Origin of the sequence: Campylobacter sp. LH-2024, from assembly GCF_048270605.1 — a bacterium.
Classification (GTDB): Bacteria; Campylobacterota; Campylobacteria; order Campylobacterales; family Campylobacteraceae; genus Campylobacter_D; species Campylobacter_D molothri.
On record NZ_CP168139.1, the window covers coordinates 1 to 57,671 of the forward strand.

Below are 57,671 nucleotides of genomic sequence, written 5' to 3' on the forward strand. Positions count from 1 at the left end.
TATGATGAAGAATTAAAAGAAGAATTTTTAAGCAATTTAAAAAAAGAATATAACTATTTTTCAAGCTCAAGTTCAAGAAGCTTAAGTGGAAATTTTGGAATTTATGAAGAATTAGAAGATTATTTAAAAGCCGATTTTAAAGATAAAGGAATACTTCATTTTAACAGCGGGTATCATTTAAATTTATCCTGCATAGCCGCACTTTCAAGCTTAAATAAAACTCTTTTTTTGGCTGATAAATTGATCCATGCGAGTATGATTGATGGATTAAGACTTAATGGGGCTGATTTTTTCCGTTATAAACACAATGATTTAGATCATTTAGTATCTTTGATCCAAAAACATTATGAGAAATATGAAAATATCATCATACTTAGCGAAGCTTTATTTAGTATGGATGGAGATTTTAGCGATTTAAAAGCTCTTGTTGAACTTAAAAAAAATTATTCAAAAATAAAACTTTATATTGATGAAGCTCATAGTGTTGGATGTTTTGATAAAAAGGGTTTAGGATTTGCAAAATCCCTTGGTTTAGAAAACGAAATTGATTTTTTAGTTTTTACCTTTGGAAAAGCTGTTGCTTCAATGGGTGCTTGTATGATTTGTGCTAAAAAATATAAAGATTTTTTCATCAATAAAGCACGTGCTTTTATCTATTCTACAGCTTTACCTCCTATCAATGTTGCTTTTACACTTTTTATTTTTAAAAATATGGCAAAATTTCAAAATAAAAGAGAAAATTTATATCATCTAAGTCAATTTTTAAAAGATAAACTCCAAGAAAAAAATCTGCAAATTTTAGGGGATTCTTATATTATTTCCTTGATTTTAGGAGATAATAAAAAAGCTTTAGCGATAGCTCAAATTTTAGAAAAAGGTGGCATCTTTGCTCCAGCAATCAAAGAACCTACTGTGCCCAAAAATACAGCCAGAATTCGCTTTTCTTTACATGCAGGACTTGATCAAAATGATCTTGAGCAAATTTTGGAGTTATTATGAAAAATACTTTTTTATGTAAAAATCTAAATTGCGATGAACTTATTATTGTTTTTGGAGGTTTTGCAAGTCATCCGAGCCATTTTTCACACTTAAAAAGTGAAAAAAATGTTGTATTGTTTTATGATTTTGAAAATTTAGATTTTAAATTCGATTTTAAAGCTTTTTCAAAAATTAAATTAATAGCTTTTTCTATGGGAGTTTGTCTTGCTAATTATCTTTTAAAAGAATATGATTTTGATCAAAAAATTGCCCTCAATGGAACCAACTTAGGCATAGATAAAGAAAAAGGTATCCATCCTACACTTTTTAGTAAAACTATGAAAAAATTTAATTTAGAAAATTTTAAAAGCTCTTTATTTAAAAATCATAAAGAAAAAACTAAAAATTTTATCTTTAAAGATGAAAATACTTTAAAAAATGAACTTAATACGCTTTTTAATTTTGCTTTAAAAGAACAAAAAGATTATTTAACTTGGGATAAAATTTACTCAAGTAATCAAGATGAAATTTTTCCACAAAATGCTTTAAAAAAAAGCTTTGAAAATTTAATTTTTTTAAATGAACCTCATTTTGCTTTTTTTCACTTTCATTCTTGGGATGAGTTTTGAATTTTTTAAAAGCCAAATCAAGCTATGAAAAAGCTGCAAAAGTGCAAAATTGGATGGGAGATAGACTTTGCGAAAAAATCCCTGCAAATAAATTTTTTGATCAAGTCTTTGAATTTGGTTGTGCACAAGGAGAATTCACACGAAAATTAAAAAAGAAAATCATCTTTAAAAAATACATTTTAAATGATATTTTAGATTATAAATCTCAAGATAAAGTAGAAATTTTTGATATGAATGATATAGCTCAGCATCCTTTAAGCACTCAAAAATTCGATCTTATCGCCTCAAATGCAACCTTACAATGGCTTAATTTTAAAAAAATACTTCCTACTCTTGCAAATATGCTTGATACAAAAGGTATTTTGCTTTTATCCACTTTTGGCGAAAAAAATTTAGAACAAATCACAAAAAGCACAGGCTTTTCTTTGAAATATCTTTCTCTTTTTGAAATAAAAAAAATCTTACAAGAGCATTTTTTTGAAATCCTTATAGAAGAAGATTTTATCACTTTAGAATTTGAAAGTCCTTTAGAAGTTTTTAGGCATTTAAAACTAAGTGGGGTAAATTCTTTAGGCCATCATACCTTAACGAAAACTTTTTTAAAAGACTATGAAAAAAAATTTCAAAACAAACTCACCTATCATCCTATTTTTATTTATGTAAAAAAAGTATAAAAATTATTTTGTTATAATCCTAGCAAATTTCGATAGGAAGGATTACTCATGAAAAAAATATTATTTTTTTGTATGTTTTTATTTTTATGCCTTAAAGCAGAAAATCTTAGTATTTTTGTTGCTTCTTCAGCCTCAAAGGCTATGAGTGCAATTAAAGATGAATTTTTAAAAACTCACCCAAATGATACCATAGAAATGATTTTTGGCGCTTCTGGCAAATATTACCAACTTTTAAAGCAAGGGCGAAAATTTGATTTATTTTTTTCAGCTGATGCTAAATACGCTGAGGCAATTTTTCAAGATCAAAACGCTTTAGAAAAACCAAAAATTTATGCTTTGGGTGTTTTAGCCTTATATAGCTTAGACCCGAATTTAATCCATCTTGAAAATCTTAAAAAAAATTTAACAAAAATCAATCATCTAAGCGTAGCAAATCCAAAAATCGCTCCTTATGGAGTTGCTGCTAAAGAAATTTTAGAAAAACTTGATCTAGGTGAAAGTTTAAAAAATAAAATTATCCTAGGAGATAACATTGCTCAGCCAGTTTTATATGTTGATTCTAAAGCATCTGAACTTGGTATTGTAGCTTATTCTTTAGTTTCTCCTATCAACCATCCTAAAGGTAAAGCAAGTATTATCGATCCAAAATATTTCACCCCATTAAAACAAAGTTTTGTAATCACAAAATACGCCAAAAATAAAAAACTAGCCTTTGAATTTAGTGATTTTATTAGTTCAGCTAAAGCAAGGGAAATTTTTAAAAAATATGGATTTGATACTCCATGAATATCTTAAAAGGTAAGGTTTGTGATCTCATCTATCAAGATGATTTAATACTTGTAAAAATAAATTGCGAAGATGAAATTTTTCAAGTTTTAATGCTTAGCCCCTTTAAAGAACTTAAATTAGATCAAGAAATTCAGATGCTTTTTAAAGAACATGAGCTTTGCTTTGCTACCTTAAATTCTAGTTTAAGTGTAGAAAATTCTTTTAAAGCAAAAATTTCAAAAATCAAAGAAGGAAAGCTTTTGTATCATGTATTTTTCAAATTCCACGATCAAAAAATTTCTAGCTTGATCACCAAGGAAAAAGCTTTGGAACTGAAACTTTCTCTCGAACAAGAATGGCTTTGTTTTATTAAATCAAATGATATTATTTTAAGGACCAATTATGCTTGATCCTTCTTTTTTGCAAACACTTTTTTTAACTCTTAAACTAGCTTTTATTACCACTTTTATACTTTTTTTTATAGGTGTTTTTTTAGCTTATATTTTAAGCTTTACTCGCTTTCCTTTTAAAGCTTTATTGCAAACTTGTATCAATTTGCCTTTGGTTTTACCTCCTAGTGTTTTAGGTTTTTATCTTTTGATTGCTTTTTCAACCAATACTTTTTTAGGAGAATTTTTGCAAAAATATTTTCACCTTTCTTTAGTTTTTACCTTTGAAGGACTCGTTTTTGCTTCTATCATTTTTTCTCTACCCTTTATGATAAATCCTTTACAAAGTGCTTTTTCATCAATCAATCAAAATCTCTTATACGCCTCTTATACTTTAGGCAAAAGCAAAATAACTACTCTTTTTAGAGTCATTTTGCCCAATTGTAAAGCAGGTATCTTTTCAGCTTGTGCAATGAGTTTTGCTCACACTATGGGAGAATTTGGAGTTGTAATGATGATAGGCGGACACAAACAAGGAGAAACTTTAGTCGCTAGTATTGCAATTTATGATGAACTTGAAACCTTAAATTATACCCTAGCACATCAATACGCTTTTACGCTTTTCATTCTTTCTTTTGCCATACTCTTAAGTTTATATTTTGTCAATAAAAAGTTAAATTTTTAGGAATTTTAATGCTAAAGCTTGATCTAAAACATCAAATCAATTCTAAAGAATTTGAATTTAAAACCCAAATCAATCAAGGAGAAATCACAGCTATTTTTGGAGAAAGTGGAGCTGGAAAGACAACCTTGCTTAAAATCATAGCAGGACTAATCAAACCAAATTGCGGATACTTAGAAGTAGATAATGAAATTTGGTTTGATAGTAAGAAAAATATCAATCTAAGCATACAAAAAAGAAAAATAGGCTTTATGTTTCAAGATTATGCCTTATTTCCTAATATGAATGTCAAAGAAAATTTAAGTTATGCAAACAAAAACGAAACAAAAATCAATGAATTTTTAGAACTTATGAATTTAAAAGAATTAGCCAAAGCGTATCCTAAAGAACTTTCAGGCGGACAAGCTCAAAGAGTCGCTTTAGCAAGAGCCTTAATAAGAGAACCTAAAATTTTACTTTTAGATGAACCTTTAAGCGCTTTAGATTTTAAAATGCGTATGAATTTACAAGATGAACTTGCAAAAATTTTACATCATTTTAAAATCACAACCTTACTCGTAAGCCATGATATAGCTGAAATTTACAAACTAAGCCATAAAATCATAGAAATTCAAAATGGCAAAATCATTAAAAATTTAATCAAAAATGAATTTTTTACACAAGCAAATTTAAGTGCTAAATTACGCTTAAATGCAACCTTGCTTGAAGTTAAAAAAAGCGATATTTTGATCATTTTTACCCTACTTTTAAATCAAGATATCGTTAAAATCACACTTAGCGAAGAAGAGTTTTTAAAAGATTATCAAGATGTAAAAATCGGCGATACGCTTTTACTTTCCATAAAAGCTTTTAATCCTATCATTGTAGGGAAAATTAAATAATTTTTTTAAGTATTATTAATATAATTTCATAAATATTTTAGAGAGAAAAACAATGAATTTTATCCATTTAAGCGAAGAACCTTTAAAAAGCAAAATCAAAGATACCTATTTTACAAAATTTAGTTATTCTGGTTCCAAAATCGATTTTACCATAACTTACAAACATAAAAATTTAGGCGAGATTAATTTACTTTGGGCTGAAGCAAAAAAAGGAGAAAGCGATATAAAAAAATCCTTCATACAGCTTATACTCACCATAGGAAAATATAAATTTTACACAGAACAAACCCCAAATTTACTTTGTGCCTTTGATGGCATTAAAATGGCTTTTTTACCTTTTATAAAAATTCAAGAAGTTTTTTATCAAAATGATATAGATTTTAGCGTTACGCCAAGTAATCACAAAAGCGAACAATTTTTAAAACTTTTAAAGCAACTTAACACTATTTTAGATGAAGCACAAATTTTTTACTATGAAAAAAATGATGAAGAATTAAAAGCCTTTATCAAAGAAAATCTCACAAGCGAAAATATAAGTAAATTTAAAATCGATAAAAACAATTTTGTAAGTATATATTATAAATGGAGCAAAAGTGTAAAAGATAGTATCAGTATAGACTGGGATTTGGCTAAAAAAAGCGGGATAATCGACGCTGATTTTTATTTGGCTGATTTATTATCAAAAGATAATGTTAGCATAGTTAAAAAGCTTTTTGCTGTTTTGAAAAAAGATTATTATGAATTTAATGAAAAAAAGACAGAATTAGGCTCTATCATCGCCGAAAAAACAGGATTTAAAGACCATCAAAAAGCCCATAAAGAATTTTGGGCTATTTATGAGCGTCCGCCAAGAGAAGAATTTTGGGATTATATTATAAAACGTAGAGATTTGCTTGTCGATCAAGATATAAGAGAGCGAAAGGGAGCGTTTTTTACTCCTAGAATTTGGGTAGATAAGGCTTGTGAATATCTATCAAAAACTTTTGGGGAAGATTATGAAGATGAGTATTATATATGGGATTTAGCTGGTGGAACTGGAAATTTACTCGCCAATTTTACAAATAAAAAAAATATTTTTTGCTCCACTCTTGATAAAGCCGATATCGATGTAATACATGAGCGTATAAAAAATGGAGCGAATTTATTTGAAAATCATGTTTTTGAGTTTGACTTTTTAAATGATGAATTCTTTGATGAAGTGGATGATAAGGGTAAAATTATCCAAAAATCAAAATTACCTTTAAATTTGCAAGAGATTTTAAAGGATGAAAACAAGCGCAAAAAACTAATAATCTTTATCAATCCACCTTATGCGGAGGCTAGCACAACTTCAACTAGAAATAACACAGGTAAAAATAAAACAGCTGTATCTGATAGTATGATTTATGATAAATATAGTTCTAAATTAGGTGGAGCAACAAAAGAATTGTTTATGCAATTTTTTATAAGAATTTATTGTGAGATTGAAGGAGCTATACTGGCTAGCTTTTCTACATTAAAATATATAAATGCTCAACAATCTAATAAATTTAGAGAAATTTTTAAAGCTAAGTTTTTAAAAGGCTTTATAGTGCCTGCTTATACTTTTGATAATGTAAAAGGAAATTTTCCTATAGGGTTTTTGATATGGGATATGAGCAAAAAAGAAGAAATTAAAAAAATAAAACTTGACGTATTTAATGAAAATGGAAATTTTTTAGGCAAAAAAGTTTTATTTCCAAAAAATAAATATATGATTGAATGGCTTAGAAATTTTTATGACAAGGAAAGTGAAAATATAGGATTTTTAAGAATGATAGGTTCTGATTTTCAAAATAATGTAGGAGTATTTTTTACAAATAATTTAACTAGTAACGATATCAAGAAAAAAATTTTTACATTGATTACTCGTAATAATATCTTACCTATGAGTATATATTTTTCAGTGCGTCACGCTATAGCAGCTACTTGGATAAACGATAGAGATCAGTTTTTGTATCCAAATAAACTATACGATAAAGATGATGAATTTAAAAGTGATTGTCTAGCTTTTATGCTTTTTCATGGGCAAAATAAAATAAGCTCAAAAGAAGGGACAAATCACTTCATCCCTTTTAGCGAAAAAGAATTAAACATCACAAAAGAAGCTTTTGAAAGTGATTTTATGTATAAATTTATAAATGGCAAAATCAAAGATGAGAATTCTTTATTTGGTGATGAGTTAGCAAAGATAGAATTTAGCCCCCAAGCCAAAGAACTTTTAAAAGCGGGAAAAGAACTTTTTAAATACTATCACACGCACAGCGAAGATAAAAACTATCTAATCAATGCTTCATTTTATGATATCAAAGAATTCTTTCAAGGTAGGGATGAAAAAGGCAAGATGAATACTCCTGCTAAAGCAAAAGATGAACACTATAAATTTTTACTTAGCCAACTCAACGAATCTTTAAACACCCTAGCTAAAAAAATAGAGCCAAAAATTTATGAGTATGGATTTTTAAAAGAATAGCTAAGCAAGCATTCTTTTAATATCTTTTAATCTCTTAACACAAATTTCAAGATCTTTATTTTTAGTCGCATTGTCTTTTTTAGCATAAGCATGTAAAATAAATAATTTCGTTTCAAAAGCATAAAAAATTCTGATCGAATGCCTTGGAGTTTTTAACCTGATCTTAAAAATATCATCACATCTTGTTTTGCTGTGTTGTTCATCGAGCTTGTTGCCGTTTATGGCTAATTCTTGTATCATTTTATAAGCTTTTTCTTTATAATTTGGCTCAAGATTGTTTATAAATTTAATAATTTTATTATTATAATAAATAATTTCATACATAACAAACCTTTTTAATTGGTTTATTTTATCCAAATAATTTTGTATTTTCAAAAATAAATATTATCCTATGCCTTATTTAAGGTATAGATTAGCTTAAAAAATTTTATTTAAATATTGGTTTAAAATTTCTTCTCTTTTATACAAATCTTTAAAATTTGAAATTTTTACATTAAGAGCAAAAGAACAATAAGAATGAACTTTTTTTAAATAAACAAATCCCACAACCCAAGCGATATTATCATTAAACCCTGTTTTACCATAGAGAATAAAATCATCATTTTGTTTTAATTCAATCATTTTAATAACTTCTTCTTGAATTTTTTTAGAATAAGGAAGTTTTAAATTAGCAAGTTTAAAAAGTAAAACCGCTTGTTCTTTGGCTGAAATTTGTAAAGCATTATCAAGCCAAAAGGTATCTATTTTAGAAATTTTTTTATTACCATAATTAAGCTTGTTTAAATTTTCTTGCATTTTTACCTTGCCTATTTTTCTTGCAAGTTCTTTAAAGGCAGGAACCTGAGATCTTTTTATGGCTGAAGTTAAATTCGCATCTTGTGCCCACGAGGGCAAAAAAACTTTTTCACCCTCATAATGATAAAATACTTCGCTTGTATCTTTAACTACATGGGAATTTAAAGCGATTAAAGCATTAAAAATTTTAAAAGTTGAAGCTGGAGAAAAACGTTCTTTGGCTTTTAAAAAATCATTGCTATAAAAATTTTTACCATCATAAAAAATCATCACTCCGCTAAGATTTTGTCCTTTAAAAAAATCTGGCAAATTCTTAGCAAAAATAAAATTTTGAAAAAGTAAGAATAAAATAAATATTCTTATCATTTTTTATCTATAACTTTTTTAAGCGCTAAAGAAGCTAAAGCTAAACCAAAAGAAGCTGTAACCCCCATAAAAGAACCAAGATCTTTACAACAAGGCACCTCATCTGAAAAAACTACATCAAAATCTTTATTAAAACCTGATTTTCTAAGTTCATAACGAAATTTTTTTGCTAAAGCATCACCATAAGTTTTAAAAATACTTGTCGTTTTAATACGAGTAGGATCAAGCTTTCTTGCTCCACCTGTAGAAGAAATAAAAATTTGTTTTTCAAAATCAATCGAATTTGCTAAAGCTACTTTAGCCGGAATATCATCAATTGCATCAATGATAAGATCAAAAGAACTTAAATCAAATTGATCAAGAAATTCTTGATCAATTCTTGCTACAATACCCCGTGCTTTATAAATTTTTTCAAAAACTTTTGCTTTTTCCTCGCCTATATGTTCGCTATGAATTTGACGGTTTTGATTTGTAACCTCAAAACAATCTCCATCGATTAAAGTAAGATTTGTAAAACCACTTCTAAATAACGCATCAACACAAATTCCGCCAACTCCTCCAAGACCACAAACTAAAACTTTGGTTTTTAAAATTTTGTCTAAATTTTCTTCTGTAATTAACCATTTAATACGTGTAAATCTATCATACATTACTTTTCCTTAAGCCATTTTTTTGTTTGTTTTAATTTTTTATAAGCTGTTAAATCAAGCATTATTGGTGTAATTGTTGCATAACCCTTTTTTAAAAGAGCAATATCAGATTTTTTTTCTTCCTCAAAATCCAAATTAGCACTTGCAAGCCAAAAATATTTTTTTCCTCTTGGATTGGTATTGCAATGGGCTTTATAATTATAAATTCTTTTTCCCACTTTAGCGATTTTAATTCCTTTAAATTTAATTTTTGAAGAAGGAAAATTCACATTAAGAAATTCTTTTTTATCCAAAGGAAACCCTTGATTAAAAATTTTTTTTACAAGTTTTTTAATTATTTTTAATGCATTTTCATAATCTATCTTTTCATGATTTTTATAAAATTGCGAAAAAGCAATAGCAGGAACTCCTTGCAAAACAGCCTCCATAGCACCCGCACAAGTCCCAGAATATGTAATATCCTCTCCTACATTTGCTCCTTTATTGATACCACTAATGACAAGATCAGGCAATTTCTTTTTATAAAAAGCATGTAAAGCCAAATAAATACAATCAGCTGGAGTTCCATCATCAAGTTTATAAAATCTTTTTTTTACCTTTACAAATTGAAGAGGTCTTACCAAAGTAATGGAGTGAGAACAGGCTGATTTTTCGCTTGATGGTGCTACTACAGTTATTTTTGCTTTAAATTCCTTTTTTAGCATTGCAACAAGTTTTTTTAAACCCTTACTTTCATATCCATCATCATTAGTAATAAGAATTTCTTTCATAGTTAAACCCTTTAGAATTTAGACTGAAGAATTAAAAATTTTAAATATAGCATTTATTTTTAAAAGTAAGATGAAATTATATTCAAAAAATAATAATTTTTATTACTTTAATTAATATTTACTTAAATTTTTAATTAAATTATTTGTAAATATTTGTAAATATATGTTATGATATTAAATATCAAAATTAAGGATATTGCCTATGAAAAAAATTAAATATAGTTTATTTTTTCTAGTTTTTGCTGTAATATTTTCGGCTTGTTCGACTAAAGAACTCAATCCTCTAGGACGCTCTTATGGAGATATGTATGATAATGATCCTTTAAAAATAGGTCAAGAGCCAACTAAACCAGCCAAGCAAGATACTCCTAGTTTAGTTGAAGGAGAAAAATTTCCAGATATACCTTTAGTGCCACCTGTCATTCGTTTTGATTCTGCTGATGCAAATTCAACTCAAACTCCAAGACCAAGATTAAAATCAAATGGAGATTTTAACGATGTTTCAGCTGTAGGAGGTATTAGCTATACGAGTGATTTTGTAACCATTATGAATCCTAATGGAGCAGCACTTACTGTATGGGGAATTAATCCAGGAAATTGGATATGGGGCTATAGTCTATATAATAGTAGAAAATTAGAAGATGCTAGAGTATGGCAATTGATTGAATTTACTAATGATATTGTTATGATTAAAAATGCCAAAACAAATACTTGTTTAAATGCTTATGGTAGTGGTATAGTTCATTATCCTTGCGACCAAAGCAATCAAGCACAATTTTGGAAACTCATTCCTATGAGCAATGGAGCTTATCAGATTAAAAATCTTGGCACAGAACAATGCATACAAACCCCTGTAAAAGATGTTATGCATGAATTTAATCTTGATTCTTATCAAATCTTTTTGCAAAATTGTGCTAAGGCTGGTGAAACAACTTTAGATAAACAATGGTATATTACAACTCCTGCTTATGGAACAAATTCGCCTTATCTTAAGGAGCAATTATGAAAAAAATTATCTTATTCTTGGCTATTAATATTAGTTTTGTTTTTGCAGCTTTAGAGAATTACTCTACAGGAACATGGAATATGCAAGGTTCTTCAGCCTCAACTGAAAGCAAATGGAATATCAGTGTAAGACAGCTTGTTACTGGAGATAATCCTTTAGATATAGTTGCCATACAAGAAGCTGGTGTTTTGCCAGCAACAGCTATTATGACCACAAGACAAGTCCAACCCGTAGGCGTTGGAATTCCTATACATGAATATGAGTGGAATTTAGGTTCTTTATCACGTCCAAATATTGCTTATATTTACTATTCAAGAGTAGATGTTGGCGCCAATCGAGTAAATATGGCCATAGTTAGTAGAATAAGAGCTGATGAAGTCATCGTTTTGCCTCCGCCAACAGTAGCCTCACGACCTATTATAGGAATTAGAATAGGCAATGATGCTTTTTTTAGTATCCATGCTTTAGCTAGGGGTGGGAATGACGCTGGTGCTATAGTAACAGCTGTAGATATGCATTTTAGAAATATGCCTGATATTAATTGGATGATTATGGGAGATTTTAATCGCAATCCTGATCAACTAACCCCTTTACTAGATGCTGATTTAAGAAGACGTATCAATGTAGTATATCCACCTTCTTTTACTCAAACTTCAGGCAATACAATTGATTATGCTGTAACAGGAAACTCTAACCAAGCTGCTGCTTATAGACCTCCTTTAATTACAGCTGTTTTAGCTTTAGCAGGTATTAGAAGTTTTTTAGCTTCTGATCATTTTCCGGTAAATTTTAGGAGGTTTTAAATGAAAAAAATTTTAATTTTATGTGCCGCATTAATGAGCTTAGCTTTTGGTATTGAACCCAAAGGAGACTTACCTGATTACACACCTATGTTTGCAATAAGGTCACTAGATACAGGTATTTCAGTCAGTGTTTTTAGAGAAAGTTCGCAAGATTTAACTGATCAAAATTGGGTTTTAAGAGAGATTATCTTAAGCGATAAATTAAAAGCAAAAGACACTTTAGCCGATAAACTTCCTTTTGGATATGTACAATTTGTTAATCCAAATGATGATGATATTTGCTTAGCCATCTTAGAAAGTGGCTTTTTTGATGCTAAATCTTGTAAAAAAGATTTAGAAGATGAAAAATTAGAAACTGTTTTTTCTATCATGCCTACAACAAGTTCAGCTTTGCAAATTCGTTCTTTAGTTTTAGGCGGGGTTGAATGTATGTCAACTTTTTATAATCCTCAAGTTGCTTTAGAAAAACGCATAGGAATTAAAAAATGTATCATTGGTCCTGGATTTTTTATCGATCCATCTCAATTAATGTTCTTTACCCCTGCTATAGTAGAAGCTACTCCTCTTAATTAATTTACCTTTTTAGGTAAATTAAGAATTAATTTTTTATTTAAATTATAAATAAAGTAAAAATTTTAAAACAATATATTTTTTTAAAAACAATGATTTTTGATATAATTGCCAAAAAATTATCTTAAAAAGGAAATTCTTATGTTAAATATTTTACTTTTAAGCAGTTCAAGCTACAAAGAAACGGGTTATTTAACTCATGCTAAAAATCTTATAGAAAATTTTTTAGAAGAATGCGATGTTAAACAAGATCCAATCTTATTTATCCCTTATGCTGGAGTAAGAAGAACTAACGAAGAATATGAAAAAAAAGTAAAAGAAAGTTTAAATAAAGAAAATATTATCTCAATTCATCATTCTAATAATCCCCAAGAAGCTATTTCAAAAGCCAAAGTTATCTTAGTAGGTGGCGGAAATACTTTTATGCTTTTATATAAACTTTACAAATATGATCTTCTAAATTGTTTAACTCAACGTATCAAAGAAGGAGCGTGCTATATAGGTTGGAGTGCAGGTTCTAATATAGCAGGAAAAAGCATAAAAACAACCAATGATATGCCTATTATTATGCCTAAAAGCTTTGATGCGCTCAATCTCTTTCCTCATCAAATCAATCCTCATTTTATCAGTGGAAAAATTCAAGGACATAATGGAGAAAGCCGCGAAGAACGCTTGGAAGAATTTCTTATTGCCAATCCTAAAGAAACAATTTACGCTATACCAGAAGGATCAGCCCTTAGAATAAAAGATGATAAAATCAAAATTCTAGGACATAATTCAGTACTTAAATTTGAATATCCTATGAAAAGCACAACTTTAAATCTTGATCAAGAGTATCTTTATTAAAGGAAAATAAAATGCATGATTTTTATCTGATATTAGCAGCTATAGGAACTTTAGTTACTATTATTTTACTTATTAAAAAAGCTGAAACAAAAACTACTTTATTTGGTGTTGGTTTTATTCTTTGCTTAGTTTCTTTAAAACCAATTGATGCTTTAAATGCTTTTACTTTTTCAATGACTCAAGCTTCTTTACTTAAAGCTATTTGTGCTAGTATGGGCTTTGCTTTTGTAATGAAATTTACCCAATGTGATGCTCATTTAGTCCGATTACTCACTGCTCCTTTAAAGAATTTAGGTTTTTTCTTAATTCCTATTGCTTTTATAATAACTTTTTTTATTTCTATAGCTATTCCTTCTGCAGCAGGTTGTTCTGCGGCTGTTGGGGCAACCTTGATCCCTTTATTGATGGCTTCTGGGATAAAACCTGCTATGGCGGCAACTGCTGTAGTAAGTGGAACCTTAGGAAGTGCTTTAAGCCCTGGAACTTCTCATAATGGCATCATTGCTGATATGAGTGGTTTAAGTATTCCTCAGGTTTTAAGCGTCCAGTTTAATTATACTTTAGTTTCTGCAATCATCACTTGTATTTCTTTAATCATTATGGCTCTTATTTTTAAAGACTATACAAAAGGAATTGTTTATGAGAGTAAGACACAAACAAAAGAAGGAATTCAAAAAGCAAATTTTTTATATGCTTTAATGCCTTTAGTTCCTATTATCATTTTAATCATTGGTGCTAGTGATTTACCAAAAATTGAATTTTTAAATCCTATTTTAGACTGGACAACAAAAATTCAAGTCGCAGAAGCAATGCTTTTAGGTGCTATCTTAGCTATGGTAGTAACCATGAGTAGTCCGAGTAAAATTTGTCAAGAATTTTTCAATGGTATGGGAAGCTCTTATGCTAATGTTGTAGGTATTATTGTAGCTGCAAGTGTTTTTGCTGCTGGATTAAAAGCCTGTGGAGCCATCGATGCTGTGATTGAAATTTTAAAAAATGAACAACATTACGTCCGATTTGGAGGGACTTTTATACCTTTTTTAATGGCTATGGTAACAGGCTCAGGCGATGCTCCAACTATGGCCTTTAATCAATCAATCACTATACACGCACAAGCTCTAGGATTTGATCAGGTCGCATTGGGAATGGTAGCTACAGTTGCTGGAGTGCTTGGAAGGGTTGTTTCACCTATCATGGCAGCAAGCATTATTGTAGCAGGTATCGCTGGAGTTAATACAATAGAAATTGTAAAAAGAACTGCATTAGGTTCAATTATCTCTCTTATAGTAATTGCTTTTATTATGCTTTAGTTTCACTTGCTAAAAGAATTATTTCTTGCAAAACTTTACTTGCTGCTTTTAAGGATTTAAGTGGCAAGTATTCATAAATAGAATGAAAATTATGTGCTCCAGTAAAAATATTTGGACACATAAGCCCTTTTTCAGATAACACAGCCCCATCATAACCGCCACGCATTGGAATAATCTTTGCTTTTATATCTAAATTTTCATAGGCTTTTAAGGCCAATTTTACAGGAAGACAATCCTTAGTTTTTAAGGCATTAAAAACATTTTTGTAACGATGAGACAGATGAATTTGTATGCTTTGTTTGCCCCATAATTTCTCACAAGAATTGCACAAATCTTTTAAAAATTGTATTCTTTGATTATATTTTTCTTCATCAAATTCTCTAATATCTATTTTTAAAATCGTTTTTGCACTATTTCCATTTAATTCTTTTACCCAAAAATACCCTTCCTTACCTTCTGTGTATTCAGGCGCCTCACCCCTTGGAAGCATAGAAATAAATTGATGGGCTAAAATAAGTGAATTTACGAGCTTACCTTTTGCACTCATAGGATGTGCTGAAACTCCTTGAAAAGTTACTATAGCATCTGCAGCATTCCAATTTTCATAGATAAATTCTCCTATGCCACAACAATCTAAACAATACCCAAAATCAGCATTAACTTCTTTCACATCAAAAGCTTTAGCCCCTCTTAATCCCTGCTCTTCATCAGGTAAAAAACCCACAATAATATCTCCATGCTTTAAAGAAGGATTTTTAACAAAAAATTCAAGCATATCCATAATTGCAGCAATACCAGCTTTATCATCCGCTCCAAGCAAACTCGTCCCATCAGTATGGATAATATCATCTCCTTTGTAATTTTTAAGCTCTTTAAATTCGCTTTCCCTTAGATAAAGATCTAATTCTTTATTTAGACAAATATCTCCACCTTCATAATGTGTAATTTGTGCCTTAGTATCATTTTTTTGCTCACTGCTAGTATCTAAATGTGCAAAAAAAGCTATACGAGGTGCATTGGAAACATTAGCAGGTAAAAGTGCTGTTGTGATAGAATTTGATCTTTTAACAATCTGACTCAATCCAAGCTCTTTAAGTTCCTTTTCTAGCAAACTAGCCAGTTGCATTTCATTAGGATTTGAAGGCATAATACCCGCTAAACCATTTTCTTTATGAGTTGTAGTATTGATCTTAGTATAATTAATAAATCTTTGAGCAATATCCATAAAAACTCCTTAAAATTTTTATATTTAGGAAAAAGAATTAATTATCTTGTATTATAATCGCATTTCATTAAAATTTTAATAGGATGAAAAATGAAAAAAATACTAAATTTATTTGGTGCTTGTGCAGTTTTTGCAAGCTTAGCTTTTGCAGATATTAATATGTATGGTCCAGGTGGTCCTCACTTTGCCCTACAAGAAATAGCAAAAAAATATGAGAAAAAAACTGGCACAAAAGTTAATCTTACCTTTGGTCCTCAAGCCACTTGGGTAGAAAAAGCAAAAAAAGATGCAGATATTTTATTTGGCGCTTCAGATCAATCAGCTTTAGCTATTACAACAGATTTTGATAAAAAATTTGATGTTAAAAAAATCGAACCATTGTATTTTAGAAAAGCCATCATTCTTACTCAAAAAGGCAATCCTTTAAAAATCAAAGGCTTAGAAGATCTTGCCAAAAAAGGAGTGAAAATCGTTGTCCCAGAAGGTGCAGGAAAAAGCAATACTTCAGGAACTGGCGTTTGGGAAGATATGATAGGAAGAACTCAAAATATAAAAATGATTCAAGATTTTAGAAACAATATCGTTGCTTTCACTCCTAATAGTGGTGCTGCCAAAAAATTATTTTTAGAAAAAAAAGCAGATGCGTGGATCACTTGGATTGATTGGGCTAAGGCAAATCCAGATTATGGCGACGTTGTCAATATCGAAAAAAAATTAGTCGTATATAGAACTTTCAACATAGTCGCAAAAAATGATGCGGATAAACAAATTCAAGATTTTATCACTTATCTTAAAAGTGATGATGCTTATAAAGTATTTAAAAAATACGGATATAGAAAATAATTTACGCAGAGATTTTCTCTGCATTTTAAGTCAAATTTCGCTACTATCTGCAAGAAATTAAATAATTTTTTTAAAAATAAGAATACCAAGAAAAATGCATCAATAACATACTAAGATAAAATTTTATATAAGTTAAATCATAAAAATATTGTTAGAATTTTTAATTATTATCTTTATGAAAATATTTATACAGCTTATATTATCATGGAATATACAGGAAAAATATTGAAAAGTGTTTTAAATGATGAGAGCAACTTAGAAAATTTATTCTATTTTTACACAGCTAATTGAAGCCTTTAATTACATAGAAGATATAAGAGAAAAAATATTCTCATAGATGTTGATGAGTAGTTAAAAATTGATTTTAATTTGGGAAAGATTTTTAATATAAGTAAAAGCGAAGATACTCTAAATTCAATTATAATATAGAAGTGATGCAAAAGAGTATTTTAAAAAAGAGAATTAAATAAAGAAAATTTTTGCAAATTTAAAAATTCGCCAAGAAGATGATTTTAAAAAGACAGCAATATCCTAGTTCTATCAAATGTGAAGAATTGGACAAATTTTATAAATGGTTTAAAACACTAAATAATAAAATATAAAAACTTATTTTATATAATCTTTAAGAAAAAATATCTCAAATTTCTATTACAAAATGATGACTTTTTAATTAAAAAACCAGTAAAAGAAATCAAAACAAGGTGTTTTTAACTCTTGATTTAATCTAAGGATTTAATAAAATCAAACTTATTGCCATCACAGCCATACCAAAAACTAATCCATAAAGACTATCATGGGCTTTATCATAAGTTTTTGCGGCAGGTAATAGCTCATCAAAAGAAATAAATACCATAATTCCAGCCACTATAGCAAAAGTAATAGCTAAAGTAAGTCCATTCATAATAGGCAAAATCAAAAATGCTCCAACAAATGCTCCTATAGGCTCTGCTACACCAGAAAGTGCTGAATAAATAAAGGCTTTTTTCTTATCATTTGTAGCATGATAAATTGGCAAAGAAACTGCCATTCCTTCAGGAATATTATGTATCGCTACAGCTACGGCAATAGCTACACCAAAATTAAGATTATCAAGACTTGAAATAAAAGTTGCAAAACCTTCAGGAAAATTATGTATTGCTATTGCAAGTGCGGTAAAAATTCCTGTTCTTTTTAAAGCCTTGGTATTAATTTTTTTAAGAGGTTCTCCTGCATGAAAAGCGGGAGCTTTTTCATTTTTCTTAGGCAAAGGACAAATTTTAAGCTCACTTAAATCCTCTTTTGGTTCGTGCGGATTAACATCTTCAGGGATAAATTTATCAATGATAGCTGATAAAAAAATTCCTCCAAAAAAACACAAAAGTGCCAAAAGTTCTCCATAACTTGAATTATAATATTTTTTAAAATCTATAAAAGACGAAGGTAAAATTTCCATGAAAGAAATATATATCATCACACCAGCAGAAAAACCGAGTCCAAAAGAAAGGATTCTAAGATTATCATTTTTGCTGAAAAATGCTATCACTGAACCAATAGCTGTTGAAAATCCTGCCAAAATGGTCAAAATCATCGCTATTAAAATTTGATTGATTGTAAATTCCATGATAAAGATTATATCAGAAAAATATTAAGTAAAAATTTATTTATTGACAATAATTATTAATAATATATGATTTTAATTTTCAAGCAAATTCTTTAAGTGAAAATTAGCTATGATTCTTTTTCTAAAAATTTAAAAGAGGGTAAAAAATGAAAACCTTTCTCGTTTGTGCCTTAGAACCTTCAGCAAATTTGCACTTAAAAGAAATTTTAAAAGCCTATAAAAATGAGTATAGAGAATTTGATTTAGTAGGAATTTATGACGAAAACTTATGTGATGAGTTTAATCTAAGCTCAAAACCCCTCTACAGCTCACACGAATTTAGTGCTATGGGTTTTGTAGAGATCTTACCTCTTATCTTTAAGGCAAAACGCGCGATAAAAGAGCTTGTGAATTTAGCTTTTACTCAAAAAATTGATGCAATTTTGTGCATAGATTCTCCCGCTTTTAACATCCCTTTTGCGAAAGCTTTAAAAAAAGCAAATTCTAAAATAAAAAGAATTTATTATATCTTGCCTCAAGTTTGGGCATGGAAAAAAGGAAGAATTCCCATCATAGAAAGTCACTTTGATGTTTTAGCTTCTATCCTACCTTTTGATGATCAATTTTTTAGCAAAAGTATTTACGTTGGACACCCGCTTTTAGACGAAATCAAAGAATTTAAAGATGAAAAAGATGCACAAATTCTACTTTCAAAAAAAGAAAGTGAAAAAATCGTTGCTTTTTTACCTGGATCAAGAAGAAGTGAAATCAAACGCTTAATGCCTATTTTTAAAGAGCTTTCTAAAAATTTTCAAGGTAAAAAGATCCTTTGTATCCCTCCTTTTAATCTTAATAAACTCGATATTTATGGCGATATTAGCGAATTTAAAATAGAGAGTAATACACCTAAAGTTTTAAAAAAATCAGATTTTGCCTTTATTTGCAGCGGCACAGCAACTTTGGAGGCGGCTTTGGTCGGAACTCCTTTTGTGCTTGCTTACAAGGCAAAGGCGATTGATATTTTTATAGCAAAGCTTTTTGTGAAATTAAAACACATCGGTCTTGTAAATATTTTTTGTGATTTTGCAGGAAAAGAAGAATTAAATCCTGAATTCTTGCAAAATGAAGTCAATGTAGAAAATTTATATCAAGCTTATCTTAAATACGATTATAAGAGTTTTTTTGCTAAAGTTAATTTTTTAAAACAATATTTAAAATTTGGAAGTGCAAAAAATTTAGCTAAAATACTTGATGAAAATTAAAAGGATAAATTATGCAAAAAGAACCAATGAGTCAATTTGGATATGATAAATTAGTTGCTGAATTAAAAGACTTAAAAGACAATCAACGCCCAGCAGTCGTCATAGAAATCGACACTGCAAGAAGTCATGGGGATCTAAAAGAAAATGCAGAATACCACGCGGCTAGAGAAAAACAAGCCTTAATTGAAAGTCGCATAGCAGAACTTAGCGATTTGCTAGCTCGTGCGCAAGTTATAGACCCTGCAAGTTATGAACACGATAGCGTAAAATTCGGATCTAGTGTTGTGATTATGGATTTAGATACTGAAAAAGAAAGTAAATACACTCTTGTTGGAATTTGTGAAGGAGATCTTGATAAAGGTTATATTTCCATTGCTTCACCTATAGCAAAAGCCATGCTTGGAAAAAAAGAAGGCGATGAATTTAAAGTTCGCTTACCTAAAGGTGAAAGTGAATTTGAAATCATTTCTATTAGCTATGAACCTTTGAAATTCTAAGGATGCAAGAATTAATCCTAAAAGATAAAGCAATTTTAATTGCCGATGCACATGAAAATACTCAACGAAGAGGTTTTTGGAAATTTCTACAAGCTTTGAAAAATAATGAAATTTCCACACCTCAACTTATCTTAATGGGTGATATTTTTGATCTGCTTATCGGAGAAATTTCTGCTACTCATGATTTTGCAAAACCTTATATTTATCTGCTTGAAGAATTAGCACAAACTATAGAAATTATTTATCTTGAAGGAAACCATGATTTTAATCTTTCTTGCTTTTTTAAAAAAGTAAAAATTTTTCCTATAAAAACGCAACCTTTAAAACTTAAATTGCATACAAGTAAAGTTAAAAATGAAAATTCTTATATTTTTTTAGCACATGGAGATATTTTTTTATCTCCATGCTTACAAATTCTTTTAAAAAGCCTTAGAAATCATTATTTACTTGTATTTTTAAATTGGATAAATCAAATTAGTTTTCATGCTATATCAAAAAAAATCTTAAAAAATCAAAATCAAAAAAATCTATTTTATAAAATTCAAAATTTTGAAAATTTAGCTAATGAAAGATATCTCAAATACAATAATTTAGGCTCTTGGGTATGCGAGGGACATTATCATCAAAATTTTATTCTTAACAAAAAAAACATTAAATATTTTAATCCTGATAATTTTGCACATAAGGAAAGTTTTTTTTTAGTAGAATACAAACAAGAAATTGAATTTCGAGAACAGAAATTGAGGGGTCAAAATGTTTGATGAAAATATCGTGAAAACGGGTTCAAATGAAATGGAGCTTGTCGATTTCCGTATCTTTAAGCAAGGACAAGATAAGATTTATGAAGGAATTTATGGAGTAAATGTCTCTAAAGTTAGAGAAATTATCAAAATTCCAACTCTTACAGAACTTCCAGGGGTACCTGAATATATCGAAGGAATTTTTGATCTTCGTGGTATTGTTATTCCTGTAGTTAATCTTGCAAAATGGATGCAAATCACTGAGCCAGAAAGTACTATGCTAAAACCTAGAGTAATTATTACCGAATTTAGCAATATTCTTATAGGCTTTATCGTTCATGAAGCTAAAAGAATTCGTCGTATTAATTGGAGAGATATAGAACCAGCAAGTTTTTCAGCAGGTTCTGGTGCCTTAGATAAAGGTAAAATTACTGGGGTTACACGTATAGAAAATGATGAAGTATTATTAATACTTGATTTAGAAAGCGTGATAGAGGAACTAGGAATTTATTCACCTAAAACCGATGTTGATTATAAATTAGAAAAATTTAGCGGAACAGCACTTATCTTAGACGATAGCTTAACAGCTAGAAAACGTGTAAAAGATATGATGCAACAATTAGGTTTGCAAGTTATCGAAGCTAAAGATGGTGTTGAAGGTTTAAATAAACTTGAAGAACTTAGTCAAGTTTATGGTGAAAATTTATGTGATATTTTAAAAATTATAATTAGTGACGTTGAAATGCCTCAAATGGATGGCTTCCATTTTGCAGCACGTCTTAAGGATGATGCACGTTTTAAAGATATTCCAATTGTCTTTAATTCATCATTGTCAAATGAGTTTATGAATGAAAAGGGTGTCCAAGAAGCTGGTGGAGAAGGCTATTTGGTTAAATTTAATGCTAGTGATTTCTTTAGCGAAATAACTAAAGTTTTAAAAAAACACCAATCACAAGAACAGGGGTAAAATATGGAAGATATGCAAGAAATACTTGAAGACTTTTTAGTTGAGGCTTTTGAGCTAGTTGAGCAAATCGACCATGATTTGGTAGAACTTGAATCAAATCCAGAAGATTTAGAATTACTTAATAGAATTTTCCGTGTTGCACATACAGTAAAAGGCTCATCAAGCTTTTTAAATTTTGATGTTTTAACAAAATTAACCCATCATATGGAAGATGTTTTAAATAAAGCAAGACACGGGGAATTAAAAATCACTCCAGATATCATGGACGTAGTTTTAGAATCTATTGATAGAATGAAAACTTTGCTTAACTCTATCCGTGATAATGGAAATGACACAGCCATAGGCATGGATATAGATCCAATTTGTACAAGATTGACGGCTATTTCAGAAGGAGAAGCTCCAGTTGGAAATTCAGCTCCAGTGGAAGAAAAACCAGTGGAAACTCCTAAAGAAGAGCCTGCGCAAGAGCCAGAAGTGGATGTTAATCAATTAAGCGATTCTGAAGTGGAAGCTGAAATCGAAAGATTATTAAAAGTAAGAAAAGCTGAAGATCAAGCTCGTCGCGCGCAAAAAAAGAAAAGTGCAACAACACCAACTCCACAAAAAACAGATAGCGGTGGTGAAAAAAAGGTTCCAGCATCAAGTAGTGGCGGTGGTATGGATCAAACTATACGTGTTGAAGTTAAAAGATTAGATCATTTGATGAATTTAATTGGAGAGCTTGTTCTTGGCAAAAACCGCTTACTTAAAATTTATGATGATGTTGAAGAGCGTTATGAAGGTGAAAAATTCCTTGAGGAACTTAACCAAGTTGTAAGCCAACTTAGCATTATTACAACTGATGTTCAATTAGCAGTTATGAAAACCAGAATGCAACCTATTGCAAAAGTTTTCAATAAATTTCCAAGGGTTGTTCGAGACTTAAGTCGTGAGCTTGGCAAACAAATAGAGCTTGAAATTTCTGGTGAAGAAACAGAACTTGATAAATCTATTGTTGAAGAAATTGGCGATCCAATTATGCATATGATTAGAAATTCTTGCGACCATGGAGTAGAAGATCCAGCAACTCGTGTAGCTAATGGCAAACCTGAGAAAGGTATAGTCCAACTTAAAGCTTACAATGAAGGAAATCATATAGTTGTTGAAATCACTGATGATGGTAAAGGACTTGATCCAAATGGCTTAAAAGCAAAAGCTATGGAGAAAAATTTGATCACAGAAAGAGAAGCGGATCAAATGACAGACAAGGAAGCCTTTGCACTTATTTTTAAACCAGGTTTTTCAACTGCAGCTAAAGTTACCAATGTTTCTGGACGTGGCGTTGGTATGGACGTTGTTAAAACCAATATTGAAAAACTCAATGGTGTTATTGAAATTGATAGTGAATTAGGTAAAGGAAGCACTTTTAAACTTAAAATTCCTCTTACTTTGGCAATCATTCAATCTTTACTTGTTGGAACTCAAGAGGAATTTTATGCTATTCCTTTGGCAAGTGTTCTTGAAACAGTTAGAGTGCCGGTTGATGATATTTATACCATTGAAGGTAAAAATGTATTACGCTTAAGAGATGAAGTCTTATCTCTTGTAAGGCTTTCTGATGTATTTGGCGTCAAACAAGTACTTGAAAGTGGCGATCAAACCTATGTTGTAGTTATCGGTGTAGCTGAAAGTAAGCTTGGTATTATAGTGGATACACTCGTAGGACAAGAAGAAATTGTTATCAAGTCTATGGGAGAATATTTACAAAATATACAAGGTATAGCTGGAGCTACAATACGTGGTGATGGTAGAGTAACATTAATCATTGATGTAGGTGCTATGATGGATATGGCCAAAGAAATCAAAGTTGATATTAAAGCTCAACTCGAAGCTAGTTCTAAAAAGGTAAAAGAACAACCAAGCGATTATAAAGTTTTAATCGTAGATGATTCTAAAATGGATAGAACTTTAATGCAAAAAGCATTAGAACCGCTTGGAGTAAGTTTAATCGAAGCAACTAATGGAGCTGAGGCGCTTAATATTGTTAAATCTGGCGAATACGATATCGATGCTATGCTTATAGATATTGAAATGCCGAGAATGGATGGTTATACCTTAGCAGCTGAAATTAGAAAATATTCTAAATATCGCAATTTACCACTCATAGCTGTAACCTCTAGAACAAGTAAAACAGATCGTTTAAGAGGGGTAGAAGTAGGTATGACTGAGTATATTACAAAACCTTATTCTCCAGAATATTTGGAAAATGTGGTGAGAAAAAATTTAAAACTAGGATAAGAATATGAGTAATGAAAAATTAGAGCAAATATTGCAAAAACAGCAAACTCAGATAGCTGGTCCTGATATCGATCAAAAAGAAGATGATATTATTCAACTTGTTGGATTTGTGGTTGGAGATGAAGAATATGCTATTCCAATCCTTAATATCCAAGAAATTATTAAACCTATAGAATATACAAGGGTTCCAAGTGTACCTGATTATGTTCTAGGTGTATTTAATATGCGTGGTAATGTTATGCCTCTTATTGACTTAGCGCAACGATTTCATTTAGGTAGTTCAAAAATGACTCCTCAAACTCGTTATATCGTTTTAAGAGGTTCAACTGACGCGGGTAGCAATGCTTCTGGCAATGCGGGTTTTGTGATAGATAGATTAACAGAAGCTATCAAAATTCACAGAAACCGCATTGATCCGCCACCTGAAACTTTATTGAAAGAAAAAGGTATGATATATGGCATCGGCAAAAGAGATGAAAATATCTTAACCATCTTAAAAGTTGAAGCCTTACTTAAACGTGAATTTTAATGATAAAGCTTTGTATTTTTGATTTTGATTCCACTTTGATGGATGGCGAAACTATAGATATTTTAGCTGATTCTTATGGTGTAGGTGATAAAGTAAAAAATATCACTTACACAAATTCTAACGAACAACTTGATTTTTTTGAAATTCTTGTTAAAAAAGTATCTTATCTTAAAGGCATGTCTTATACAAAAACTTTAGAAATAGGACAAAAACTTCCCTTGATGAATGGAGCTTATGAACTCTGCGAATTTTTAAAATCTAAAAATATATTTTTAGTAATTTTTAGCGGTGGTTTTTATGAAGGTATTAACCCAGCTATGCAAAAATTAAATATTGATTTAGGTTTTGCTAATCATCTACATCATAAGAATAATATTCTTACTGGATGTGTAGGCGGAGAAATGATGTTTTTAAATTCTAAAGGATTAATGCTTCAAAAACTTAAAAAAATGCTTTGCTTAAAAAATGAAGAAGTTATGTGTGTTGGAGATGGCTTTAATGATATCGCTATGTTTGAGGAAAGTGGCTTAAAAATTGCATTTTGCGCCAATAAACTTTTGCAATCTAAAGCCGATATTTGTATAAATAAAAAAGATTTAAAAGAAATAATAAAGGCTATATAAATGAAAAATTTTTCTTTATGGTGTGATTTTATTGAAAATAGTTTTTTAGATCATGATTTTTTAAACCTTTTATCTCTTGGGATTAATGGTGCAACCTCTAATCCAGCAATTTTTAAAAATGCTATTTTAAATTCTCCAATTTACCAAAGCAAAATTGCTGCTTTAAAAGGTAAAAAAGCAAAAGAAATTTACGAAGAACTTGCTATTTGCGATATTAAAAAGGCTGCTGATAAACTTGCCCCTTTATTTTATCAAAAAAATGATGGTTTTATTAGTATAGAAATAGATCCAAGATTTTATGATAATACTGCTTTAAGTTTAGGAGAGGCAAAAAAACTTTATACAGCTATCGCTAAAGAAAATGTTATGATTAAAATTCCAGCAACTAAAGCTTCTTATGAAGTCATGTATGAACTTATGAAAAACGGTATCAATGTAAATGCGACACTAATTTTTTCACAAGAACAAAATAAACAATGCTTTGAAGCTCTTAACCAAGGCTTGATAGAATTTAGAAAATCTCAAGCTCACTTAAAAGGAAATCTAAATACTCCAAAAGCTGTAATTAGTATCTTTGTAAGTCGCTTTGATAGACTCTTAAATGCAAAAGCAAAAGAACAAAATCGCATAGGCATCTTAAATGCAAATTTAGCCTATAATTATATTGTAAGTCAAAATGAACCTAATATCCGCGCACTTTTTGCTAGCACTGGAGTAAAAGGAGATGATCTATCAAAAGATTATTATATTAAAGAACTTCTTTTTGAAAACAGTGTAAATACTGCTCCACTTGATGCTATAAAAGCATTTAATTGGGAATATAATTTTAAAAATACCTTAAATGATACAGAAATTAAAACACAACTTAATCAAATAATCGCAGAAAATGAGTTAAAACAATCTTATGATATTTTATTGCAAGAAGGTTTAGAGCAATTTTGTATAGCTTTTGAAGAAATTTTAAAAGCTTTATCGGATTTTTAGTTTTCTTTTCCCTCTAATTTTTAATATTTTAGAGGGAGTACTTTCAAAAAAAAATTGATCTAAAATCACATCAGCTACGCTTTTAGCCCATATTTCATCAAATTTTTTTCCATGTTTATTTGCAGAACTAGAATAAAAAAAACCATTTTGAGACAAAAATTTAGCATGTTTACAATCTTTAACAATACGAATAGCTTGATGATTAGGATAAATAAAAGTAGTTTTCTTAGCACGGCGCACTAAATTTTTAAAACCTTTTGGCACCCTTGTAAGATTTTGTAACTCACTTAACTTTGCTGAAGTAATAAGACAAGGCTTATCTTTATCTCTGCCTTTTAAGATATTAATTTCTTCTAAATTTTTACTTAAAAAACCAGCTGTCGTATCTGTTTGCGCTAAATAGATCATGGATTTTTAAGCTTTTAAATGTTCTTGTAAGCTTTTTATTTCCAAATAAGTTTTTTCCTGTATAGCTTTAATTGATTTAGCACCTGCCATAGCTGAACGTAAGTTGGTAAAATATGGAATTTTAAAGCGTATAATATTTTCACGGATTTTTTTCGTATCTCCTTGAAAACTATGACTATCACTTGTATTAATCACCAGATTAATTTCACCATTTTTTAATTTATCCTCAACATTTGGACGACCTTCAGAAATTTTATGCACAAGTTCACAATCAAAACCATTGGCTTGTATTTCTTTACAAGTTCCACTCGTTGCTATTAATTTAAAACCTAATTTAGCATACTCTGTAGCAATTTTTTTAGCATACTTCTTATCCTTTTCTTTTAAAGAAATAAATACAACTCCACTTTCTGGCAAATGATTAAATGACGCAATTTGACTTTTTGCAAAAGAATTAGCAAAATCTTTACTAATCCCCATTACTTCACCAGTAGAACGCATTTCAGGTCCAAGCTCCAAATCGCTACCACTTAGCTTTGCAAATGGAAAAACCGCTTCTTTCACGCTAACATATCTTAAAGCCTTAGGTTGTAAAATTTTACGTGCAAAATCAACAACTTTAAAACGATCATAAAATTTTAAAGCTTCTTTTAGATCACCTTGCCACATAACTCGCGTTGCAATTTTAGCTAAAGGAAGACCTGTAGCTTTGCTGACAAAAGGCACAGTTCGACTCGCTCTAGGATTAACTTCTATGATATAAAGTTCGTTATTATAAATAGCAAATTGGATATTTAAAAGTCCAACAACTCCTAAATTTAAAGCTATATCTGCTGTTTTTTCTGAAATTAAGCTTTGCATTTTTTCATCAATATTGCAAGGTGGTAAAGAACAAGCACTATCACCAGAATGAACTCCTGCTTCTTGAATATGTTCCATAATTCCAGCAATATAAACATATTTTCCATCGCAAATTGCATCCACATCAATTTCTGTAGCATTATCTAAATATTGATCAATTAAAACTGGACTTTTATCGCTTACACTTACTGCTTCTTGCATATAAATTCGAAGTTCAGATTCATTGCTTACTACACGCATAGCTCTACCGCCTAAAACATAACTTGGACGAACTAAAACTGGATAACCGATTTCTCCCGCTTTTAATACTGCTTCTTCTACTGTAATTGCTGTAGAATTTTTAGGCTGATTAATACCTAATTTTTCAATAAATTCAGCAAATTTCTTTCTATCTTCAGCCATATCGATCACTCTTGCACTAGTTCCTATAATTTTGGCCCCAAAAGCACTTAAACGCTTAGCAAATTTTAATGGAGTTTGACCACCAAAATGCACAATAATTCCATCAGGTTTTTCTCGCTCAATTACAGCTCTTAAATGTTCAAAATCAATAGGTTCAAAATACAAAATATCACTCGTATCATAATCAGTTGAAACAGTTTCTGGATTGCAATTATACATAATAGTTTTTATTCCCATATCTTTTAAAGCAAAAGAAGCATGTACACAAGCATAATCAAATTCTATGCCCTGTCCTATACGATTTGGCCCACCTCCTATAATCATAACTTTTTTTTCTTTTTTATCTCTTGCTTCTTGTTTGCTTTGAGTTAATTCACTCGCATTAATACTGGAATAAAAATAAGGGGTTAAAGCTTTAAATTCGCCCGCGCAAGTATCCACTTCGCTAAATTCTGCTATAATTTTATGTTTTATTCTTGCATAATAAATATCATTTTGACTAAGTTCTAAATTGTCTTTCAAATTAACTTGTAATGCGATCATCTTATCAGAAAAGCCCATAGTTTTTGCTTTTCTTAAAAGAATTTTATCATTTAAAATATCCATGTCAATTTGTTTTTCAAAATCTACAATTTCTTTAATTTGAGATAAAAACCAAGGATCTATGTTGCTTAATTCATAAAGATCTTTTATATTAAATCCTTCTCTAAAAGCTTGTGCAATATAAAGCAATCTTTTTTCATTAGGATTTCGAATTTTAAATATAAGGTCATTTCTATCTTCAAATTTAATCTCATCAAATCCACTCAAAGATCTTTCTAAAGAGCAAAGTGCCTTTTGGATACTTTCCTTAAAAGTCCGTCCTATAGCCATCACCTCACCCACACTTTTCATTGCTGTACCTAAAGTTGCATCTGCATTTGGAAATTTTTCAAAAGTAAAACGAGGAATTTTCGTAACAATATAATCAAGTACAGGTTCAAAACTGGCTGGTGTCCCTGTAATATCATTTTTTATCTCATCTAAAGTAAAACCAACCGCTAAAAGAGTAGCCACTTTTGCTATAGGATATCCTGTTGCTTTACTTGCCAAAGCACTTGATCTTGAAACCCTTGGATTCATTTCTATAACTATCATCCTGCCATTTTTTGGATTGACAGCAAATTGGACATTACTTCCGCCAGTGTCCACTCCAATTTCACGTAAAATAGCAAAAGAAGCATTTCTCATAACTTGATATTCTTTATCAGTCAAGGTAAGAGCGGGCGCTACAGTGATACTATCACCCGTATGCACTCCCATAGGATCAAGATTTTCTATGCTACAAACAATGATACAATTATCATTTTTATCACGTATAACCTCCATCTCATACTCTTTCCATCCAAGTAAACTTTCCTCTATGAGAATTTCATGTATAGGAGATAAATCTAAAGCTGTATTAGCAAGATCTTTAAATTCATCCATATTATAAACAACGCCACTTCCAGCACCGCCTAAAGTATAAGAAGCACGTATCATTAAAGGAAAACCGATTTCATCAACAGCTTTTAAAGCATCATCATAATTATACGCATACATCGATTTTGGCAAATCCATACCAATTTTTTTCATACATTCTTTAAAAACTTGACGGTCTTCTCCCTTTTTAATTGCTTCAGGATTAGCACCCAAAAACTTAATATTATTTAAAAATCCACTCTCATAAACTTCCATTGCAACATTAAGTGCTACTTGTCCACCCATGGTAGGCAAAATAGCATCAATGTTTTCTTTTTTAATAATATTTAAAATATTTTCTTTTGTAATAGGTTCTATATAAGTTGCATCTGCAAATTCTGGATCTGTCATAATGGTTGCAGGATTGGAGTTAATAAGCACGATACGATAGCCTAATTCTTTTAAGGTTTTAGCTGCTTGAGTCCCAGAATAATCAAACTCACAAGCTTGTCCTATAACAATAGGTCCACTTCCTATAAGTAAAATATTTTTTATATCGGTTCTTTTTGGCATAAATCCTTCCTAAGTAGCGTAAATTTAGCCATAATTATAACAAATTTTACTTTGAGTTTTGATATATTTTTTTAAATTTATAAGAAGAAAAAATTCTTTAATTATACACTATCGACAATATAAAGATAGGCAGGAATATTGATTTTAACATAAGGTTTTACTATAACACTTTTATAAATTTCTCCATTATTAATTTCAATCACTTTACCCACTGGAATATCTGAAAAAAATATATTATCAAGTCCACTAGTTAAAATTTCATCCCCTATATGTATTTTTGCAGATTTTGAAATAAAATTAACTATAATCTTACCATTTTCACCTTGAAGAAGTCCAGGAATTTTATCTTTTCCTATATAGACTGCAAAAACACATTTTTCATCACCCTGTAAAATTGCCATAGCCCTATCATTTTTATTTATAGCAATACCGGCTGTATATCCTTGATAGATTAAACCTTTATTTTTATCAGGAGGAACTCTAGCAAAATCAAGCCACAATCTCTTATAATCATTTAATCGTACATAAGAAATAGCTCTTGTTAAAGAAACTTGAGGTAAATATTTGGTTGAATTTTTATCCTCCAAAATTCGATTGAGTTGATTAGCAAAACTTGTGGTTAAAACTGCCATATATTCTAACTCTCGATTTCTAGCTTTGAGTTTTTCAATTTGCTCTGCTTGATTAAAATGTTTAGAAAATTCTTCAGAAATAAAATCCTTGATTCCGTAAAATTTTTCTATAACTACATCATTTACAAAAAGAATATTTTTTTTAATCAACCCTCCGTAATAAAAAGATATAAATATTAAAAAAAATAAAATAAGAATAAAAATGAGCTTATTCTTCATTAGTTAGTTGTTGCAAAATTGAAATTTCTTCCAATGCTTTACCTGTTCCCTTAGCCACAGCCAAAAGTGGTTCATCAGCAATATATACTGGCAAACGAACAATCTCTGAAAGATATTTATCAAGACCACGAATTAAAGCTCCTCCTCCAGTTAAAACAACTCCATTTTCAACAATATCACTTGCTAAATCAGGTGGCATCATTTCAAGAACCATTTTTAAAGCATCTGCTATTTCTTTAAGTTGTTCTCTCATCGCTTCTCTGATATCTTCGCTTGTAAGCTCTATACGGCTTAAAAGTCCGCTCACTTGATCTCGACCTTTAACTACCATAGAAAGTTCTTTTGGAAGTTGAATAGCCGATCCTATTGTAATTTTTATTTCTTCTCCCGTTCTTTCCCCGATAATTAAATTATATTTTTCTTTAACATAATTTACAATACTCATATCTAATTTATCGCCAGCTGTTCTAATCGATTTTGAAATTACAAGACCGCCTAAAGAAATTACACCAATTTCAGTTGTTCCACCACCTATATCCACAACTAAACTTCCTTTAGGTTCATCAATAGGTAAATTTGCTCCTATAGCTGCTGCCATAGGTTCCTCTATTAAAAATACTTCTCTAGCTCCAGCACTTAAAGCACTTTCTCTAACCGCTTTTCTTTCAACTTGAGTTAAACCATAAGGAACTGAAATAATAATTCTAGGACGTAAAAAAGACTTTCTTCTATGAGTTTTTTCTATAAAATATCGAATCATCTTTTCAGTGATATCAAAATCAGCAATCACTCCATCTTTCATTGGACGAATAGCTTCTATATTTCCAGGAGTTTTACCTACCATATCTTTAGCTTCTTTTCCTACAGCTAAAATTTTAGCCTTGGCACCATATTTTTCACGCTCAACCGCAACAACAGAAGGCTCATTAATAACAATACCCTTATCTTTAACTAAAATAAGAGTATTGGCCGTTCCAAGATCTATACCCATATCGCTCGAAAAAAATCCTATAAGTTGATCTAAAATCATCATATTCCTTTATTTTAACTTATTTTCTTTTTGATTAATAATGCTTTGGCATTATCTCTTACAACTTCTTTTGTAATAATAATATCATAATTTTTATATTCTGGTAATTCAAACATTAAATCTACCATCATTTCTTCTATAATGCTTCTAAGCCCCCTAGCTCCAGTTTTTCTTTCTAGAGCTAACTTGGCAATTTCCCTTAAGGCTTCATCTTCAAATTTCAAATTAACATTATCAATTGCAAAAAGCTTTTGATATTGTTTAACAATAGCATTTTTTGGCTCTGTTAAAATTCTCACCATATCATCTTCATCAAGTTCATTTAAAGATGCTATAACATGCAAACGTCCGATTAATTCAGGTATAAGACCAAAATGAACTAAATCATCTGGTTCAATTTTATCAAGCAAAGCTTTATTTTCTTGAATATTATCAAAAAAACCTACAACTTTATCGCCTAATTTGCGTTTTAATATAAGATCTAAGCCATCGAAAGCTCCTCCACACACAAATAAAATATTTGAAGTATCTATTTGAATAAAATCTTGATTTGGATGCTTTCTTCCACCTTTTGGTGGTATATTAACAAGACTACCTTCTATAATTTTAAGCAAAGCTTGTTGAACTCCCTCTCCACTTACATCTCTAGTAATAGATCGATTTTCGCTCATCCTTGCAATTTTATCAATTTCATCAATAAAAACAATACCTTTTTGAGCACGTTCAATATCCCCATCAGCAGCTTGCAAAAGACGCGTAAGTATATTTTCAACATCTTCTCCGACATAACCTGCTTCAGTTAAAGATGTTGCATCACAAATTGCTATAGGCACATCCAAAAATTTAGCTAAAGTTTGTGCAAGCAAAGTTTTTCCACTTCCAGTTGGGCCTACGAGTAAAATATTTGACTTAAAAAGTTCTGTGTCATCTCCATCAAGTTTTGATCTAAATAATCTTTTATAATGATTATAAACGCCTACACTAAAAACTTTTTTAGCTCTTTCTTGTCCAATAACATAACGATCAAGATGCTCTTTTAAAATTTTTGGTGTCATATCATTAAAATTGATATTATGCCCTTCTTTAACCTCTTTGGATTCTTTCTCTTCTCCAAAAATAATATTATAAGCTGCCTCAACACAACACTCACAGATAAAAGAATTATGATCACCATTTTCTAAAATTCTTCTTTGAGAATTTTCAAATTCATTACAAAAACTACATTTTCTAGGCATTACTCTTACCTCTATATACTGGAATTCCTCGCTTTGTTGTTAGAATAAAATCACACATTTTTTTAACATTTTCGCTTTGGGTAATTTTAAAAAGCTCTTGGGCATTATCTTTTAAATTCCCTTTTCTAAATAAAAATTTAAAAGCCTTATTTAAAATATCTACTTCATCTTTATTAAAACGTCGGCGTATACCCACTAAATTTAAACTCTTAATACTAGCACGATTTCCTTCTGCTAAACAAAATGGAACAATATCTTGAGATAAGGCACTTGCGCCCGCAATCATACAGCTTTCCCCTACTTTTACAAATTGATGAATTGGTGTTAAGCCTCCAACCACACAAAAGTCTCCAAGTTCAACATGACCCGCTAAGGTTGCATTATTAGCCAAAATTATATTATGACCCAAAATACAATCATGGGCAATATGACAATAAGCCATAATAAAAGCATTATCTCCTATACGAGTAAAGCCATCTCCTTTTATCGTGCCTGAATTAATAGTTACAAATTCTCTTATAGTTGCATTTTTACCTATAATAACACCGCTCTTTTGCTCATCTTTATAAGAAATATCTTGTGGAATATCTCCCACAATAGCATAAGAAAAAATTCTAGAATCATCCCCTATTGTCGTATCTGAAAGAATTCTAGCTCCCTGCTTTATGGTAACATTATTCCCTATTTTTGCTTCTTTGCTCACATATGCATAGGCTTCAATTGTAACATCTTCACCAAGAATTGCACCTTCTTCTATCACTGCACTAGGATGAATTTTTGTCATTACTTATCCACAATCATAGCTTTAAGTTCAGCTTCTGCAACTAAATTTTCATCCACAAAAGCTTGACCTTTAAAAACCCACATATTTCCACGATTTTTCACTACTTTCATTTCATAATCAAGTCTATCTCCTGGACGTACTGGATTTCTAAATTTTGCCCCATCAATGCCGGTAAAATATACAACTTTACTTTTAGGATCTACTTTATCATCCATACTTTCAAAGGCCAACACCCCACCAGTTTGTGCCATTCCTTCTAAAATTAAAACACCTGGGTAAATAGGATGATCTGGAAAATGACCTAAAAAAATAGGATCGCTAATGCTAATATTTTTATATCCTTTAACTATTTCATTCTTCTTCAAATCAACAATCCTATCGACCAATAAAAAAGGATAACGATGCGGTAAAATTTCTTGAATTTGCGATACATTTATCATTTTAAGCCTCATGTGTGTTTTTATAGAAAATCGAAATTTTACAAAAAAAATACTAACAAAAGCATAAAAATTATTTTTAAATTAAAAGAATTTTTTCCTCTGTATCAAAATAAATCTCACTTTTAGCATAAATCTCATAACGCCCTTGACAGATTTGATCTAAGATAATCACAGGAGAAAGATTATAAGAATTAAACAACCTATGTCTCAAATTGATTTCTTGATTAATTTTTAAAGGTTTATTTAAAAACTCTTCAAAAGTCTTAAATTTATTTTTTAACAAAGAATTAAAATATTTAAAACTCCAAAAATTGATTTCATCTTTAAAACTAACATAAAAATCTGCTTTATCTTCTCCTATACTCAATTTTGTGTAAGAATTTTTAAAATGAGAATAAAATAAAATATAGGACTTAATCGGTTTTTTATCAAATTTTATTAAAGCATTTAAAAGCCGATAATTTAAAAATTTATCCCTTTTAATTTCAAATTTTTTTCCTTTTTTTTCAAGAGTGTTAATTTTTTTATAAAAAGCTATTCTAGCCTCTATACTTGCTGGCAAAATTTGTCTATTGATTGGGGATATTAATTCATCAATAAAATTTTTATCTTGTTTTTGCTTTTTTAGTCCATAAATACATCCACAATAATTTTGATGATAAAGTTTTTGTTCTTTAGCTAAGGCAAACTGTCTTTGAGTGCCTCCATTTTTACGAAAGTCTGGAGCTAAAAATTCTATACCATAAGGTTCGCATTCTTTTTGTAAAGCATTTTTTAATTGTTCTAAATCTTTTTTTGGACTTGTTAAAAGCGTAGTTGTAAGTTTTTTTTGACCCAATTTAGCAGCAAATTCTACACTAGATCCCATTCTTAAATCAAAACAAATCTTACATCTTGCTCCCTTTTCAGGCTCATCTTCAAATCCACGCACAGCATCAAGCCATTTTTCATACTCATATTTACCTTTATAAAGTTTAATTTTAAGCTTTTTGCAACTTCTTTTAACGTCTAAAAATCGCAACTCATATTCGCTTAAAGGATGAATATTAGGATCATAAAAATAACCTATAATTTCTTCCTTAGGATAAGCCTTTCTTAATTCCTCTATAAAATAATGACTATCCACGCTACAACAAATATGTACAAGCATTAAAGACTTTCAAGCACTTTTAAAGCATGGTCTTTTACACGAACATTGCTATAAATTTGTGCAATTTTTCCATTTTCATCAATTACAAAAGTGGAACGAATAATGCCCTCATATTCTTTTCCGTAATTTTTCTTAAGCCCCCAGACACCATAAAGCTTTGCCACCTCTTTTTCACTATCACTCAATAGAATATGTTTTAAATCAAATTTAAAGATAAATTTTTCATGACTAGAAATACTATCTGGACTTACACCTAATATCACAGCATTTTTATCACTAAAACGATCATAATTTTGACTAAAATCGCAAGCTTCTGTTGTACAACCTGGTGTGTTGTCTTTGGGATAAAAATATAAAATTACTTTTTTTCCGATAAAATCTTTAAGCGCTATTTTAATTCCATCTTGATTTAAAAGCTCAAATTCTGGAGCCTTATCTCCTACTTTTAAATTATTCATTTTGCAGCCTTTATTTTAATTTGCTCTACACTTTCTCCACCAAAACCTATATCGTAACTTTCTATATCTTCTATCATTACAACTACTCTTTCTTTATTTTTATTATATTTTGTGCTCAAAAGATGAGTAATATCTGCTATAAGCTCAGCTTTTTGCTCTTTGGTTAATGCGGGTTTAGCTAGTTTTATATTAACAATTGGCATTTTTTCTCCTTTATTATTGATTTTCGTAATTATTTCAAATTTAATAAAACAAAACAATATAAATAATCTAAAAATTTCATAACTATTTTATAAACCGTTAAACATCACAATTTTTGATTTTTAAAAATATTAAATCTTAGAAATAAAAATACAAAACTTTGTCTTAATTTCAAATAGAATCTATTTTTCATTCGGTAAATTTCAATGTAATCAATTTAAAATATTCTTAAAAGTTTATTGTTAGTTTATTTTTGATAAAATTCAGTCCTAAAAATTTTAAACAATGGAAATCAAATCAAAAAAAGGAATAAAATGCCAGCTGATTTAAATGATTATTTTAATAAAAAAAATAAAAATTCCAATGAAAATAATCAAAAAAATTTCAATTTCAAAATGTCTGATTTTAAATTTTTTGGAAAAATTTCACCTTTTGTCTATACTATAGCAATATTAATAATATTTGTTATATTAATCAAACCTTTTGTGATAATTAATTCTGGAGAAATGGGAATCAAATCAAATACCGGTAAATACGATCCTGAGCCTATCACGCCAGGACTTCATTTTTTCTTACCTTTTATTCAAAAAATTACTATTATTGATACAAGAATAAGACAAATCAATTACGCATCTTTTGAAGGTGCTAATGAAAATTTAAGTTTTGGATCAGGAGTTATCAATAAAAATAGCATATCTGTTTTAGATTCAAGAGGGCTTCCAGTTTTTATAGATGTAACAGTTCAGTATCGCTTAAATCCTTCTCAAGTGCCACAAACTATTGCAACATGGGGATTAAATTGGGAAAATAAAATTATTGATCCTGTTGTGCGTGATGTAGTGCGAAGTGTTGTAGGGAAATATACAGCTGAAGAATTACCTACTAACCGTAATACTATAGCAGCTCAAATTGAAGAAGGGATAGGAAAAACAATATCTACTCAACCAAATAAACCTGTTGAACTTCGTGCGGTTCAGTTAAGAGAAATTATTTTGCCTTCCAAGGTAAAAGAACAAATAGAACGGGTTCAAATTGCTAAGCAAGAAGCAGAGAGAGCAAAATATGAAGTTGAAAGAGCTAACCAAGAAGCTTTAAAAAAAGCAGCCTTAGCAGAAGGAGAAGCAAATGCAACTATCATCAGTGCTAAAGGTAAAGCTGCTGCTGTTAAAATTCAGGCTGATGCTCAAGCTTATTCTAATAAAGAAATCGCCAATAGTTTAAATAATTCTTTATTAACTTTAAAACAAATAGAAACACAAAAAGAATTTAACGAGGCTTTAAAAATCAATAAAGATGCTAAAATTTTCTTAACACCTGGAGGAGCTGTACCTAATATTTGGGTTGATACAAAAGATGCAAAAAAACAAAGCTCTCTTCAATAATTTTTAGGAAAAAACGGTGATAGAAAAAATAAGAGAAATTGTGCTTTTTTATACCACTCATTTATATCTAGTTGATTATATGCTCATTTTATTCATTTTTTTTCTTTTCACCGGAGTTTCACTTTTGTGTGTGTTTTTACGCCATAGACCAGTTATAGCACTTTTTATCATTGCTTTAAATTTGATTTTTTGTTTTATAATCTATATTTTTGGATTTAAAATAATTGATCACGAAGTAAGAAGTAGAACCCTCGAAATTATATCTCAAAAAATGTTGCATACTTCTGGAGATTTAATTGTTGATTTTAATATAAACAATACATCAAAGCATGATTTTAAGGAATGTAAAATTACAACAAAGATTTTTAAAAATGTCTCACCAAAAGATAATTTTATTGATCGATATAAAGATAAATTTATACCCTATAGACAAAAAAGCGCTGAAGTAAAAAATTTAAAGAAAAATACAACCCAATCTCAAAGGGTTGCCTTTGAAAATTTCCAATATGAAAACAATTTTACCATACATCTAGTTTCAGAGTGTTTTTAATGCAGCTTACAATCTATCATCTACTCGCTTTTATTATTATCATTATTTGTTTTATTTTAATTTGTATTTTAATTTTTTTAAAAATAAAACACAAAGAGATAGCTTTAATAGCTTATACTATCAACACTATCTTTTCTGCGCTACTAATTTACTCTATCTTTTTAACAATCAATCAATTTACCATTCAAGCTAAACTTGATAATTTATCTTATACTAGAGATTTAAGAAATGAAAGTGTTATTATCAATGGAAAAGTAGAAAATTTAACTCAATTTAATATTAAAAAATGTTATTTAATGCTTAATATATTCAATAAACAACATGTCAATGGAGATATTTTTGACGACAAAAATATCCGAAATGCCAAAATGAAAAATACAAGTGTTTCTTACACTATAGAAATTATAAATAATCTTCCTGGAAATACTTATAAAAATTTTTCAGCTTCAGTGCCATTCCCACCAAGCTTTAGCGATGTAGAATTTTATCATACTTTTAAATGCTTTTAATATAAGTATTTATCATTACTTTTTAATTATTTGTTTTTAAAATAAATATAGATATTATATTCATTTGCAAAAATTTAAATTATTTTTACGAAAGGATTAAAAGATGTTTAAATCTTTAAGTATTGGCACGAAATTGGTTTTATGTACTGCTATAAGTATTATAATAGGTTTAGCAGTAATGATTTTTTTTATCTCTTTTCAAGTTACATCAAATATGGAAAATCAAGCAGAAGAATCTCTAACAATAGCTTCAAAAAGATACGTCAACTATATGGAAGCTGCGCTTAATGAGCCTATAATGCTATCTAACACAACTGATTCAGCTATTCAAGATATCATAAAAGATGATGGACAAATTAATTCAAATATTGTAGAAAATTTAATCAAAGATACTTTAGATGGAAGTATTCATACTACATATGCTTTTTTATATTTAAAAGATCCTTCAGTTATAATTGGAAGTGATAAAGAAAAATATATAAATGAAGATGGCTCTTTTTCTATGGTATTTAATGATACAACTCCAGGAATTTCTGGAGGGATAAAAATAACACATTTAAAAAATGTATTTGACCAAATTTCTATCTTATCAAAAGCAGAAAAACAAAATGATATAAATAATCCAAAAATTGAATTTGGAACACCAAAGAAATTAAATTATGGAAATGGTGAATTTATAGGAATTAATTTTGGAATGCCTTTATTTAATAAAAATGGAAAATATGTAGGAACTTTAGGCTTTACTTTAGAATTTTCAGAGATGTCTAAGACCTTATTAGATCCTTCTTTAAATTTTCATGATGGTGATCAAAGATTGCTTTTAACAGATAATGGAGAATTTGTTATACATGAAAATCCCAAAGCTTTATTGCAAAAAATTAATGACTACAATCATTCTCCTTCAGTTAGACCTATTTTAGAAGCTATTAAAAATCATAAAGATTTACTTATGGATGATTTTTTAACTTCTACTGGACTTATGTCTTATGCTTCAGTAGTATCATTTAGCACTCTTAATAATTCAAGTCATTGGAGTATTTTAGTTACAACTCCTCGCTCATCTGTTTTAGCTCCTGTATATAAATTACAATTTTCAATCATTATTATTGCTATTATCTTTTTGGTAGTAGTTTTAGGCGTTATCTATATCTGCGTTAGAAAATTAGTAAGCAATAGAATTAGCTCTACCTTACATTACTTGCAAAATTTCTTCCATTTCTTAAATCACGAAACTAAAGATATTGAAACTATAAAAATTGATAGTCATGATGAGTTTGGTCAAATGTCAAAAGCCATTAATGAAAACATCCTTATTACTAAACAAGGTTTAGAACAAGATAATCAAGCTGTAAAAGAATCAGTCTCTACAGTTCAAGTTGTAGAAAAAGGAGATTTAACAGCAAGAATTACTGCAAATCCAAGAAATCCTCAACTTGTAGAACTTAAAAATGTTTTAAATAAACTCTTAGATGTCTTACAAGAAAAAGTAGGTTCTGATATGAATGCTATTCATAAAATCTTTGAAGAATATAAGAGCTTAGATTTTAGAAATAAATTAGAAAATGCTAGAGGTAGTGTTGAAGTTACTACTAATGCTTTAGGTGAAGAAATCATTAAAATGTTAAAACAAAGTTCTGATTTTGCTAATCACTTAGCAAGTGAAAGTTCTAAATTACAAAATGCTGTTCAAAACCTAACTAGCTCTTCTAATTCTCAAGCAGCTTCTTTAGAAGAAACTGCTGCTGCTTTAGAAGAAATTACTTCTTCTATGCAAAATGTTTCTGTTAAAACCTCTGATGTAATCACTCAATCAGAAGAGATTAAAAATGTTACAGGTATTATTGGAGATATTGCAGATCAAATCAATCTTTTAGCATTAAATGCTGCTATAGAAGCAGCGCGTGCAGGAGAACATGGACGAGGCTTTGCCGTTGTGGCTGATGAAGTTAGAAAACTAGCAGAAAGAACTCAAAAATCATTGAGTGAAATAGAAGCTAATACTAACTTACTTGTTCAATCTATTAATGATATGGCAGAATCTATTAAAGAACAAACTGCAGGTATTACTCAAATCAATGAAAGTGTAGCTGCTATTGATCAAACTACTAAAGATAATGTTGAAATTGCTAATGAGAGTGCAATCATTTCTAATACTGTTAGTGATATAGCTAATAATATATTAGAAGATGTTAAGAAGAAAAGATTTTAAGAATCTTTTCTTTAAATTATAATCAAATGATTATTCTTTAAATCATAATCTTTAAACTATTATCTTAAATCATTATTTTTAAATAGTTATTTTTAAATAACTATTTTTTATGATAATTGAAGATTCATTATTAAATTAAGCAATTAATCTTTTAATGGATTTTTTATTAAAAGATTAAAAGCTTTATTTTTGATTTAATAATTTCTTTAATTTTATCTTTTGTAACTAAATTTTTAAGTTCATTACTTTCTGCTTTAATTCCATTCATACTTAAATGCCATAAAGCATTTTCTATAGCTTCATCTTTTTTTCTTTCTACTATGCGTGTTTCATCAAAAATAAATTTATAAAAAGTTATATTTTTTTCTAAATATTAAAGATTTTTATTTATTTTATTAATACTACTTTAAATTAAAGATTTATTGATATTAGTTTTATTTATTTGTATAGTTAAAAGAAACATTTTACAATTATATTTTAATTATTTTTTTGGGAATGAATATGAATTTGTGGGATAAAAAGGCTAAAAGCTATGCAAGATATGCAAAATTAAACGATATCCAAAAGCAAACTTTTAAGAAGTTAAATGAATTAAATATTGATTTTACAAATAAAAATATTATAGATATAGGTTGTGGCACAGGTGTTTGGACTTTACATTTAGCACAAAAAGCAAAAAGTGTTTTAGGTATAGATAATTCTAAAGCTATGCTTGAAATTTTAAAAGAAGATGTTATAAAAAATAATATTAATAATATTAAAATACTTCATTTAGATTTTGAAAAATTTTTATAAAGAAAATCAAGAAAACTTTGATATAGCGTTTTTGAGTATGTCTTTAGCTTTGCAAAATGAAAATGATTTCAAAGCTTTTTAAATTTAGCTTCTCAAAGAATATATCTTGGCTGGGCTGATTATAGAAAAAGTGATTTTTTAGACCCAATATTTAAACATTTTAATACTGAATTTAAAGGATTTAATAAACAAGATTTAGAAAGTTTTTTACTAGAAAAAAATATAACTTTTTATAAATTTATTTTTGATGAAACACGCATAGTAGAAAGAAAAAAAGATGAAGCTATAGAAAATGCTTTATGGCATTTAAGTATGAATGGAATTAAAGCAGAAAGTAATGAACTTAAAAATTTAGTTACAAAAGATAAAATTAAAGAAATTATTAAATCAAAAATAAAGCTTTTAATCTTTTAATAAAAAATCCATTAAAAGATTAATTGCTTAATTTAATAATGAATCTTCAATTATCATAAAAAATAGTTATTTAAAAATAACTATTTAAAAATAATGATTTAAGATAATAGTTTAAAGATTATGATTTAAAGAATAATCATTTGATTATAATTTAAAGAAAAGATTCTTAAAATCTTTTCTTCTTAACATCTTCTAATATATTATTAGCTATATCACTAACAGTATTAGAAATGATTGCACTCTCATTAGCAATTTCAACATTATCTTTAGTAGTTTGATCAATAGCAGCTACACTTTCATTGATTTGAGTAATACCTGCAGTTTGTTCTTTAATAGATTCTGCCATATCATTAATAGATTGAACAAGTAAGTTAGTATTAGCTTCTATTTCACTCAATGATTTTTGAGTTCTTTCTGCTAGTTTTCTAACTTCATCAGCCACAACGGCAAAGCCTCGTCCATGTTCTCCTGCACGCGCTGCTTCTATAGCAGCATTTAATGCTAAAAGATTGATTTGATCTGCAATATCTCCAATAATACCTGTAACATTTTTAATCTCTTCTGATTGAGTGATTACATCAGAGGTTTTAACAGAAACATTTTGCATAGAAGAAGTAATTTCTTCTAAAGCAGCAGCAGTTTCTTCTAAAGAAGCTGCTTGAGAATTAGAAGAGCTAGTTAGGTTTTGAACAGCATTTTGTAATTTAGAACTTTCACTTGCTAAGTGATTAGCAAAATCAGAACTTTGTTTTAACATTTTAATGATTTCTTCACCTAAAGCATTAGTAGTAACTTCAACACTACCTCTAGCATTTTCTAATTTATTTCTAAAATCTAAGCTCTTATATTCTTCAAAGATTTTATGAATAGCATTCATATCAGAACCTACTTTTTCTTGTAAGACATCTAAGAGTTTATTTAAAACATTTTTAAGTTCTACAAGTTGAGGATTTCTTGGATTTGCAGTAATTCTTGCTGTTAAATCTCCTTTTTCTACAACTTGAACTGTAGAGACTGATTCTTTTACAGCTTGATTATCTTGTTCTAAACCTTGTTTAGTAATAAGGATGTTTTCATTAATGGCTTTTGAGATTTGACCAAACTCATCATTAGTTTTTATATTAATAGTAGAGACATTCTTTGTTTTATGATTGATAAAATCAAAGAAGGCATTAAGACCGTTTTGGATGATGGTGAGTGGGGAGAGGCTTTTTGTGATTAGGATTCTGATTAAGATAAGAGCAATGATAGTTGCGATAATACCTATAAGAATTTGTTTAAAAAGAATTGCTCTAACAACTCCTGTATAAGTTTGATCTTCTGTAACTGTACATACTCTAAATTTTGGATTGATTGTTGCACTACATAGCACTTGATATAAATTTCCTTTATCATCCTTTGTTTTAAAAAGTGCCTTTTCTTCTTTTGGATTAAGATAGTAGTTCGGATTAGTATTGATTGCATTAGCTATATTAATACTCAATTGATTTTTTGTTAAAATTCTTTCTGGATATTGATGGAAATAAATTTCTCCATCTGGGCTATAAACTGCAGCATAAGTATTTGCAGAATGACCAAAAGCTAAAACATCTTTTGAAAATTGCTCTAAACTATAATCGCCTCCAACAGCTCCAATAAATTTTCCATTTTTATATATTGGCATTGCATAAGTTAACCCAGAAACACCATCTGTTGCAGATTTATAAGGTCCATAAACAATAGCTTTAGTTGAACCATGTGCTTGTTGATACCATCCAGCATTTTGCAAATTAAAAGATTTAGAATCTAATATTTTTCTATCCGATAAAAGAACTCGTCCAGAATTGTCAAAACCTAAAAAAACAAGCTTGAAACCAAATGCTTCTTTAAAAGATTCTAATAAGCTAAAAATTTCTTCATCATTGCTTTTATCTAATATTTTTTGAATTTCTTTAGCTAAAATTTCCATTGCAACTCGTCTACTTTTTCCATAATTATCAAATGCCATTGCAACATCTTCTACGGTTTTAAGTTGAGTATTTTTAAGTAATGTAAAAGTATTATTTTTAGATTCAAAATAACTAATAGTACTTGTAATAGCCAATATAATAACTATTAAAATACCAACATAAAAGGTTAATTTTAAAGATACACTGAAAGATTTCTTTTTCTCTTTCATTTTTTCTCCTAAAATATTTTTATCTATTATATTTTAAATAAGGTTATAAATTAATAAAAATTGATTTTCAAGATTGTTTAATAAATAATTATGTTTCAATATAAAATAAAGTTTTTTGGATAAAAAATACCAAATAAAATTAATACTATTTTAAAATTTGACTCTTATCGCGACATAAATTCTGCCAATTTGAAGGTTTTAATTTTAAACATTGTTGCAAACTTTCTTTTTCAGCTTGAATATTTTTTGTTCTTTCATAAATTAAACTTTGTATATACAAAGCTCTTGCCTTATCATCATCAGAAAGTTTTAATTTTAATAAATCAGTTAAAACTGCTAAAGATTTTTCATTTTCATTCACTTTAGCTAGAGCACCAAGATAAATAAATTCAAGATTTGGACTATAAAGATTAATTCCTTTTAAATTTTGATAATCAATAGCCTTAGGGGCATAAGTAAGAATTGTTGTTTGCATTTTATGATCATTAGCATAAGATAATAAAGCATCATAGGCCTCAACCATATTAAAATTCATTGGAAAAGTTTCTAAAATTTTCAATATACTAATAGCTTTATTATAATCATCCATTTTCAAATAGGATAAAAATTGCAAATAATAAGCTTTAAAATTTTCCTCATCACTTTTTAAAATTTTTGATTGAGCTATTTCTTTGGAAATTTTTAAAACTTGTCCATATTGCTTATTGTCATAAAGCATTGAAGCTTTTTTTAATCCAAAAAATATAGGATCTTCATTATAATTTTTATCTGCATAATCTATAGCTTCTTCGATTTTAGAAGTTCTAATAAAACAATTTAACATATGTTTTTTATTGTTTATTCTTTGCCCTATTTCATAAGTTTTAAATTCTGCAAAAATAGATGTTGCCTCAATACAATTATCAGATTTTAATTCTTTATTTAAAAGATCAACTGCGGCTTGCTGTAATAATTTTAAAGAATTAGGAAGATTTCTTTCTTCTATTTGTTTTTTATATCCCAAAATAGCGCTAAAATTTCCTTCTTTATAGTAAAGTTGCATATCCTTATCTAAAGCCTTATTAACTATATTTTCATCTTTTTGAGCATATTCTTTCATAAGCATGGCATAATGCTTATGCGAAAGTGTAGAATTTTCATCACCCATCGCGAAAAATAACTCATCTCTAGCCTTTTTAATCTCATCTAAATATTTACCATCATCTAAATACTCATTTAAATATAAATTTAGGTATTTTTTAGCTTCATCTACTTTTCCTACTCGAGACAAACTTAAAGCCAAATCTTTTAAAACTTCCTCATATTTTTGATTTACTCTTGATATCTTGTTAAAAATATTTTGATAGATATTAGAGCTAATATTATATTGTTGGTTTTGATCAAAAAGTTTAGCAAGATCCAAAGATCTTGATTCATCTTTTCCGAAATATTGTGGATTAGCTTTTAAAATCACATTTGCGTATTCTATTGCTTTATTGATATTATTATTTAAAATATAATCTTTAGCTAAAGCTATCGCTGCTCTAGCAGCTAAATCCAAATTTTTAGTATTGAAATAAATATCTTCATAAATATCTATAGCTTTGTTTCTTTCTCTTAAGCCATAAAGATAATCTGCATAATCAAGCTTTGCCATTTGAGAAAAATAATTATTAGGCTGATTGTTTAAAATTGACATCATATAATTAATATCAGAATTCTTAGATAAGGCAATATAGACTCTTAACATTATATAAGATACTTCAAAAAAATTCCTATCGCTTGTAAAAGTTCGAGTCCAATTTTTAGCATCCACAATCATTTTTTCTAAAATTTTCCTATCTCTAAAACTAGGATCTTGAGTATAAAGTTGATTTTCAGCTCTTAATTTATAAAGAATAAATTCACTCATAAAAATACTATTTATATAACGCTTTATTGCATTATCAGCATCGATAACTACTTGCTGATAGTTAGCTTTATCATATTCATCTTTAATGCGTAAGTAAGTATTAATATCTGCACTTTGAGGAATTACGACGGGATTAGAATTTAAATCAAGCGCTCCCACATAAGGTAAGCTCTCATAAGGAAAATGAATGCCAAAATTAAGTCCATCATAATCTTTTTTTCTGATTAAATTATTTGTAAAAACAAAAGTAAAACCTTTGCTTTTATGTGAGGTAGAATAACTTAATTCTTTATCAATATATATATTTTGAGATAAATCAAACATTCTTGCATCTGTTTTAGGCAATATAATCATTTTAATTTTTTGGGTTTCTTTGAAAAATTTCAAATCAAATGCTGCAAAATTTTGATTATTTAAAGGAGTGTCAACAATGCCTGGAATAATGCATTCAAAACGTATTTTATTTTCAATTGCAAATTTTTGACAAGTAAAATCTGAATCATTTTGAACATGCAAAACCGCGAAACTTTGTTTATTTTCGCGGCCTGTATTTAAAGTTAATTCAAAAGCAAAAAGAATATAAATATTCAATAAAAGTAAAAATATAATTCTCATAAAATAATTATATTATATTTTTATAAAAATAACACCAAAAATACTTATTAATACACAAATAGCTAAAACAAAACCTTGTATAAAATTAAATTGCACACAAAAAGCTTCAGAACTATTTTTAACAAAAAGAGCATGAATGATCACTTTTAAATAAGAATAAAGCATAAATACTGAAGCTAAAGCCATAAATACAGCTAAATACCAATAATCTTCAATAATTAAAGTTTTTAAAACAATAACTTTCCCCCAAAAAGCTCCAAAAGGTGGAATTCCTGCAAGTGAAAGTACACAAAAAGCAAGAGATAAAGCAATTAAAGGTTTTTTTACCAACAAGGCATTAAGATTTTCAAATGAAGTAAAACGGAAATTACTTAAAATTAAAAATACACCATAATTGGAAAAACTAAACAAAACCCAATAAATAAATATAGGATTTAAAACTCCTTCTTTGGTATCAAATAAAGGAATACAAGCAGCCAGAACAAAACTAGAATGTACAACAGAACTATAAGCAAACATTTTTTTTACATCTTTTTGACTTAATGCAGCAATCGCAGCAACTAACATAGAAAATATTGCCAATATGCTGATAATATTTTCAAATCCAATATGATCAAAAAACCCAAAAAGTCTTAATACTACTACAAACATGGCTATTTTTGGTACTACTGAAATAAAAGCTGCTAAATTTGAATAAGTTGCAAAATATACATCTTTTAACCAAAAATGAAAAGGAGCTAAAGAAAGTTTTACAGCACATAAAACAAAAATCATAACCCCAGCAGTTAAAAGGATAGGATCTTTTTCCAATGCTAATTTTGTATCCAAATCTAAAGTTCCTGTTTTCATATAAATCAAAGCCGAAGCCATTACAAAAAATCCAGAACCCACAGCAGCAAGAGTAAAATATTTAATAGCGCTTGAAACAGCATTGTGAGTTCCACGCATTGCTATAAGAGTATAAAGAGCTAAAGATGATGATTCAAGTCCTATAAAAATTAAAACCAAATTTGAACTTGATACCATAAGCAATAAACTAGAAATCATAAACATAAATAAACTATAAAATTCGCCCTTATTTTCATCTTTTTGCATTAAAAGGTATAAAAATGAAAAACATAGAATAATTAAAGAGCTATAAAAAGAAAAGATATCATTGTTTAAAGTTCCTAAAAATGCTTTTGAAGTGCCCAAGCCAAAAGAGGATACATTGCTTAAAATTAAAAAAGTACTAACGATTAAAGATAAGGCTGAAGTACCCACATAGAATGTCCTATGAAATTTTCCAAAAGCTGAACACAATAAAAGAATAATAGCAACACCGATTAAAAATAAAAAAGGATAAGATAAGGAGATATTTAAATTACTGATATTATCTAACATTGTTTTCTCCTTTGATATGATTTAAAAAATTAATATTTTCTTCATTTATAGCCCTTGTTTTCATTAATTCAACAAGAGAGCTAACATTTTTCTCTAGCGGATCTAAGAAAATTTTTGGAGCTACTCCTAAAGCAAAAATTAAAAAAACTACCATAGTAAGAGTAATAATTTCTCTTGTACATAAAGAAAAACTTTCAAGATTTGTAACTTGCGACATAAAAAACATTTTTCTAAATACAGCAAGCATATAAATAGCTCCAAGTATAATTACAAATCCTGCTAAGAATGCATAAAGCAAACTTACTTTAGCTATACCCAAAAGAGCCAAAAATTCACCTATAAAAGATATAGTTAAAGGTAAAGATATGCTAGCAAGCAAAATCAAAGTAAAAAAGATGGTAAATAAAGGTGCTTTACGAGCTAAAGAATGATAATATGAAATTTCTAATGTTCCATATTTTTTATACAAAAGTTCAGCCATTAAAAATAAACTTCCTGTAACCAAACCATGTGCAAACATATAAAATATAGCTCCGGTAATTCCCAAAATATTTAAAGAAAAAATCCCTAAAACCATAATTCCAATATGAGAAATTGAACTATAAGCGATTAATTCTTTTAAATTTGATGCACGATAAGCAATTAAAGCATTGTAAATAATACTTACAATACACAAAGCTGCAATTAAAGGTGTAAAATAAACGCTTGCATCTGGAAAAAGTGGTAAACAAAAATGTAAAAAACCAAAAGGAGCCATTTTAAAAGCGACCAGCATCATAGAAACTAAAATCGGTGAATTTGCATAAACTTTTGGTGCCCATGTATGTAGTGGAAAAAGCGGTGCTTTAATAGCAAAAGCGATAAAAAATGCTCCAAAAAGTAAAAGCTGTTCATTAAGACTAAATGCAGAAGCATTATTTTTCCAAATTTCTAAGTCAAATGTGAAGACATTTAAAAGTTTATAAGTAGCATACGCTTGATAAATCAAAGCTAGAAGCATTAAAATAGAACCGGCAAAAGCATAAATAAAAAATTTAATGCCTGGTCTATAATCTTTACCATAAACACCCATGATATATAATAAAGGTAAAAGAGAAAATTCCCAAAATACATAGAATAATAAACCATCGAGTGCAGAAAATAAACCCATAATTGCAAATTCCAAAAAGAAAATACAAGAAACAATTGCTTTTTTTTCAATTTTTAAAAATAAAAAACTTAAAAATATCATCAAAGAGCTTAAAAGCATTAAGATTAAAGAGATGCTATTTACTCCGATATGATATTCAAATAAATTAGCTATTTTAAAAGGAAGTTTGTATTCAAAATCAACCCCATTAATTCCATCGAAGAAAAATTTAACATTTAAAACAAGTATAATTAAACTTGCTAAAACGCTAAAAATTTTTACTCCACCACGGTTTAAGATAAGAGTAATTAAACCAGCAGCTAAAGGAAATAAAATTAAATAATTCAGCATTTTACACCATCCTTGCCAAAATAAGTAAAATCACAAAACCAGCTACTAAAAATCTAAGCATTAAATTTAAGCTATTTGGCATAATCATTTTTTTAGAAATTAAATTAACATAAAAAGAAATTTTTTCAATAATTGCATCAAAAATAAAAATATCACAATGTTTCATAATTGCACATAAGCTTTCATATTTATTTACTATAAATTTATGATAAAAATGGGGTATAAAATAATCGTTACTTAAAAGTTTATATATTTTATTTTTTTCTATACTTGGCTTAAACCAAGAAAATTTATACGCAATGATAGCTAAAAGTATTCCTAAAATTCCCGCAGCACTTGCACAAATCATTACAATATGATCTTGAGCATCTATAAATACAAGCTTAGAGCTGATATATTTAAAAAAATTATGTTCAAAAAATCCTGAAACAATTGCTAAAATCATCAAAGGCGTCATAGCTAAAAGTGCTATTTTACTTGCTTCATGAGGATGTGCATCATGTCTTGAATTTGTAAAAAATACAAGCATTAAAAGCCTAAAACTATAAAAAGCTGTCATAAAGGCCGCAATTAAAAGTACTAAAAATATTCCATGATTATGAATAATGAAAGAATATCCTAAAATTAAATCTTTTGAGAAAAATCCTGCAAAAGGATAAATTCCTACCAAGGCTAAAGATCCTATAGTCATAAAAATAGCAGTGATTTTCAAAGGTTTAAATAATCCTCCCATTTTTTTAATATCTAAATTATCATTCATGGCATGCATTACATTTCCAGCACCTAAAAATAATAAAGATTTAAAAAAGGCATGCGTCGCTAAATGAAATAAAGCTATACCATAAGCTCCAAGTCCAGCTGCTACAAACATATATCCAAGCTGAGATAAGGTAGAATATGCTATGATGCGTTTTAAATCTCTTGCCACTAAAGCCATAGAAGCAGCAAATATAGCAACAAAAGCTCCAAGAATAGCTATAAAATAGGAAACTTCAGGAACCAAAGAATAAATTTCTCCCGCCCTAATAACCAAATATACTCCTGCTGTAACCATGGTTGCAGCATGAATTAAAGCTGAAACCGGAGTAGGTCCAGCCATAGCATCAGCAAGCCAAGTATGAAAAGGAAATTGTGCAGATTTTCCCATAGCGCCTATAAACAAACAACTTGCTATTAAAACCAAAGCATTATGATCAAGGTTTTGCACTTTAGAAAAAACTTCATCGTAATTTAAAGTTCCCGCTTGAATATAAAGCCAAAAAATTCCTAAAAGCATACCCAAATCAGCAATTCTATTCATAATAAAAGCTTCATTAGCTGCAAAAGAATAAGTATTGTTTTTATACCAAAAACCTATTAAAAGCCAAGAGCAAAGTCCAACGCCTTCCCAACCTACAAAAAGACCTAAAAAATTATCACTTGTGATTAAAAAAAGCATGGAAAAAACAAAAAGTCCCAAGTAAGCAAAAAATTTGTTAAATCCTTCATCATGCGACATATAAAAAATACTATAAAAATGTACACAAGTAGCTACAATACCAACCACACACATCATTGTAAGAGAAATGGAATCTATATTGAAACCAAAATTAACACCTATAAACCACTCAAAAAAACTAATGTCATTACTAAAATTGTTAAAAAGCAAATACAAAGAACAAAAAGTTCCAATAGCTATAAGTATGCCACATATATAACCTACAAAAACCTTTCTTTGTGTTAAAGAAAAACAACTTGCAAATAAAAAAGATACAAAAGGACTCAATAGTGAAACTAAAACTAAATTTTGCATATTAAGCCTCCTCTTTTAAACTTTTTAATTCCAAAGTGCCATTTTTTCTATACCAAAGCACACACAAAGCTACCCCAACAGCAACTTCACAAGCTGCAATGCCTATAATAAAAAGTGCAAAAACTTGACCATTTAAATCCTGATGCATCTTTGAAGCTGCTACTAAAGCTAAATTAGCAGCATTAAGCAAAATTTCGCTTGAAATAAATAACATAATAAGATTTTGTCTTTTTAAAATTCCAACAAGTCCAATTATAAACATTAAAATGGCTATAAAAAAATATTTTTCTATCATTGTTTTTCCTTTAAAAGCTCTTTATGGGTAAGCACTATAGCACAAACAAGAGCAATTAAGAGCAATATAGCTATAAATTCAAAACCTAAAAGATATTTTGAAAAAACTTGCAAAGCAAGTTGTTGATTATTATCAAATAAAGTCAGATCTTGCAAAGGTAAATCTGTTTGTACACTTTGGTATTTAAAACCTAAAATAGCAAACAAAAGAAAAACTGCACTTAAAAATATCAAAGCAAAAAAACTTTTTTTAGCCCTAATTTTTTCCTTAAAATTTTTAGAAGCATCAAAAAACATCATGGCAAAACTATAAATTCCAAGCACGGCGCCACCATAAACAATGATTTGTATTGCACCTAGAAAATCCGCATCCAATAAAAAATAAAACCCTGATAAAAATATCATTCCTCCAGCTAAAGCTGAAAGAGAATAAAGCATGGTTTTACTTAAAACTGCTATTAAAAAAAATCCCAAAACAAATACACTAAAAAATATAAAGGCTAAAGTTTCTATCATTTGACTTCTCCTTGCGAACTTTGATCTTGGTTCTCCAAAGCTTTATTTTGCATCGCATCATAATAATTTGGTGTTTTTTTAACTAATAAGTCTGCATCTTTTCTTAGACTTCCAGCACCTTCAAATTCTACTTGTTGTTTTAGCCGATCGATAGGGGTTAAAAAATCTTCTTTATAACCAAAATAAGATCTTTGTTCGGCTGCATTTTCATATTCTAAACCATGAACTATAGCAAGTTCTGGACATACTTCAGCACAAAATCCACAATAAATACAACGCCCTAAATTAATACTATAATTATTTACTTTTTTACGCCCATCTTTATCTAAAGAAGTTTCCATCCTTATGCAATTACTAATGCAAATTTTTTCACAAAGTCCACAACCTATGCATCTTTCATTTTCACTTTCTATAAAACGCATAAGTCTATGTACTGCACGATAGCGATTATCAAGTTGGAGTTTTTCTAAAGGATATTTTATAGTTGCACTATTATTTCTCTTAAGCATTTCACGCATTACCACCCATAAACCTACAAAAAGCTCGAGTTTGATACTTCTTTTTAAAGCCTGTAAAATTTTCTGCCATGTCGTAATAGGTGTTTTTCTTTTTTCATCAACCAAATAATAATTTTTCATTTAAACTCCTATAAAAGCACTGCTAAGGCTGTAATTAAAAGATTTAAAACCGCTAAAGGAATTAAAATTAAATAACACATTCTCATTACCTGATCAGGACGCAATTGAGGGAAAGCGGCTCTAGCCCAAAAGTACCAAAAGAAAATAAACACTGATTTTAATATCATCATAATCCAACCAGGAATAATCCAAAAACTATTAAAACCTCCTAAAAACAATAAAGAAATTAAAATAGCACCCGCTATCATACTAGCGTATTCCCCGATAAAAAACATACCCCAGCGAAGTCCAGAGTATTCTGTTCCATAACCAGCAACAATTTCAGCATCATTTTCAGTTAAACAAAGCGGAGTTCTATTGGTCTCAATAAAAAGGGCTATAATAAAAAGTATAAAAGCTAAAGGTTGTTTAAAAATAAGCCAAGACAAAATTCCATCATTTTGATAATTATTAATATCTACCAAAGAAAAAGAGCCCACAAGCATGACAATAGCTATTAAAGCTAAGGCTCCAACACTTTCATAAGAAATAATAGCCACAAGCCCTCTTGCAGCACCTAAAATAGACCATTTGTTATTACTTGAAAGCCCACCTAAAAATACTGCATAAAAACAAAGTCCAGAAGTTCCTATAACAAAAAGTAAAGCTACATTAATATCAGAAATTAAAGGCTGAACAATATGTCCAAAGAGTGTAAATTCAGGCAACATTGGAATAGCTGCTAAAGAAACAAAGGCACAAATAGCAGACAAAAGAGGTGCGATTGCGAAAATAATTTTTTGAGAATTATAAGGAATAATATCCTCTTTCGTAAAAAGTTTAATCATATCAGCAACAAGTTGAATTAAACCAAAAGGACCAACCATATCAGGTCCTATACGACGTTGAAAATACGCCAAAACCTTTCTTTCAGCATAGGTTGCAAGTCCTGCTAATGTAGCAAAAAATGCAATCACAATAACACATTTTATTAAAGTTACTAAAGCAAAAAAAGCAAATTCACTCATTGTTTGCTCCTATTTTTTGTATTTGCGCTAAAACAAATCTTTGATCAAAAAAACTCAAAGTATCAATTTTTTCATCAAAATATGGCAAATAAGCTCCATTTTTTAGATCCTTATCTACACGCACACTCAAGCTTATTTCTTTGTTATTGATGGTAATTTTTACCAAATCTTTATCTTTTAAATTTCTTTCATTAGCTAAATTTTCACTAATTCCAATAAATATTGCTTCGCTAATTGCACTTGCGCGATTAGAAAATCTACCAAATTGATAACTAGGATTTGCACTATAAAGTAAAATATCATTATCTTTTGGCTCTAAAATATTAAAATTTGGAGTCACAAATTCTTTCTTGGCATTTTTCTTGAAACAATTCAAATTGAGTTGATAACCTCTTTTACATTCTCCACCATTAGTATAATAATTCTCCAGATTATCAAATTCAATAGGAGAAAAACCTTTATCTATAGGCAATCTTTTTGTATAATCAATTGTATATTCTTGATCAAATCCTAAAGCATTAGCTAAATCATTTAAATAATATCCACCAAATTCTAAAGCAGCATTTGTTGGAACTATTCTTTTATCATAATTTAAAAATGTTCCTTCTTGTTGATTTAAACTAGAACTTGCTAAATTAGCATGCTCTTCATAAGAAAATGTAAAATCTCCTTTTTCATTATAACCCAAAGTTTTACCTTGAACCTTATCAGCACTTAAATCACAAATCATAGCTACACCTAAAGTATTAGTATGCGTAGGATTTAAAAAAACTTTAAAAGGGGTACTTGTTTGCACCAAAGCTAATAATTTAGCAAGTTTTTTGGCATCACGATGAAAATAAAAATCACTACCTACCACAAGAGTAAATTTAGACTTTTTAAGCAATAAATCTTCGAGTTTATCTTCATCTAAACCTAAATTTTTAGCAAAAACAGAACGTTGCACTTCTATATTCTTTTTTACTTTTTTTGGAACAAGTTTTTTTACCTCTTTTTCAACCTCGTTTCCTTCTTTATCTTTTTCTATAACTTTTTCAATTACTTCTTCATTAATCGTTTCTTCAATTTCTTTATTTTCTTTAACAAAAAATTCTGCTAAATGAGTTTTAACACTTTCATCTGTTGAAAATTTTTGAAGTAAAAAATATAAAATTTGTTCCTCATCTCCACTTTTATGAATACATGAAATAAAATTTTTAGAATATTTTTCAACGCCTAAATCTCCTATAGGATGAAAATAAATTCCAGCTCCTTTATTCATCACTAAAGAATTATTAACTTTATAGCTTAAAGTTGGCGCATCATATCTTAATAAAGTCCCCAAAACTACTAAAAAATCACTCTTAGTAATATCATCACTTATAGCATTATACATTTCTCCTGAATTTTCTATGAATTCATTGAGAAATTCTTTAAATTTTAAAGCCTCTTCATTAATAAGATTAAGATTAAATTTATGCTTTAAATTTTGTAAAATCAAAGCTTCTTCATTAGTTATAAAACTATTAAATTTAATATTTTTAATTTCATTTTTTTCAAAAAGAGTTACAAGTTCATTAAAAGCTTTTTCATCCTTTATAGCTTCATTTTCAGTATCAAAACCAAATCTTGCAGCTTTATTTAAAGTTGCGAAAGCAAAATCATTACTTACACGATAAATTTTAGGTTTTTGATCACCAATGCCACTTTGTTTAATATCATAATACATAAGCTCACAATCGCTAGAATGAGGATTTGACGCTGGAATTCTTGTAAGCTCCCAAGCATTAGAACTGTATTGAAATTTTGATCCAATTAAAGCTCCTGTTGGACATACACTTGTACACTCTCCACAAAATGAACAATTTAAACTTTCTCCATTTGAAGGACCAATTAAACTTTTTTGAAATTTCGTCCAAATTGCATAGGCATCTTTACCCATTGTTTCTTTAAAGCTGGTATCAACACTATCCCCTCCGCGAGGAACAGTTTTTAAAGCACTTTCTCCAATTTTATCTTTACAAACTGTAACACAACGTTCACAAACAATGCAAAGTGCAGGGTCATAATTAATCATTCCCCAGTGTTTATGAGGCTTATGAGTATCTTTAATCCAATGTTTTTGCGTATTTACTCTAGATTTATGTGTAAAATTTTGAAGTTCACATTCTCCGGATTTATCACAAACTCCACATTCTAATGGATGATTAATGCAATAAGCTTGCATAATCTCATTTCTTTCATCCCATAAATTTTGCAAATCACTTTCTACAACCATACCATCTTTTGCTTTAGTATTACAAGAATAAACTTTTTTACCATCAGCCTCTACCATACACATACGACATGCTAAAGTAGGACTACAGCCGGTTAAATAACAAATTGCAGGAATAAAAATATCATTTCTTCTTGCTATATTAAGGATATATTCGCCTTCTTCAAAGGCGCAATCTATACCATTTATTTTAACTGTCATTTTGCTTCCTTTATGCGAATTTGAGTAAAATCAAAACCAAAATTTTCATGATTTAAAAAACCAATAGTACCTTGTAAATTTTCATCTAAACAAAGTGTGGTCTTAAGATTGAAATCTTTGGCTAAAATTTCTACTTCGCTTCGATCTTTGCATTTTGAAATTTGTAAAAATTGCTTTGAGCAATGTAAATTATTATCTTCTAAATCAGCTTTAAAAAGCACTAATCCATCATAATTATCCAATTCTTTTAAAGGATGAAATTTTGCATTTTCAAAATTGCATTCTTTTTCATTAGTATCTATAATTTTAAGTTTAAATTTTTCACTTAAAAAATTTAAAAAATATTTAATATTTTCGTTATCTTTATATAAATCAATATTTTTATCTATAATTAAATATTTTGCCATTTTTAAAAAATTTAATGTATCACTTGCTTCTTCTTCCCCAAAACAAGATTCAGCGCTTAAATAACCTTCATCTAAATCTTTAAAAGTATTTTCATCGCTCATTTTACAAAGCAAAGCTAAAACAAAACTCAAACTCGCAATTTCGCATTTATAAAATTTAGCTTTTAAAAACTTATCTTCTAGACAGGAAATATTAATATTTTCCCCTTGAATTCGAGTGCATAAATCTTTATTTTTGATACTTGGCATATCTAAAAAACAAAGTGCTTTTTCATAAATCATACACTTTCCTTTTTAATAACTATAGTCCAATCAACTTGATTAAATTTTAAAGAATTAAGAAGTTCGCATCCATTTTCTTTTACGAAAGAAAAACTTTTTTCTACGGCAGAAAAATCACCAATTTCAAAAAGAATCACTAATACTTCTCCTGCCTTAGCTTCTTTAATAACTTGTGCTAAATCCTCAAAGAGCACCTTGCTCTTTCTTAAATCTACCCTTCTCATCGATCAATCTCACCTAAAACTATATTTACATTACCCATGATTGCAACTACATCCGCTAAATATGTTCCCACTAGCATTTCTTCAAAAAAAGAACAATGCCAATAACTAGGAGTTCTAGCTTTTAAACGATAAGGCCTCCCACTTCCATCACTATGAATAAAAAATCCTAATTCACCTTTTGGACTTTCAGTAGGCACATAAACTTCACCTTTTGGAGGTTTTAAACCTTGAGTAACTAAAACAAAATGTTGCATGAGTGAATAATTTTGTGTTAAAATTTGCTCTTTTGAAGCACTAACATATTCTGGATGATTAGCTAAAATTTCAGGTGGTGTATCCTTGTAAAGAGCTGCACATTGTCTTAAAATTTTAAGACTTTCTCTAAATTCTTGCATATAAATTTTATATCTTGCATAAGAATCCCCTTGAGTTGCATAAGGTACACTAAAATCTACCTCATCATATAGTAAATAAGGTTCCTCTTTGCGTATATCGTAGCAAATTCCACTTCCTCTTAAAAGCACTCCAGTACAACCCCAATTTAAAACTTGTTCTTTAGTTACCACACCAACATTTTCAGTTCTTAAACGCCAAATTCGATTATCATCTAATAAAGCTTCATAATCAGCAATATCTTTAGGAAATTTATCACAAAAGGCTAAAAGTTCTTGCAAAAACCCCTCAGGCAAATCAAGCATTACTC

General features: G+C 29.0%; 55 protein-coding genes and 2 pseudogenes (1 of these 57 running past the window's edge). 27 read left to right on the forward strand and 30 right to left on the reverse strand.

Annotated features, from left to right (window positions below):
- The 8 genes from ACD570_RS00005 to ACD570_RS00040 all read left to right on the forward strand — a co-directional run.
- The coding region (locus ACD570_RS00005) for an aminotransferase class I/II-fold pyridoxal phosphate-dependent enzyme (protein WP_417904445.1) at window positions 1–999 on the forward strand (999 nt) is incomplete at its 5' end.
- Window positions 996–1,607 carry a pimeloyl-ACP methyl esterase BioG family protein gene (locus tag ACD570_RS00010; RefSeq protein WP_417904285.1) on the forward strand — a complete coding sequence of 204 codons (612 nt, stop codon included), beginning with the start codon at window positions 996–998 and terminating at the stop codon, window positions 1,605–1,607. The genes ACD570_RS00005 and ACD570_RS00010, both read left to right, overlap by 4 nt.
- A complete protein-coding gene (gene bioC / locus ACD570_RS00015) occupies window positions 1,604–2,281 on the forward strand; it encodes a malonyl-ACP O-methyltransferase BioC (protein WP_337208981.1) in 678 nt (225 codons plus the stop codon). Before ACD570_RS00010 ends, bioC begins: the two co-directional genes overlap by 4 nt.
- A gap of 48 nt (window positions 2,282–2,329) precedes the next feature.
- Window positions 2,330–3,067: a molybdate ABC transporter substrate-binding protein gene (modA, locus tag ACD570_RS00020; protein ID WP_200281391.1), complete on the forward strand. Its 738-nt coding sequence runs from the start codon at window positions 2,330–2,332 to the stop codon at window positions 3,065–3,067.
- Window positions 3,064–3,459 carry a TOBE domain-containing protein gene (locus tag ACD570_RS00025; RefSeq protein WP_337206878.1) on the forward strand — a complete coding sequence of 132 codons (396 nt, stop codon included), beginning with the start codon at window positions 3,064–3,066 and terminating at the stop codon, window positions 3,457–3,459. The genes modA and ACD570_RS00025 overlap by 4 nt, the downstream gene beginning before the upstream one ends.
- Window positions 3,452–4,123, forward strand: coding sequence for a molybdate ABC transporter permease subunit (gene modB, locus ACD570_RS00030; protein WP_417904286.1), 672 nt, complete (start codon window positions 3,452–3,454; stop codon window positions 4,121–4,123). Before ACD570_RS00025 ends, modB begins: the two co-directional genes overlap by 8 nt.
- An 8-nt stretch (window positions 4,124–4,131) precedes the next feature.
- Window positions 4,132–5,001, forward strand: coding sequence for a sulfate/molybdate ABC transporter ATP-binding protein (locus ACD570_RS00035; protein WP_239820339.1), 870 nt, complete (start codon window positions 4,132–4,134; stop codon window positions 4,999–5,001).
- Between the two features lie 52 nt (window positions 5,002–5,053).
- Window positions 5,054–7,492: a hypothetical protein gene (locus tag ACD570_RS00040; protein ID WP_417904287.1), complete on the forward strand. Its 2,439-nt coding sequence runs from the start codon at window positions 5,054–5,056 to the stop codon at window positions 7,490–7,492.
- Here ACD570_RS00040 and ACD570_RS00045 read toward each other — a convergent pair whose 3' ends face one another.
- The 4 genes from ACD570_RS00045 to surE form a co-directional block, all read right to left on the reverse strand.
- A complete protein-coding gene (locus ACD570_RS00045; RefSeq protein WP_200281373.1) occupies window positions 7,493–7,816 on the reverse strand; it encodes a type II toxin-antitoxin system RelE/ParE family toxin in 324 nt (107 codons plus the stop codon). It abuts the gene before it with no gap.
- A gap of 93 nt (window positions 7,817–7,909) precedes the next feature.
- The gene (blaOXA, locus tag ACD570_RS00050; protein ID WP_417904288.1) at window positions 7,910–8,653 is read right to left on the reverse strand and encodes a class D beta-lactamase; all 744 of its coding nucleotides are present in this window, start codon (window positions 8,651–8,653) and stop codon (window positions 7,910–7,912) included.
- Window positions 8,650–9,303 carry a ThiF family adenylyltransferase gene (locus ACD570_RS00055; protein ID WP_200281370.1) on the reverse strand — a complete coding sequence of 218 codons (654 nt, stop codon included), beginning with the start codon at window positions 9,301–9,303 and terminating at the stop codon, window positions 8,650–8,652. Before ACD570_RS00055 ends, blaOXA begins: the two co-directional genes overlap by 4 nt.
- Window positions 9,303–10,073 (reverse strand): 5'/3'-nucleotidase SurE, encoded by a 771-nt coding sequence (gene surE / locus ACD570_RS00060; RefSeq protein ID WP_200281367.1) that lies wholly within the window; start codon window positions 10,071–10,073, stop codon window positions 9,303–9,305. The genes ACD570_RS00055 and surE overlap by 1 nt, the downstream gene beginning before the upstream one ends.
- A gap of 202 nt (window positions 10,074–10,275) precedes the next feature.
- Between surE and ACD570_RS00065 the strand changes: the two genes are divergently transcribed.
- From ACD570_RS00065 to dcuC, 5 genes are all read left to right on the forward strand, one after another.
- Window positions 10,276–11,079, forward strand: coding sequence for an RICIN domain-containing protein (locus tag ACD570_RS00065; protein ID WP_417904289.1), 804 nt, complete (start codon window positions 10,276–10,278; stop codon window positions 11,077–11,079).
- On the forward strand, window positions 11,076–11,882 hold the full coding sequence (locus ACD570_RS00070) for a cytolethal distending toxin subunit B family protein (RefSeq protein ID WP_417904290.1): 807 nt from the start codon (window positions 11,076–11,078) through the stop codon (window positions 11,880–11,882). Before ACD570_RS00065 ends, ACD570_RS00070 begins: the two co-directional genes overlap by 4 nt.
- A complete protein-coding gene (locus tag ACD570_RS00075; RefSeq protein WP_200281357.1) occupies window positions 11,883–12,455 on the forward strand; it encodes a cytolethal distending toxin subunit A in 573 nt (190 codons plus the stop codon).
- A gap of 138 nt (window positions 12,456–12,593) precedes the next feature.
- A complete protein-coding gene (gene pepE / locus ACD570_RS00080; RefSeq protein ID WP_239820333.1) occupies window positions 12,594–13,298 on the forward strand; it encodes a dipeptidase PepE in 705 nt (234 codons plus the stop codon).
- A gap of 11 nt (window positions 13,299–13,309) precedes the next feature.
- The gene (gene dcuC, locus ACD570_RS00085) at window positions 13,310–14,608 is read left to right on the forward strand and encodes a C4-dicarboxylate transporter DcuC (RefSeq protein WP_200281350.1); all 1,299 of its coding nucleotides are present in this window, start codon (window positions 13,310–13,312) and stop codon (window positions 14,606–14,608) included.
- Here the strand turns inward: dcuC and pepT are convergent.
- Window positions 14,598–15,833, reverse strand: coding sequence for a peptidase T (gene pepT, locus ACD570_RS00090; protein WP_337198463.1), 1,236 nt, complete (start codon window positions 15,831–15,833; stop codon window positions 14,598–14,600). The two genes, dcuC and pepT, sit on opposite strands and share 11 nt — an antisense overlap.
- A 90-nt stretch (window positions 15,834–15,923) precedes the next feature.
- Here pepT and ACD570_RS00095 point away from each other — a divergent pair, with 90 nt between their 5' ends.
- A complete protein-coding gene (locus ACD570_RS00095; protein WP_200281344.1) occupies window positions 15,924–16,676 on the forward strand; it encodes an extracellular solute-binding protein in 753 nt (250 codons plus the stop codon).
- Between the two features lie 724 nt (window positions 16,677–17,400).
- On the opposite strand, the gene zupT is transcribed toward ACD570_RS00095, so the two are convergent.
- Window positions 17,401–18,276, reverse strand: a complete 876-nt coding sequence (zupT, locus tag ACD570_RS00100; RefSeq protein WP_200281341.1) for a zinc transporter ZupT — start codon at window positions 18,274–18,276, stop codon at window positions 17,401–17,403.
- Between the two features lie 146 nt (window positions 18,277–18,422).
- Between zupT and lpxB the strand changes: the two genes are divergently transcribed.
- From lpxB to ACD570_RS00140, 8 genes are read left to right on the forward strand one after another with little or no spacing between them, the layout of a single operon-like run.
- Entirely contained in the window at window positions 18,423–19,517 is a 1,095-nt protein-coding gene (gene lpxB / locus ACD570_RS00105; RefSeq protein WP_417904291.1) for a lipid-A-disaccharide synthase, read from the forward strand.
- Between the two features lie 11 nt (window positions 19,518–19,528).
- The gene (gene greA, locus ACD570_RS00110; protein ID WP_200281335.1) at window positions 19,529–20,014 is read left to right on the forward strand and encodes a transcription elongation factor GreA; all 486 of its coding nucleotides are present in this window, start codon (window positions 19,529–19,531) and stop codon (window positions 20,012–20,014) included.
- Between the two features lie 2 nt (window positions 20,015–20,016).
- The gene (locus tag ACD570_RS00115; RefSeq protein ID WP_417904292.1) at window positions 20,017–20,775 is read left to right on the forward strand and encodes a metallophosphoesterase; all 759 of its coding nucleotides are present in this window, start codon (window positions 20,017–20,019) and stop codon (window positions 20,773–20,775) included.
- Window positions 20,768–21,721 carry a chemotaxis protein gene (locus ACD570_RS00120; protein WP_200281332.1) on the forward strand — a complete coding sequence of 318 codons (954 nt, stop codon included), beginning with the start codon at window positions 20,768–20,770 and terminating at the stop codon, window positions 21,719–21,721. The genes ACD570_RS00115 and ACD570_RS00120 overlap by 8 nt, the downstream gene beginning before the upstream one ends.
- Before the next feature lie 3 nt (window positions 21,722–21,724).
- On the forward strand, window positions 21,725–23,998 hold the full coding sequence (locus ACD570_RS00125) for a hybrid sensor histidine kinase/response regulator (RefSeq protein WP_200281329.1): 2,274 nt from the start codon (window positions 21,725–21,727) through the stop codon (window positions 23,996–23,998).
- Window positions 23,999–24,002: 4 nt separating this feature from the next.
- Window positions 24,003–24,527, forward strand: coding sequence for a chemotaxis protein CheW (locus ACD570_RS00130; RefSeq protein WP_137621902.1), 525 nt, complete (start codon window positions 24,003–24,005; stop codon window positions 24,525–24,527).
- The gene (gene serB, locus ACD570_RS00135) at window positions 24,527–25,150 is read left to right on the forward strand and encodes a phosphoserine phosphatase SerB (protein ID WP_200281325.1); all 624 of its coding nucleotides are present in this window, start codon (window positions 24,527–24,529) and stop codon (window positions 25,148–25,150) included. The genes ACD570_RS00130 and serB overlap by 1 nt, the downstream gene beginning before the upstream one ends.
- On the forward strand, window positions 25,151–26,134 hold the full coding sequence (locus tag ACD570_RS00140) for a transaldolase (RefSeq protein ID WP_417904293.1): 984 nt from the start codon (window positions 25,151–25,153) through the stop codon (window positions 26,132–26,134).
- Here ACD570_RS00140 and ACD570_RS00145 read toward each other — a convergent pair.
- The 10 genes from ACD570_RS00145 to ACD570_RS00190 all read right to left on the reverse strand — a co-directional run bounded on the left by ACD570_RS00145 (window position 26,120) and on the right by ACD570_RS00190 (window position 35,969).
- Complete coding sequence (locus ACD570_RS00145; protein WP_417904294.1) at window positions 26,120–26,542, reverse strand: Sua5 YciO YrdC YwlC family protein; 423 nt, start codon at window positions 26,540–26,542, stop codon at window positions 26,120–26,122. The genes ACD570_RS00140 and ACD570_RS00145 overlap by 15 nt on opposite strands.
- Before the next feature lie 6 nt (window positions 26,543–26,548).
- On the reverse strand, window positions 26,549–29,818 hold the full coding sequence (gene carB / locus ACD570_RS00150) for a carbamoyl-phosphate synthase large subunit (RefSeq protein ID WP_417904295.1): 3,270 nt from the start codon (window positions 29,816–29,818) through the stop codon (window positions 26,549–26,551).
- Between the two features lie 101 nt (window positions 29,819–29,919).
- On the reverse strand, window positions 29,920–30,669 hold the full coding sequence (mreC, locus tag ACD570_RS00155) for a rod shape-determining protein MreC (protein ID WP_200281300.1): 750 nt from the start codon (window positions 30,667–30,669) through the stop codon (window positions 29,920–29,922).
- Window positions 30,659–31,699: a rod shape-determining protein gene (locus ACD570_RS00160; RefSeq protein ID WP_137623335.1), complete on the reverse strand. Its 1,041-nt coding sequence runs from the start codon at window positions 31,697–31,699 to the stop codon at window positions 30,659–30,661. Before ACD570_RS00160 ends, mreC begins: the two co-directional genes overlap by 11 nt.
- 14 nt (window positions 31,700–31,713) lie before the next feature.
- Window positions 31,714–32,934, reverse strand: a complete 1,221-nt coding sequence (gene clpX, locus ACD570_RS00165) for an ATP-dependent Clp protease ATP-binding subunit ClpX (protein ID WP_337202192.1) — start codon at window positions 32,932–32,934, stop codon at window positions 31,714–31,716.
- Window positions 32,927–33,718: an acyl-ACP--UDP-N-acetylglucosamine O-acyltransferase gene (lpxA, locus tag ACD570_RS00170; RefSeq protein ID WP_417904296.1), complete on the reverse strand. Its 792-nt coding sequence runs from the start codon at window positions 33,716–33,718 to the stop codon at window positions 32,927–32,929. Before lpxA ends, clpX begins: the two co-directional genes overlap by 8 nt.
- Window positions 33,718–34,158: a 3-hydroxyacyl-ACP dehydratase FabZ gene (gene fabZ / locus ACD570_RS00175; RefSeq protein ID WP_200281291.1), complete on the reverse strand. Its 441-nt coding sequence runs from the start codon at window positions 34,156–34,158 to the stop codon at window positions 33,718–33,720. Before fabZ ends, lpxA begins: the two co-directional genes overlap by 1 nt.
- Window positions 34,159–34,234: 76 nt before the next feature.
- The gene (locus ACD570_RS00180; RefSeq protein WP_417904297.1) at window positions 34,235–35,308 is read right to left on the reverse strand and encodes an epoxyqueuosine reductase QueH; all 1,074 of its coding nucleotides are present in this window, start codon (window positions 35,306–35,308) and stop codon (window positions 34,235–34,237) included.
- Window positions 35,308–35,766, reverse strand: a complete 459-nt coding sequence (gene bcp, locus ACD570_RS00185) for a thioredoxin-dependent thiol peroxidase (protein ID WP_337196448.1) — start codon at window positions 35,764–35,766, stop codon at window positions 35,308–35,310. The genes ACD570_RS00180 and bcp overlap by 1 nt, the downstream gene beginning before the upstream one ends.
- Entirely contained in the window at window positions 35,763–35,969 is a 207-nt protein-coding gene (locus tag ACD570_RS00190; RefSeq protein ID WP_337196447.1) for a 4-oxalocrotonate tautomerase family protein, read from the reverse strand. Before ACD570_RS00190 ends, bcp begins: the two co-directional genes overlap by 4 nt.
- Before the next feature lie 312 nt (window positions 35,970–36,281).
- Here ACD570_RS00190 and ACD570_RS00195 point away from each other — a divergent pair, with 312 nt between their 5' ends.
- From ACD570_RS00195 to ACD570_RS00210, 4 genes are all read left to right on the forward strand, one after another.
- On the forward strand, window positions 36,282–37,349 hold the full coding sequence (locus tag ACD570_RS00195) for a prohibitin family protein (protein WP_200281279.1): 1,068 nt from the start codon (window positions 36,282–36,284) through the stop codon (window positions 37,347–37,349).
- A 19-nt stretch (window positions 37,350–37,368) separates the two neighbouring features.
- A complete protein-coding gene (locus tag ACD570_RS00200; protein ID WP_337210701.1) occupies window positions 37,369–37,899 on the forward strand; it encodes a DUF2393 family protein in 531 nt (176 codons plus the stop codon).
- A complete protein-coding gene (locus ACD570_RS00205) occupies window positions 37,899–38,408 on the forward strand; it encodes a DUF2393 family protein (RefSeq protein ID WP_337210700.1) in 510 nt (169 codons plus the stop codon). Before ACD570_RS00200 ends, ACD570_RS00205 begins: the two co-directional genes overlap by 1 nt.
- A gap of 103 nt (window positions 38,409–38,511) precedes the next feature.
- Complete coding sequence (locus ACD570_RS00210) at window positions 38,512–40,617, forward strand: methyl-accepting chemotaxis protein (protein ID WP_417904298.1); 2,106 nt, start codon at window positions 38,512–38,514, stop codon at window positions 40,615–40,617.
- A 166-nt stretch (window positions 40,618–40,783) separates the two neighbouring features.
- Here ACD570_RS00210 and ACD570_RS00215 read toward each other — a convergent pair.
- Window positions 40,784–40,987, reverse strand: a pseudogene (locus ACD570_RS00215) (class I SAM-dependent methyltransferase); the annotation flags it as partial.
- Window positions 40,988–41,118: 131 nt separating this feature from the next.
- On the opposite strand from ACD570_RS00215, the pseudogene ACD570_RS00220 reads away from it, so the two are divergent.
- Window positions 41,119–41,826: pseudogene (locus ACD570_RS00220) on the forward strand (class I SAM-dependent methyltransferase).
- Between the two features lie 166 nt (window positions 41,827–41,992).
- Here ACD570_RS00220 and ACD570_RS00225 read toward each other — a convergent pair.
- From ACD570_RS00225 to nuoD, 13 genes are all read right to left on the reverse strand, one after another.
- Window positions 41,993–43,984, reverse strand: a complete 1,992-nt coding sequence (locus ACD570_RS00225; protein WP_417904299.1) for a methyl-accepting chemotaxis protein — start codon at window positions 43,982–43,984, stop codon at window positions 41,993–41,995.
- Between the two features lie 145 nt (window positions 43,985–44,129).
- A complete protein-coding gene (locus ACD570_RS00230; protein WP_337207599.1) occupies window positions 44,130–46,490 on the reverse strand; it encodes a DUF7494 domain-containing protein in 2,361 nt (786 codons plus the stop codon).
- Between the two features lie 12 nt (window positions 46,491–46,502).
- On the reverse strand, window positions 46,503–47,873 hold the full coding sequence (locus tag ACD570_RS00235) for an NADH-quinone oxidoreductase subunit N (protein WP_337204939.1): 1,371 nt from the start codon (window positions 47,871–47,873) through the stop codon (window positions 46,503–46,505).
- Window positions 47,863–49,353 (reverse strand): NADH-quinone oxidoreductase subunit M, encoded by a 1,491-nt coding sequence (locus ACD570_RS00240; protein ID WP_337207601.1) that lies wholly within the window; start codon window positions 49,351–49,353, stop codon window positions 47,863–47,865. The genes ACD570_RS00235 and ACD570_RS00240 overlap by 11 nt, the downstream gene beginning before the upstream one ends.
- Before the next feature lies 1 nt (window position 49,354).
- Window positions 49,355–51,145: an NADH-quinone oxidoreductase subunit L gene (gene nuoL / locus ACD570_RS00245; protein WP_337207603.1), complete on the reverse strand. Its 1,791-nt coding sequence runs from the start codon at window positions 51,143–51,145 to the stop codon at window positions 49,355–49,357.
- Between the two features lies 1 nt (window position 51,146).
- Entirely contained in the window at window positions 51,147–51,440 is a 294-nt protein-coding gene (gene nuoK, locus ACD570_RS00250) for an NADH-quinone oxidoreductase subunit NuoK (protein ID WP_200279905.1), read from the reverse strand.
- Complete coding sequence (locus ACD570_RS00255; protein ID WP_337207604.1) at window positions 51,437–51,955, reverse strand: NADH-quinone oxidoreductase subunit J; 519 nt, start codon at window positions 51,953–51,955, stop codon at window positions 51,437–51,439. Before ACD570_RS00255 ends, nuoK begins: the two co-directional genes overlap by 4 nt.
- Window positions 51,952–52,593: an NADH-quinone oxidoreductase subunit NuoI gene (gene nuoI, locus ACD570_RS00260; RefSeq protein ID WP_337207605.1), complete on the reverse strand. Its 642-nt coding sequence runs from the start codon at window positions 52,591–52,593 to the stop codon at window positions 51,952–51,954. Before nuoI ends, ACD570_RS00255 begins: the two co-directional genes overlap by 4 nt.
- A gap of 8 nt (window positions 52,594–52,601) precedes the next feature.
- Window positions 52,602–53,600 (reverse strand): NADH-quinone oxidoreductase subunit NuoH, encoded by a 999-nt coding sequence (gene nuoH, locus ACD570_RS00265; protein WP_417904300.1) that lies wholly within the window; start codon window positions 53,598–53,600, stop codon window positions 52,602–52,604.
- Window positions 53,593–56,055, reverse strand: coding sequence for an NADH-quinone oxidoreductase subunit G (locus ACD570_RS00270; RefSeq protein ID WP_417904301.1), 2,463 nt, complete (start codon window positions 56,053–56,055; stop codon window positions 53,593–53,595). Before ACD570_RS00270 ends, nuoH begins: the two co-directional genes overlap by 8 nt.
- The gene (locus ACD570_RS00275; protein ID WP_200279890.1) at window positions 56,052–56,744 is read right to left on the reverse strand and encodes a hypothetical protein; all 693 of its coding nucleotides are present in this window, start codon (window positions 56,742–56,744) and stop codon (window positions 56,052–56,054) included. Before ACD570_RS00275 ends, ACD570_RS00270 begins: the two co-directional genes overlap by 4 nt.
- On the reverse strand, window positions 56,741–56,968 hold the full coding sequence (locus ACD570_RS00280) for an NADH-ubiquinone oxidoreductase subunit E family protein (RefSeq protein WP_200279887.1): 228 nt from the start codon (window positions 56,966–56,968) through the stop codon (window positions 56,741–56,743). The genes ACD570_RS00275 and ACD570_RS00280 overlap by 4 nt, the downstream gene beginning before the upstream one ends.
- Window positions 56,965–57,671 carry the 3' portion of an NADH dehydrogenase (quinone) subunit D gene (nuoD, locus tag ACD570_RS00285; RefSeq protein ID WP_200279884.1) on the reverse strand. 520 nt of this gene lie beyond the right edge of the window, so 707 of the gene's 1,227 nt are visible here — the last part of the coding sequence; the start codon falls outside the window, past its right edge; its stop codon occupies window positions 56,965–56,967. The genes ACD570_RS00280 and nuoD overlap by 4 nt, the downstream gene beginning before the upstream one ends.

Bases quoted from the DNA above. Each gene is read 5' to 3' on its own strand.
- ACD570_RS00010 (WP_417904285.1), top strand. From the start codon at position 996: ATGAAAAATACTTTTTTATGTAAAAATCTAAATTGCGATGAACTTATT.
- modA (WP_200281391.1), top strand. From the start codon at position 2,330: ATGAAAAAAATATTATTTTTTTGTATGTTTTTATTTTTATGCCTTAAA.
- ACD570_RS00025 (WP_337206878.1), top strand. From the start codon at position 3,064: ATGAATATCTTAAAAGGTAAGGTTTGTGATCTCATCTATCAAGATGAT.
- modB (WP_417904286.1), top strand. From the start codon at position 3,452: ATGCTTGATCCTTCTTTTTTGCAAACACTTTTTTTAACTCTTAAACTA.
- ACD570_RS00035 (WP_239820339.1), top strand. From the start codon at position 4,132: ATGCTAAAGCTTGATCTAAAACATCAAATCAATTCTAAAGAATTTGAA.
- ACD570_RS00040 (WP_417904287.1), top strand. From the start codon at position 5,054: ATGAATTTTATCCATTTAAGCGAAGAACCTTTAAAAAGCAAAATCAAA.
- ACD570_RS00045 (WP_200281373.1), bottom strand. From the start codon at position 7,816: ATGTATGAAATTATTTATTATAATAATAAAATTATTAAATTTATAAAC.
- blaOXA (WP_417904288.1), bottom strand. From the start codon at position 8,653: ATGATAAGAATATTTATTTTATTCTTACTTTTTCAAAATTTTATTTTT.
- ACD570_RS00055 (WP_200281370.1), bottom strand. From the start codon at position 9,303: ATGTATGATAGATTTACACGTATTAAATGGTTAATTACAGAAGAAAAT.
- surE (WP_200281367.1), bottom strand. From the start codon at position 10,073: ATGAAAGAAATTCTTATTACTAATGATGATGGATATGAAAGTAAGGGT.
- ACD570_RS00065 (WP_417904289.1), top strand. From the start codon at position 10,276: ATGAAAAAAATTAAATATAGTTTATTTTTTCTAGTTTTTGCTGTAATA.
- ACD570_RS00070 (WP_417904290.1), top strand. From the start codon at position 11,076: ATGAAAAAAATTATCTTATTCTTGGCTATTAATATTAGTTTTGTTTTT.
- ACD570_RS00075 (WP_200281357.1), top strand. From the start codon at position 11,883: ATGAAAAAAATTTTAATTTTATGTGCCGCATTAATGAGCTTAGCTTTT.
- pepE (WP_239820333.1), top strand. From the start codon at position 12,594: ATGTTAAATATTTTACTTTTAAGCAGTTCAAGCTACAAAGAAACGGGT.
- dcuC (WP_200281350.1), top strand. From the start codon at position 13,310: ATGCATGATTTTTATCTGATATTAGCAGCTATAGGAACTTTAGTTACT.
- pepT (WP_337198463.1), bottom strand. From the start codon at position 15,833: ATGGATATTGCTCAAAGATTTATTAATTATACTAAGATCAATACTACA.
- ACD570_RS00095 (WP_200281344.1), top strand. From the start codon at position 15,924: ATGAAAAAAATACTAAATTTATTTGGTGCTTGTGCAGTTTTTGCAAGC.
- zupT (WP_200281341.1), bottom strand. From the start codon at position 18,276: ATGGAATTTACAATCAATCAAATTTTAATAGCGATGATTTTGACCATT.
- lpxB (WP_417904291.1), top strand. From the start codon at position 18,423: ATGAAAACCTTTCTCGTTTGTGCCTTAGAACCTTCAGCAAATTTGCAC.
- greA (WP_200281335.1), top strand. From the start codon at position 19,529: ATGCAAAAAGAACCAATGAGTCAATTTGGATATGATAAATTAGTTGCT.
- ACD570_RS00115 (WP_417904292.1), top strand. From the start codon at position 20,017: ATGCAAGAATTAATCCTAAAAGATAAAGCAATTTTAATTGCCGATGCA.
- ACD570_RS00120 (WP_200281332.1), top strand. From the start codon at position 20,768: ATGTTTGATGAAAATATCGTGAAAACGGGTTCAAATGAAATGGAGCTT.
- ACD570_RS00125 (WP_200281329.1), top strand. From the start codon at position 21,725: ATGGAAGATATGCAAGAAATACTTGAAGACTTTTTAGTTGAGGCTTTT.
- ACD570_RS00130 (WP_137621902.1), top strand. From the start codon at position 24,003: ATGAGTAATGAAAAATTAGAGCAAATATTGCAAAAACAGCAAACTCAG.
- serB (WP_200281325.1), top strand. From the start codon at position 24,527: ATGATAAAGCTTTGTATTTTTGATTTTGATTCCACTTTGATGGATGGC.
- ACD570_RS00140 (WP_417904293.1), top strand. From the start codon at position 25,151: ATGAAAAATTTTTCTTTATGGTGTGATTTTATTGAAAATAGTTTTTTA.
- ACD570_RS00145 (WP_417904294.1), bottom strand. From the start codon at position 26,542: ATGATCTATTTAGCGCAAACAGATACGACAGCTGGTTTTTTAAGTAAA.
- carB (WP_417904295.1), bottom strand. From the start codon at position 29,818: ATGCCAAAAAGAACCGATATAAAAAATATTTTACTTATAGGAAGTGGA.
- mreC (WP_200281300.1), bottom strand. From the start codon at position 30,669: ATGAAGAATAAGCTCATTTTTATTCTTATTTTATTTTTTTTAATATTT.
- ACD570_RS00160 (WP_137623335.1), bottom strand. From the start codon at position 31,699: ATGATTTTAGATCAACTTATAGGATTTTTTTCGAGCGATATGGGTATA.
- clpX (WP_337202192.1), bottom strand. From the start codon at position 32,934: ATGCCTAGAAAATGTAGTTTTTGTAATGAATTTGAAAATTCTCAAAGA.
- lpxA (WP_417904296.1), bottom strand. From the start codon at position 33,718: ATGACAAAAATTCATCCTAGTGCAGTGATAGAAGAAGGTGCAATTCTT.
- fabZ (WP_200281291.1), bottom strand. From the start codon at position 34,158: ATGATAAATGTATCGCAAATTCAAGAAATTTTACCGCATCGTTATCCT.
- ACD570_RS00180 (WP_417904297.1), bottom strand. From the start codon at position 35,308: ATGCTTGTACATATTTGTTGTAGCGTGGATAGTCATTATTTTATAGAG.
- bcp (WP_337196448.1), bottom strand. From the start codon at position 35,766: ATGAATAATTTAAAAGTAGGAGATAAGGCTCCAGAATTTGAGCTTTTA.
- ACD570_RS00190 (WP_337196447.1), bottom strand. From the start codon at position 35,969: ATGCCAATTGTTAATATAAAACTAGCTAAACCCGCATTAACCAAAGAG.
- ACD570_RS00195 (WP_200281279.1), top strand. From the start codon at position 36,282: ATGCCAGCTGATTTAAATGATTATTTTAATAAAAAAAATAAAAATTCC.
- ACD570_RS00205 (WP_337210700.1), top strand. From the start codon at position 37,899: ATGCAGCTTACAATCTATCATCTACTCGCTTTTATTATTATCATTATT.
- ACD570_RS00210 (WP_417904298.1), top strand. From the start codon at position 38,512: ATGTTTAAATCTTTAAGTATTGGCACGAAATTGGTTTTATGTACTGCT.
- ACD570_RS00225 (WP_417904299.1), bottom strand. From the start codon at position 43,984: ATGAAAGAGAAAAAGAAATCTTTCAGTGTATCTTTAAAATTAACCTTT.
- ACD570_RS00230 (WP_337207599.1), bottom strand. From the start codon at position 46,490: ATGAGAATTATATTTTTACTTTTATTGAATATTTATATTCTTTTTGCT.
- ACD570_RS00235 (WP_337204939.1), bottom strand. From the start codon at position 47,873: ATGTTAGATAATATCAGTAATTTAAATATCTCCTTATCTTATCCTTTT.
- ACD570_RS00240 (WP_337207601.1), bottom strand. From the start codon at position 49,353: ATGCTGAATTATTTAATTTTATTTCCTTTAGCTGCTGGTTTAATTACT.
- nuoL (WP_337207603.1), bottom strand. From the start codon at position 51,145: ATGCAAAATTTAGTTTTAGTTTCACTATTGAGTCCTTTTGTATCTTTT.
- nuoK (WP_200279905.1), bottom strand. From the start codon at position 51,440: ATGATAGAAAAATATTTTTTTATAGCCATTTTAATGTTTATAATTGGA.
- ACD570_RS00255 (WP_337207604.1), bottom strand. From the start codon at position 51,955: ATGATAGAAACTTTAGCCTTTATATTTTTTAGTGTATTTGTTTTGGGA.
- nuoI (WP_337207605.1), bottom strand. From the start codon at position 52,593: ATGAAAAATTATTATTTGGTTGATGAAAAAAGAAAAACACCTATTACG.
- nuoH (WP_417904300.1), bottom strand. From the start codon at position 53,600: ATGAGTGAATTTGCTTTTTTTGCTTTAGTAACTTTAATAAAATGTGTT.
- ACD570_RS00270 (WP_417904301.1), bottom strand. From the start codon at position 56,055: ATGACAGTTAAAATAAATGGTATAGATTGCGCCTTTGAAGAAGGCGAA.
- ACD570_RS00275 (WP_200279890.1), bottom strand. From the start codon at position 56,744: ATGATTTATGAAAAAGCACTTTGTTTTTTAGATATGCCAAGTATCAAA.
- ACD570_RS00280 (WP_200279887.1), bottom strand. From the start codon at position 56,968: ATGAGAAGGGTAGATTTAAGAAAGAGCAAGGTGCTCTTTGAGGATTTA.